The following is a 55,372-nucleotide window of genomic DNA, read 5'->3' on the forward strand; positions in this document are numbered from 1 at the left end:
GCGCTCTGAAGATGAGCGGACGTTTCATCTGCAGGCGCTTTCGGCCATTGCACAAATTCTGCAGCGTGAAGATTTTGAGCAGGCATGGCTGGCAGCTGCAGGACCGGAGGCGTTGCGTCGGTTGCTGCTTGAGAGCGAGCGGCGTCGGCTACCGCTTCCGGCAGGCTCGGAGCCGGGTGAAGCGCTGCCAGAAGCCTGAATCTGAAATCCAATCCCTTGCAAACCAAGACCAGGAAACATGCGGCATCGTAGTTCCAGCATCACCGATCGCCTGATTCGGCCGTTTCAGGAATTTTTTCACACAGAAGCGGCCAGTGGCATGTTGTTGCTGCTGTGCGCTGTTGTGGCGCTGGCCTGGGCCAACTCTCCCTGGGGCGCGACCTACCAGGCGCTCTGGGAGACCAAGCTGACGATTGGTCCAGAAGGGGCGGCGCTCTCCAAATCCCTGTTGCACTGGATTAATGATGGCCTGATGGTGCTGTTTTTCCTGCTGGTGGGGTTGGAGATCAAGCGGGAGCTGCTGGTCGGGGAGTTGTCGTCGCCCCGAAAGGCCGGGCTGGCCATTGCCGGAGCAATTGGAGGGATGGTGGTGCCGGCTCTGCTATACCTGACGCTGAACGCAGGCGGTGTAGGGGAGCGGGGATGGGGGATTCCCATGGCAACCGACATTGCCTTTGCGCTGGGCGTGCTGGCGCTTCTGGGCCGGGGGTTGCCGGTAGGATTGCGGGTGTTTCTGGCAGCGCTCGCCATCGTGGATGATCTGGGGGCCGTGCTGGTCATTGCTGTGTTTTATACGGCGGAGCTATCCATGGGAGCACTGCTGGCTGCCGCCGTTGTCTGGGGATTGCTCTGGGCGTGCAACCTGCTGGGCGTGCGGCAGCTCTGGATCTATGGCGTGCTGGGCGTTGTGCTCTGGCTGGCGGTGCTCAAGTCGGGCGTGCATGCTACGGTGGCTGGCGTGCTGCTGGCGCTGACGATTCCCGCGCGCCGCAAGATTGATGGCGAAGCTTTTCTGACCCAGGCGCAGACGCTACTGGAGGTGTTCCGAAAAAGTCCAGGCACCGGGCGCCTGCTCAGCGAAGATCAGCGGGATGCGGTTTACTCGTTGCAGCAGGCCTGTGAGCACGTCGAAGCCCCCCTGACCCGCATGGAGCATGGATTGCATGGGCTGGTGGCGTATTTCGTTATGCCGGTATTTGCGCTGGCCAATGCAGGCGTGGCGCTGGGCGGCGACAGTGGGCTCAGCCTGACGCACTCTGTTACGCTGGGCGTTGTACTGGGCCTGTTGGTGGGCAAGCCCATCGGCGTGCTGCTGACTGCCTGGCTGGCGGTGCGGTTACGGCTGGCTGAGCTGCCGGCAGGAGTTACCTGGGGGCAGTTGCTGGGTGTGGGATGCCTGTGTGGGATTGGGTTTACCATGGCCCTGTTTATTGCCGGGTTGGCTTTCCCCGATCCCTTGTTGCTGGATCAAGCCAAGGTAGGCATCCTGAGCGCCTCGTTGTTGGCCGGGCTATTAGGCTGGGTCTTTCTGGCGCGGGCACGAAAAATTCATCAGGCAAAAGCTCTTTCCGCATGAAACATGAGCAAGGCGCCCCCCGTTGGCCGGCCGGCTTTTTTTGCAGACCAGCCGGAGCCGTGCCATGCTGGACGTGCTGCTGACCAACCTGCTTTCGCCTATTGTACTGGCGTTTGTGCTGGGCATTGTAGCGCAGCTCATTCGCAGCGATCTTTCGTTTCCCGAACCCCTGTACCAGGCGCTGTCGATTTATCTGCTGCTGGCCATTGGGCTCAAAGGAGGGGCCGAGCTGAGCCATACGCCGTGGTCAGCCGTAGTAGGGCCGGCGCTGGTAACGTTGCTGCTGGGCGTTGTGACGCCGATCACCTCGTATGTGGTGCTGCGCAAGCTGGGGCGTATGGACCGCGTCAACGCGGCGGCTATTGCAGCCCACTACGGCTCGGTGTCGGCAGTAACGTTTATTGCGGCGCAGGCGTTTGGACAGGTGCAGGGGCATTCAATTGAAGGATTTATGCCGGCGCTGGTAGCCATGCTTGAGGTGCCGGCTATTGTGGTTGCGCTTATGATCGCCTTCATGCGCAGCAACCATCACGGATCCTGGCGTGAAGGACTGCACGAAGTGCTGGCCGGGCGCAGCATCGTGCTACTGGTAGGGGGCTTGATCATCGGGTATCTTTCAGGCATGGAAGGGCTCCAGCAGGTGGCACCGTTCTTTGTGAGTGGCTTCAAAGGAGCGCTCACGCTCTTTCTGCTTGAAATGGGACTGGTGGCTGCGCGACGGCTGCGCGATCTCAAGAAGGCGGGAGCGTTTCTGGTCGGGTTTGGCATTGTGATGCCGCTGCTGCACGGCTCGCTGGCGGTTGTGCTGGGATCCTGGGCTGGGCTGTCGGTAGGCGGCCGCGCTGTACTGGGGGCGATGGTAGCCAGTGCGTCCTACATTGCAGCGCCGGCAGCCGTGCGCATCTCCCTGCCCGAAGCCAACCCATCGTATTACCTGACGGCCTCGCTGGGCATTACCTTCCCGTTTAACCTGACGCTGGGAATTCCACTGTATTTTGCCTTAGCCCAATGGATAGAAGGATAGTTCCATGCCAACCGTAACGCTCAAGCTCGTGACGATAGTAGCCGAGCGCGTGCTGCAGGAACGGCTGCTGCGCACGTTGAAAGAGCTGGGGGCTCGGGGCTATACGCTGACCGATGTGTCAGGTGAGGGCTCACGCGGCGTGCGGGCCAGCGAATGGGAAGGACACAACGTAAAGATTGAAACCATTGTCAGTCCGGAGGTAGCGGAGCGAATTATTGAGCATGTGGCCGAACATTATTTTCAACATTATGCCGTGATTGTTTACGCGCAGCCCGTCGAGGTGGTGCGGGGCGACAAATACGTCTGAGTGCATGCTGCTGGCCGGGATTGGATTGCCTTTTCTGGGAGAGCTGGTGGCGCTCGTGGTGACGAGCGTCCTTATCGCTTACCTGTGCTATCAGATCCGGTTGGTTCCGATTGTGGGGTTTCTCCTGGCCGGTGTGCTGATTGGTCCGGGGGTGCTTGGACTGGTGCGTAACGAAACGCTCATTCAGAGCACGGCTGAAATCGGAGTCATTCTGCTGCTCTTCACAATTGGCATTGAGTTCAGGCTGGATCAGCTTCGGCGCATCTGGCGCGAATTGTTGCTGGGAGGCGGGTTGCAGGTAGGGCTCACGACGCTTATTGTGCTGGGCCTGGCTCTGGCGGTGGGGGTTGAGGTGCGGCTGGCCCTCTTTACAGGCTTTCTGGTGGCGCTCAGCAGCACGGCTATTGTGCTGAGCGTGCTCAGCGACCGGCAGGAGACGGATACGGTGGTAGGACGGTTAGCGGTGGCGATGCTCATCTTTCAGGATCTGGCGATTGTGGCCATGGTGTTGCTGGTGCCCGTGCTGGGAGGGGAATATGGCTCTGCGTCTGGTACGCTGCGTGCGCTGGGGGAGGCGTTGCTGGTGGTAGGCGGCGTGCTGGTGCTGGCGCGTCGGATTGTTCCCGGGCTGCTGGAACGCATTGCCCGCACGCGACGCCACGAGCTGTTCTTACTGACCGTCGTCGCTATTTGCTTTGGCACGGCCTGGGTAACCAGCCTGTTCGGGGTCAGCCTGGCGCTGGGGGCTTTTCTGGCCGGGTTGGTGGTCAGCGAAAGTGCGTACAGCGAGTATGCCTTGAGTGAAATTCTGCCGCTGAAGGCGCTGTTTAATGCGGTGTTCTTTGTGTCGGTGGGGTTGCTGCTGGACGTGTCGTTTGTGCTGGCGCAGCCCGGGCTGGTAGCCGGCATTGTGCTCGGTGTCCTGCTGATTAAGGTAGCCGCCACTGCCGCTGCCGCCCGGTTGCTGGGGTATCCGATCCGTGTAGCCCTGGCGCTTGGACTGATGCTGGCGCAGATTGGAGAGTTTTCGTTCGTGCTGGCGCAGGCCGGACGCGACGTAGGCCTGACGCCGGCCGGCATGGGCGAAGCAGGCACGCAGGGGTTGCTGGCCGCAACCGTACTGCTTATGGCTATCACCCCGTTGCTGATAGCGCTTGGACGGCACCTGAACGCGCGTCTGCTTCAGCGAGATGCGGCAGCGCCTGCAGCCTCGCATGCAACGACGGCGCTGGAAGACCATGTCGTTGTGGTAGGGTACGGACCAGCCGGGCAGCGCCTGGTACGGGTGCTTCGCGAGACAGGCATTCCATTTATTGTGATTGAGTTGAATCCCCACACGGTCCGAACAGCCCGCCAGGAAGGTCTTCCTATCCTGTACGGAGATGCCAGTCGCCGGCATATTCTGGAGCATGCCGCTATTGAGCAGGCCAAGGTGTGCGTCGTAGCGATCAACGATGAGGCCGCCACGCGGCGCATCGTGGAACTTGCACGGTTTCTGAATCCAACGCTGCAGATCATTGTGCGCACGCGCTTTTTGCGGGATGTAGAAGCGTTGCAACAGGCAGGCGCTGACATCGTGGTGCCTGAGGAGCTGGAGACATCGGTGCGCATTTTTACGCAGGTATTGCAGGCTTACTTTGTCCCGGAAGATGAGATTGAACGGCAGGTCGCCGCCATTCGCTCGGGAGACTATCGGATCTTTCGGGGCAGTATTCAAGAAGCCCATTTAATGGTGCTGCAAGGGCTTGACGAAGAAGGATTGCATACGCGCGCTGTGGTGGTGCGTGAAGGAGCGCCAGTGGCGGGCAAAACGTTGGCCGAGTTAAATCTGCGCCAGCGCTACGGACTGACCGTGCTGGCAGTGCGGCGGGGCAGCCGCACCATCGGCAGTCCGGCCGGCGACTTCCGCATTGAACCCGGTGATCGGCTTGTGCTGATCGGTCTGGCCGATCAGTTTGCTCGCTGTGCCGAGCTGTTTCGTCCGCCCCGTCCGGCGCCTGAGACGGCCTGAGCGGACCGCTCGGTGGCGCCGCGTTCGGGTTTGTCAGGCCGGTGGTTTTGCAGAGGGCGCCGGCGATCGTGCCGGTACGTGGGCTATTCCCCGAAGAATACGGCGTTTGCAAACAGTACCTGGCCAGCATGCCAGAATCCCCGGAAGAGCGGGTCGTCCACGAAAAAGACGAGCGTGCCGCGGCCCAGGCGCTGCGTTCCTACAACCAGCGTTTCTCGGAGGCGGTCAAAGGTTCGGTAGCCCGCAAACCCGCTGCGCGGCCGGCCCTCGTCGAGCCAGGCAACGTTCCACCCGTCTTTCAATAGCTCGTAGGCTCGCGTGCTGCGTTTCAGCGTAAAGTAGCGCGGTAGGCCAAAGGCCAGGGGATGCGTGGGGTCAAGCTGCACGCGATAGATGGCTCCTGGTACGCGGTCGCTGATCGCTTCCCGTTCGCGGTCTCCGTAGCGGCGCGGTCCGGTACGCTCCTGCTGATCCCCTTTGGCCTGTCGTTGTTTGAGATGTACTCCTTGCTGGCCAGTTAGCAGGTTAAGCGCTCCTTCCAGGGCAATCAGCCGGGCACCGCGCCGCACGCCTTCCAGAAGGGCTTCGATAGGCCATTCGCTGCTGCGGTAAACGCCGTGCGGTAGAATCAGCACATCGCCAGCTTCAAGCAGCAGTTCATTCAGTTCATCGCGCTCGATCAGCGTAACCGGATAGTGCAGCACCTGATCGAAAAAGTGCCAGATGGCTCCGGTGGCATAGGCAGAGGTAGGTGGCCCGGCCAGCAGATAAACATGGGGTTTGCGAAGAAACCGCACGCGGGATGAACCCAGATCAGGGCCTTCCTCAACGAAACCAGTGGAGGTGGAGTAGAGTGGTTGGTGCCACCGGCGTGCTGCTCGGCGTACAATCGGATCGAAGCGTGCGCCCAGGTGCTCGTTGTCGGCACGGGTAAGGATCAACGTGCCGGCTTCAAAGCGCTGGCCATTCAGGCGCAGTGGTTCTTCGGCCATTCGGACGCGGACGCCTCGTTGAAGCACCTCTGCCAGGAAGCGAGCCGCATCAAGCCCTCCCCAGCGTACCAGGTAAGCGTAGGGGCGGGAGGAGGGTGGCGAGAGAGCCGGTCGTTGCCATCCTTCCTGGTCCGGTTCCAGGCGTTCGGTCAGGGCATAGGCTTCCAGTCCGAACGCGTAAGGAAGTGCCCAGCTTGTAATATCATAGGTGAGCGAATCAGGGAGCACCGGAGTGGGGTCGAACAGCACCTGCGCCAGTACGCCGGCTGGCTGATAGGCGCTCACCACCAGGTCGCCAGGGCGCGCTTCGATGCGTCGGCGGGTGCCGGTTGAATAGTCGATGCCTTCGACCGTGCGCGCGCGCGTGAGCGTGCCGTAGCGGATGCCCTGTTGCTCGAGCAGGGCAGTCAGGGCAGCCAGGCGATCAGGATACGTGCTGTTTCGAATGAGGAAGGCCTGGTAGCGTCCGGCGGGTTGCGTTTGCGCGCGGGCAAAGTAGCGTGCAAACTGGGTCAGCAACGTGCGGCGGTGTCGGACGGCTGCTTCGATGGTTGAAAGGCCTGTAGTGTAATGATTTCGGATGCGCTGGGCTAGGGTGAGCGTATCGCCTTCGCCAGTCTGGATGGCCAGACCGGCGCGGCCTCCTCCCCCTTGCTCGTAGGTCATGCCAATGGCACCGTTGAAGGTGGGCCAGGTATCGCCGTATCCGGGATAGAACAGGTCAAACACCTCGCGTGTGAAGTACAGTCGGCCATCGGCGTCGAAATAGCGAGCATGGTTGCGGCCGATAGAGTCCTGAAGCGCGCGTTGCCAGTCGGTGATCAGGGGATGAATGGGGCGGGCAGCGGGGGCAAAGTAGTAAGGTTCATCCACGCTTTGCTCGTGGAAGTCCACATGAATCTGCGGCATCCACTGCTGGTAGATGGCCAGGCGGGCTCGGGTTTCCTGCTGCGTGCCCCAGGCCCAGTCGCGGTTCAGGTCGAAGTAGTAGTGGTTGGTGCGGCCGCCGGGCCAGGGTTCGTGGTGTTCTCGGGCCAGCGGATCGGGGTTAGGCCGTGCTCCGAGCATGCGATGGTACCACTGCACGTAGCGTTCGCGTCCGTCGGGATTCAGGCAGGGATCGAGGAGCACGACCGCTTGCTCGAGCCAGGCGCCGGTGCGCTGACTATCGGGGTGGGCCAGCGTGTAAAGAGTCAACAAGGCAGCTTCGGTGCTGACGGCCTCGTTGCCATGCACATTGTAGCTGAGCCATACGAACACCGGTCCGTCGGGGGAGGGCGTGCCGGGCAGACGACCCGCTCGGCGAAGATTGTCGGTGCGAAGCGCTTCGATACGCGCCAGGTTTTCGGGCGACGAGATAATGGCAAGGAGCAACGGCCGGCCTTCGTACGTTTCGCCATACTGAACCAGTTGCACGCGGGGAGAGGTGCGCGCTACGTATTCAAAATAGGCGACTACGCGGTGATGCGGCGTAAAACGCGTGCCCAGCGGATAGCCCAGGAAGGCCTCAGGCGACAGCAACGGCTGCGCAGTCAGGGGAGCGGCCAGTAGCAGGCCGGTCCAGCAAGCAAGACGAAACCTGCCCATATTTTTTCAGACGACTGTTGGGTTGCCACGCGGCAAGGTAAAAAAACGGCATCTTTGTGTGCAACGTCGTTGTGCAACAGCCGTGAACAGGGTAACCGCCTTGTTCTTGCCAAATTTCCCGGATTCTTTGAGATCAATCCAGTAGTTTTGACCGTTGCACGGCTACATGCGTTGCAGAAAGCATTATCTTTGCAGGGTGTCTATAGTCGGTTACTTCCCGCTTTCAGGAAGCGCACAACAGGCAAACGAAACGAGCATTCGGCATGGAAATCAAAACGGATCAGGCGGTCGGCCGGGTGGTTCAGATCATCGGCCCGGTGGTAGATGTTGAGTTTCCCGAAGGGCAGCTTCCGGAAATTTATGACGCGCTGATTATTGAGCGCGAGGACGGCAGTGAGCTGGTGCTGGAAGTGGAGCAGCACCTGGGAGAAAACCGGGTGCGAGCTATTGCCATGGACTCGACCGACGGGTTGACGCGGGGCACACCGGTGCGCAACCTGGACCGTCCGATTTCGGTGCCTATTGGTCCGGAAATTCGCGGGCGGCTCTTCAACGTGGTGGGCCAGGCCATCGATGGTTTGCCCCAGCCTAAGGCCGAAGGGTATCGGCCCATTCATGCGCCTGCGCCGCCCTTTGAGGAACTGGCCACCCGGATTGAGATGCTGGAGACGGGCATCAAGGTGATCGACCTGATCCAACCGGTCATGCGCGGAGGGAAGGTTGGGCTCTTCGGTGGCGCCGGCGTGGGCAAGACGGTGCTCATCATGGAGCTGATCAACAACATTGCCAAGGCGCACGAGGGGCTTTCGGTCTTTGCCGGTGTAGGGGAGCGTACGCGTGAAGGGAACGACCTGCTCCGCGAGATGCTCGAAAGCAAAGTCATCCGCTACGGCGAAGAGTTCCTCAAGTCCATGGAGGAGGGCGGCTGGGATCTGTCGAAAGTGGATTTTGAGGAACTGAAGAACAGTCAGGCCACGCTGGTCTTCGGGCAGATGAACGAGCCGCCGGGCGCCCGCGCGCGCGTGGCGCTGACCGGCCTGGCCATTGCCGAATACTTCCGGGATCTGGGAGGACGTGACGTGCTGCTCTTCATTGACAATATTTTCCGTTTCACGCAGGCAGGCTCGGAGGTATCGGCGCTGCTGGGGCGGATGCCTTCGGCCGTAGGATACCAGCCCACGCTGGCTACGGAAATGGGTGAGTTGCAGGAACGCATCACCTCCACCAAGCACGGCGCGATCACTTCCTTCCAGGCGATCTATGTGCCGGCCGACGACCTGACCGACCCGGCACCGGCCACTACCTTTGCCCACCTGGATGCGACGACGGTGCTCAGCCGCCAACTGGCGGCCCAGGGGATCTACCCGGCCGTCGATCCGCTGGAGTCTACCAGCCGCATCCTGGATCCAAACATCGTGGGCGAAGAACACTACCGGGTGGCCCAGGAAGTCAAGCAAATCCTGCAGCGCTACAAGGAACTGCAAGACATCATTGCCATCCTGGGGATGGATGAGCTCTCCGAAGAGGATAAACTCGTGGTGCACCGGGCCCGGCGCGTGCAGCGCTTCCTGAGTCAGCCCTTCTTCGTGGCCGAACAGTTTACGGGCATTCCGGGCAAGTATGTCAAGATTGAGGACACCGTCCGGGGCTTCCGTATGATTCTGGACGGTGAGCTGGACCATCTGCCTGAGCGTGCCTTCCTGCTGCGTGGCACGATCGAAGAGGTGATCGAAGCGGGCGAACAGATGCTCAAAGAAGCCGAGGCCTGATTATGGCACGGACGCTCTTTGTAGAAATTGTGGCGCCCGACCGGCGCGTCTTTCGCGGTGAGGCGCTCAGCGTGCGCGCGCCCGGCGTGGAGGGGTCATTTGAGGTGCGTTACAATCACGCACCGATGGTGGCTGCCATTACGGTGGGCCCCCTTTTTGTGACAACGCCGGCAGGTGAGCGGATCACATTCGCAACAAGCGGCGGCTTTGTGGAAGTGCTGGGCAACACAGTAACGATCCTGGCCGAGACCGCTGAACCTGCTTCTGAAATTGACGTAGAGCGGGCGCGGGCAGCGGAGCAACGAGCGCTGGAGCGCCTCCAGAAGGCCCAGACCCCGGAAGAACGCGCCGAGGCGGAAGCGGCGCTGGAGCGGGCCCGCAACCGACTGCGCGTGGCGATGGGGCAGGTGGGCCAGCGCATTCGCCCCTGAATCTGGCTGACGCGTCTGAAGTGGGTTGAAAAGGGTGGCAGCTCAGGCGTAGGGTTGTGCCTGTCGGTGGATTGCTGCTATCTTGTCGACAGAAAGCCCCTGGTGGCGGCACCTGTTTGGATCTGTCAGCACTCCCCGAAAAGCCGCAGCCAAAGCATGGGAAGCCGTTTTTTAGAACAATTACCTACGCCGGCTGCCCTGATCGACCGGACGCGTCTGCTAAAGAACCTGCGCGCCATGCAACAGCGGGCTGCGCAGGAAGGGGTGGCGCTGCGCCCCCATGTTAAAACGCACAAATCGCCAGATCTGGCGCGTCTGCAGCAGGAAGTAGGGGCGGTCGGCATCACCGTGGCCACCGTTGATGAAGCGGAGGCTTTTGTGGCGGCCGGTTTTACGGAGGTGCGGCTGGCCTATCCCACCGTTGGCGCCGATCGCTACGAGCGCCTGCTCCCGCTAATGGAGCGCGCCCGTCTTTCTTTCTGTCTCGACACGCCGGAAGCGATCCGAGAAGCTTCGGCTTTTTTTGCGGAACGTGGCCGCCAGGCCAGGGTGTTGCTGGAAGTGGATACCGGTTTTGGACGCACAGGGGTGCGCTGGGATGACGCTCGGCATCTGGTAGCGTGCGCTCGGCTGATTCAGGAAAGTCCAGGGCTGCGGCTGATCGGCCTGCTCACCCATGCGGGCCAGGCGTATCATGGGCCTCAATCTGGAGAGTCTCCGATAGACGCATTGCGCCGGGTGGCTGCTGAAGAGCGCGACCGGCTTCTGGCCGCAGCGGTCGTGCTGCATCAGGCCGGTCTGGCTACGCCTGGTCAGCTTGAACTCAGCGTGGGATCTACGCCCACCGCTCACTACTTTACGAATCGGACGGAGCAGGGATTTCGGATTACCGAAATGCGGCCCGGCAACTACGTTTTTCACGATGCCATGCAGGTGGCGCTGGGCAGTTGCACGCTGGACGACTGCGCGCTGACCGTGCTGGCCCGGGTCGTCAGTCGCAAACCAGACGGTCGCGGAGGCTGGTGGGTCTTTCTGGATGCCGGTAAGAAGGCCCTTTCCACCGATCAGGGATACGGCACGCAGGGCTACGGGCTACCGCTTTACCGTCCGGCCAGCCGGACGCCGCTGCCGCACGCGCGCATAGCGCGTCTTTCGGAGGAGCATGGCTGGATGCACGTGCGGGGCGGCACCACGTTGCAAATTGGAGATCGCGTCCAGATCGTGCCCAATCATGCCTGTCTGGTAGCGCCGCTCTTGCGTCGATTTTATGTGGTGGAGGGCGACGAAGTGGTCGCCGAGTGGGCGGTGGCGGAAGCGTCTTCGGTGGCTCGGAGCGTTGCAAGCACCTGCTGAAAACTTTCGGGCACAGGCGCCACGATTTCCAGTTCCTGTCCAGCCGGATGGCGAAAGCGGAGGCTGAGCGCGTGCAGCATGAGGCGGGGGTAGTGTTGCTGCATCGACCGGTCGCCATAGCGAAGATCTCCGACGATAGGATGGCCGATGTGGTAGAGATGCACCCGGATCTGATGCCGGCGGCCTGTCAGCGGTAGGGCTTCGAGCAGCGTATAGGCATCTCCCAGGTGTTCCAGCACTCGATAGCGCGTCTCGCTGGGTTTGCCGCGCTCCGGATCGACCCCCATGCGGCCCGAGCCGTACAGTCGGATTGGCGCCTGAATCTGTCCCTGCGCCGGCGAGACCTGTCCATGCACCAGTGCCCGGTACCGCTTGGTCACCTGTCGGCGCTCAAAAAGCGTGTTCAAGTAGCGATGGGCTTCGGCGTTACGGGCGAACAGCAACACGCCCGAGGCCTCTTTGTCCAGTCGATGGACCACCCAGAGGCGTTCGCCGCGCGCTTCTTCGAGCAGCCGCCGCGCCGAAGGGCGAGACGGATCGCGTTCGGGAATAGCAGCCAGCCCTTCGGGTTTGTGGATGGCGAGCAGGTCCGTGTCTTCGTAGAGAATGGGTAATTCCATTGGTCAGACGGTTGCGTTCAGGTCTAGATCCGCCAGGAGCGGTTGGGCTACCGGCTCGTCGCGTTCAATTCGGCCATCGCGCAAATGGATGATGCGGCGGGCGTGGTGGGCAATGTCATGTTCATGCGTGACCACCAGCAGCGTGTGGCCCTGGCGGTAGAGCAGCTCGAAGAGCCGCATGATTTCCTCACCGGTTTTTGTGTCCAGATTGCCGGTGGGTTCGTCGGCCAGAATTATGGAAGGATTATTGACCAGCGCCCGAGCGATAGCCACGCGTTGGCGTTGGCCGCCAGAGAGCTCGTTGGGTTTGTGATGCATGCGGTCGCCCAGCCCGACGCTTCGCAACGCGGCCTCGGCCAGGGCGCGCCGCTGGCTTTTGCGCACGCCGGCGTAAATAAGCGGTAGCTCGACGTTCTGCAGGCAATTGACGCGGGGAAGCAGGTTGAACGTTTGAAAGACGAAGCCCACTTCTTTGTTGCGAATGCGGGCCAGCTCGTCGTCCGAAAGCCGGCTCACATCGCGGCCGTTCAGGTAGTAGGTGCCGCTGGTGGGCGTATCGAGACAGCCGATGATGTTCATCAGCGTGGATTTTCCGGAGCCGGAAGGTCCCATGATGGCCACGTACTCGTTCGGGTACACGTCCAGCGACACGCCGTCAAGCGCCCGCACCTGCTGGGTGCCCATTTGATAGATCTTGGTCACGTCGCGCAGTTGAATGAGCGGGCGCCGGTTATCGGTTATTGCCGCCATGGTTCACCGTTCGGGTTGGCTTATTGTACTGTTGCCATGATGCGCCGGCCGAGTCGGGGCTGCTGGATGCGCACCGGCATGCCAGGCCGCAGGGTCTGGCTGACGGCCCGATAAGGACCGATGATTACCGTTTCGCCGCCCTGCAGGCCTGAGACGATTTCAATATGCGTATCATCGGAGATGCCCGTCTGCACTTCGACCATGCGGGCTTTACCGTCTTCCACAATAAAGACAACCTTGCGCAGGTCTTCCTGGAGGGCCAGCGGATTGCTGGCCGTATCGGCGGGGGCTGTTTCGCCCTCGGGACGCACGCGATTGAAATCGCGTACCGTAACGGCCTGAATGGGGACGGCAACGGCATTGAAAACGGTTTTTGTGTAGATGTCTACAGTACCGCTCATGCCGGGACGCAGCGGCGGGAGCAGCTCGGCAGGGGCTGGCACTTCTTCAGCCCGCGCAACGACCGAGGGACCTGCCTCGGGCAGGGCAACCGTACCCAGAATGCGGACTTTCACCGGGAAGTTGGTGACCTGCTCCTGCGTGCCCATGTTGGCTATGCGGGCCGAATTGGCAATTTCGGTGACCACGCCGCGGAAGGTGCGCTCCGGATAGGCATCGATATGGATGGTAGCCGTGTCGCCGACCGAAACGTTCACCACATCGTTTTCATTCACCTCCACCTCCAGCTCCATCTGGTCCAGCCGCGCAATACGCATCATTTCGGTGCCGGCCATCTGGCTGGTGCCGACTACGCGTTCGCCCAGCTCTACGTCCAGCTTACTGACGATGCCGCTCATGGGCGCGTAGATCATGGTTTTGGCCAGTTGTTCGCGAGCTTCCCGGAGCCGGGCTTCTGCGCTTTCCACAGCGTAGCGGGCTGCTTCCAGGGCTGCCTTGGCCACCTCATACTGCGTGCGGGCTGCTTCGAAGTCGCTGGCGGAAATGGCCTGTTTTTCATAAAGGGCCTGCTGTCGCTTAAACTCAGCTTCGGCGCGGATCAGATCGGCCTCGCGCTGCTTGAGCGTAGCACGCGCCTGCGCTACGCCAGCTTCGGCTTGCTGCACCTGCGCTTCGTAGAAGTCGGGTCGAATTCGAGCCAGCAGTTGGCCGCGCTCTACCCGGTCTCCTTCGCGCACCAGCAATTCAACAATCTCGCCTGAAACATCGGGACTGATGGTTACCTCCACTTCAGGCTGCACGCGTCCGGAGGCCGTAACGACCTGCGTAATGGTACGACGCGTGGCTTTTGCCACTTCGACTTCGATACCAGTTTCCTGTTTAAACAGTCCCAGGGCACGTCCTCCCACGCCGATTACTACCAGGAGGCCGAGCATAACGGCCAGCATAATCAACAATCGGCGGGTTGCTTTTGAGAGCGCCATCGGTTTCAACTTTCAGTTTTGCCTTATCGCAACGCGTCCAGTTCAGGCACCAGCGTGCCCACGTAGTAGTCGATGAGTTTCTGCCGGAACACCAGGGTATAGCGGGCGCGCACCAGGTCCGATTCGGCCTGCACATAGGTAGCCCGGGCCTGGGTCAGTTCGACCAGGGTAGCCGAGCCCACGTTGTAACGCTCCTGCGCTGCTTCCAGCGCCTGACGCGCCGCCTGGAGTTGCACCTGGGCTGTTTTGTATTGCTGGCGCGCCGTTTCATAGTCCAGGTACGCCTGGCGCACTTGCGTGGCGATCTCTTGCCGGAGCTGCTGGAGCCGCAACCGGGTATTTTCCAGCTCAATCCGTGCCCGCTGGACGTTGTGGCGTGTTGTGAACCGGTCAAAGATGGGGAAAGATAAGCTCAGGCCAATTGAGCCGCGCCGGTTCCGATCAAAGAACTGGTCGCGGAAGGCTACAGGAGCCAGATCGGTGTAGCTGGAACCATAACTGGCCCGGAGTGAAATCGTGGGCCAGTAGGTAGCCCGGGCAATACGCACGCCGTACGCTGCCGCCTGAATCTGCTCCTCAAGTGCCTGCAGGTCGGACCGGCGCTCCAGGGCTGCCTGCAACAGCACCTGCACGTCATATTCCCGAAGCCCCAACGCCTGCGTATCAACTTCCGGGATCACAAACTCATAGGCGCCGAACGGATCGAGCTGCAATAGCTGAATCAGATTCGCTTCCTGAAGCTGCTGGTTGCGTCGGGCGTTGATCAAGTTCAGCTCGGCGGCTGCTACCTGTGCCTGCTGCTGGTACAGATCGGCAACAGGTCGGCTGCCTACCTGCACGAAGGCTTCAATCTGCTCCAGCAGGGCGCGCTGGGCAGCCAGGTTCTCTTCCTGAATGCGCACCTGTTCCTGCGCCTCGATCAACGCCAGGAAGGTCGAAATCACATTGAACAGCACGGTTTCGCGCTGCCGGACAAAGTTCAACTCACTGGCAGCTACCTGGTAGCGCGCCTGGGCGACGGCGTTCAGATCCCGGAATCCGTTGAAGAGATTCAGGTTGGCTGCAATGCTGGAGCTAAAGTAGTGGGTAATTTGATTGACCAGCCGGCCTTCTTCCAGCACAAAGTTTCGTCCGTAGTCCCGACTGGCACCAATCGAAAGGCTCAGGTCTGGCAAAAAGTTGCTGCGGGCACTGGCCAGGCCGATCTCGCTACGTTTGCGTTCGTTGGCGGCTTGTTGAATCGCCGGGTTGCGTTGCAGGGCCAGTCGAAGCGCTTCTTCAAAAGTAATTCGCTGGACCTGCTGGGCGAGGGTGGGGGTGACCAACATTACCCAGAGCGCGCCCAGAGCGCAGATGCGTGTAAGCATACCTGATCGCATGGCTATCCGTCGTTAATTGCGCCGGATGACTCTGTAGACGAATTCGAGGGCTGTTTGTTACACTTTGCTAAAGATCTGTTCTGGATGCTGTTTTCCGGAGAAAACAAAGAGCCGTTCAGGGGGAAGGCGCGGCGCAGAACGCTTACTGCGCCGGCGTACTACCTTGACGCCATAGAGCCGGGAACCCCAAAAAAGCGAATTTCCGTGGATGTATTTAACAAATTCGCGGTAGCTGTTCGCCGCTAAACAGGTCGAGTACGCGTGTGGTACCCAGGGAAGTGCGGAGCGTAACGAACCCGACCGGACCGTTCTGGATTACGCGGCCGACCAGACAGGCGCCTGCGCTGACTGGCTCTGTCTGTAACACGGCCAGGGCACGTGCTGCCTCTGCCTCGGGCACGATGGCTACAAAGCGTCCTTCGTTCGCCACATAAAGCGGATCGAGCCCCAGCAGCTCGCAGGCGCTCTGCACCTCCGGTCGGATCGGGATGGCGGTCTCATCAAGCTCGATGGTAAGGCCGCTTGCCTGGGCAATTTCAATCAGCGCTGCCGCCAGGCCGCCGCGCGTCAGATCTCGCAGGCAGTGCAGCTCGACGCCAGCCTTGAGCAGCTTCAGTACCGGTGTAGTTAGCGGGGCACAGTCGCTTTCAATTGTAGTCTCAAAGGACAGGCCTTCGCGCACGGCCATAATTGCAATGCCGTGCCGGCCGATGTCGCCGCTAAGCAACACCACATCGCCCGGACGCACCGCCTCCGGACCAATCGGCTGGCTGTGCTCAATAAGCCCCAGGCCCGCCATACTGATAAAGATTCCGTCCCCCTTGCCCCGGTCAACCACCTTGGTGTCGCCAGTAACGATCTGAACGCTGGCCTCTCGGGCCGTTGCCTGCAGCGACTGGACCACGCGGCCAAGCGTTTCCATGGGCAATCCTTCTTCTAAAATGAAGCTGACGCTCAGATAGAGCGGGCGGGCCCCGCACATGGCCAGATCGTTTACCGTACCGCAGACAGCTAACCTGCCAATATCTCCGCCGGGAAAGAAGAGCGGCTGCACCACAAAGGCATCGGTGGTGAATGCCAGCCGCTCGCGGCCTATGCGCAGGGTAGCTCCGTCGTGCCGGCGATTCAGCTCCGCACTGGCAAAGGTAGCGGCAAAGGCATCAATGAGCTGGTGCATCAGGCGACCGCCGCCTCCGTGTGCCAGTAGCACCTGTGGGTATTGCTGAAGGGGCAGCGGACACGTGGGCATAAAGTCGGTTTCCCCGCTCATGGTGTTTCGGCATGTTTTTGCGTGAACCGACGATATCGATAATAGGCGGCGCAGGCTCCCTCGGAGGATACCATCGGGGCGCCCAGCGGCTGCTCAGGCGTGCAGCGCGTGCCAAAGGCCGGGCAGTCGGTCGGCTTTCGGGCGCCCTGCAGCACTTCGCCGGCAATGCATTCTGAATGCACTTCGACCGTCCGGGCAACGACGCCAAACTTGCGCATTGCATCATAGGCCTGGTAGGGAGCGCGAAGGCCCAGGCCACTCCGGGGCAGTTCGCCAATTCCTCGCCATTTGCGCGGCACAACCTCAAACACCTCCTGAATGTGCTGCTGGGCTGCTCTGTTGCCCTGACGGCGTACAGAACGAGTGTACTGGTTTTCGACTTCGCAGCGTCCTTCTTCAAGCTGGCGAATGCACATGTAGAGTCCCTGCAACAGATCCAGCGGCTCAAAACCGGTTACCACAATGGGTACCCGGTACTTCCGGGCGATGGGTTCGTATTCCTGGTAGCCCATAACCGTGCAGACATGACCGGCTGCCAGAAAACCCTGCACGCGGTTGCCAGGCGATTGCAGGATGGCTTCCATCGCAGGGGGGACCAGCACATGGGCTACCAGGATCGAAAAATTCTTCAGGCCCATTTGGTGGGCTTGTAGCACGGCCAGTGCATTGGCCGGTGCCGTGGTTTCGAACCCAACTGCAAAAAAGACAACCTCGCGGTCTGGATGCTGCGCGGCCAGGCGGACGGCGTCGAGCGGCGAGTAGACGATGCGGACGTCGCCGCCGCGGGCTTTGACCGAAAACAGGTCGCCCTGCGTTCCTGGCACGCGCAGCATGTCGCCAAATGAACAGAAGATCACGCCTGGCATCGATGCGATGGCAATGGCCTGATCGATGAGTTCTACGGGCGTCACGCAGACCGGGCAGCCGGGACCGTGGACCAGCGTTATGTCGGGTGGGAGCAGCTCATCAATCCCGAAACGCACAATGGCGTGCGTCTGCCCGCCACAGACTTCCATGATGGTCCAGGGACGGGTGGTGATCTTTGCAATCTGGCGAGCGTAGCGCAGGGCTGCCTCGCGGTCCCGGTATTCGTCAATAAATTTCATGAGGCGTCGGGCGAATTCAGTTCATCCAGCTCGTCAATTTGCCGCAGATACTCGAAGACGCGGTGCGCCTCGGCTTCGTCTACCACACTGATGGCGATGCCCACATGTACCATGACATAGTCGCCCTCGCGCGCTTCCGGCACGAACGTCAGGTTGATCTCTTTCTGAATGCCACCAAAGTCCACTTTGCCGCGCCGGGTAAGCGGTTCGTTGTCAAGGATGGCGACAATCTTACCGGGTACGGCCAGACACATGGCTTCTGGATGCGTTGGCGGGGGTGGCCGGCAGGGTGAGTCCCCAGCGCAGGGCAGCTACCTGGCCCAGGGCCAGGCCTCCATCCCCGGGGGGTACCTCTTGGTGAATATACGGGCAGAAGCCGGCTGCGCGGAGTAGCCGGAGCGTTGTTTCCGTAAGCAGGCGATTCTGGAAGCATCCTCCGCTGAGCACCACGGTCGCGCAGCCCACGCGCCGGGCTACGGCCACGATGGTTGCGGCCAGGCCTTCATGAAAGCGCCGGGCAATGGTCTCAGGGGGTAAGCCGCGCGCGCAGTCGGTCTGCAATGCTTCAAGCAGGGGAGCCCAGTCGAGCACGATCCGGCCCTGCTGCTCGCGTAATGCCAGGGGATAGGGTGAGCCGAAGTGCCGGGCTTGCTCTGCCGCAAACTCCAGGAGCATGGCTGCTTCGCCTTCAAAACGGTTGCGCAGGCGCAGGCCAAGCAGAGCAGCGATGGCGTCAAAAAGGCGGCCTATGCTGGTGGTCCAGGGCGCATGAAGCCCTCGCTCAAGCAGTTGGAGCAGCAGACGCTGTTCGGTGGGCGTAAACGCCTCAGGGGGGAGAAGGGACCGGAAGGAAGCGTCCGGCCCCTGCCAGGCATACAGCAGGCCCAGCGCAGCGCGGCGAGGCTCGCGGATAGCTGCCTTGCCGCCCGGAAGCTGAAACGGTCGTAGATGGGCTACTCGTTCGACGCGCTGGGCCGTGATCAGCAGACTTTCGCCTCCCCAGACCAGGCCGTCCGGACCGTAACCGGTGCCGTCCCAGGCAAAGCCCAACACGGGCGGCCGAAGACCATGCTCAGCCATACAGGCCCATACGTGCGCCAGATGATGCTGGACGGGTACAACCGGCCGGCTCAGGCGACAGGCATAGTGCGTGGAGGCATAGTCCGGATGGGCATCGCAGACCACCACGTCGGGCACGCGCCGGTAAAGATGCTGGAAGTCCTTCACCACCTGCATGAAGGCTGCTCGCGCCTCGGCCGTTTCCAGGTCGCCGATGTGCTGGCTGAGCCATACTGTGCGTCTGGCTGCCAGCGCCACGGTGTTTTTCAAATGGCCTCCGACAGCCAGGATCTGCGCAGGGTGCTCCGGCCAGTCGTCAGGCAGCACCACAGGCAGAGGCGCATAACCGCGGGCGCGGCGCAGCAGTACAGGGCGGCCGTCCATGAAGCGCACCACAGAGTCGTCGCAGTAGCGAGCAATAGGCCGGTTGTGCACCAGGAACAGATCGGCCAGGCCGTGGAGCCGCACCAGTGCTTCGCTTTCGTCGGTGCAGATGGGCTCCTCCGAACGATTGCCGCTGGTAGCTACGACCGGAAAGCCCAGCTCCGCCAGTAGCAGGTGGTGCAGCGGCGTGTAGGGGAGCATGATACCCAGGTAGGGGTTGCCAGGGGCTACCGAGGGCGCCAGTGCCTCGTAGCTTGCTTCGGTTCGGGGGAGCAGGACGATAGGGGCGGCTGGCGAGGTCAGCGTAGCGGCTTCCGCTGTTGAAACTTGGGCGTGCGCTCGGACGGCCTCCAGCGACGGATACATCAACGCAAACGGTTTGGCTTCGCGTCCTTTGCGGTGCCGCAGCGCCCGGACGGCCCCTTCGTTGCGGGCATCGACCATCAGGTGAAAGCCGCCCAGACCCTTGACCGCCACAATGTGGCCTGCCCGAATGGCCTCGGCTGCTTGCCGGAGCGCTTCGTCCTGCTCGGCCAGCACGCGGCCGGTCCGATCCCAGAGTGCCAGATGGGGACCGCAGTCAGGGCAGGCGTTGGGCTGAGCATGGAAACGCCGGTCGTGTGGGTTGTCGTACTCTGCCTGGCAACGGATGCACATGCGGAAGCGTCGCATGGTGGTATGGGGGCGGTCGTAGGGCAGGCGTTCGATGATCGTGAAGCGGGGGCCGCAGTGGGTGCAGTTAATGAACGGGTAGCGATAGCGGCGGTTGGTCGGATCGAACAGCTCGCGCAGGCAGTCAGAGCAGGTAGCCAGATCCGGCAGCAGAAATACCTGGCGTTCGCCTTCGGAATGGCTTGCTGCGATGATGAACGTGGCATCACCCCGCGGCGGCTGCGCTGTACAGGTGATGCGCCGGATGCGTGCTGCCGGAGGGGGCATCAGTTCCAGGCGTTCCCGGAAGCGCGTCAGCCGCTCCGCCGGGCCTTCGACTTCAATGGTAACGCCCCGGGGATCATTGCGCACCCAGCCGGTCAGGCCCAGCTCGTGGGCCAGCCGATACACGAACGGCCGAAAGCCTACTCCCTGCACCGCGCCTTCAACGTGAAGGCGCCAGCGCATCAGTCGGTTGGTTGCGGTGCGCATTCGATTTCCAGGCTTTCGAGATAGACCTCATCCCCTGCTTCCTTCAGGGCCCCGATGCGTCCGCAGGTCGGGCAGCACCAGTCGGTTTCGGTGGGTTCGTAATCCCGCTGACAAGGCAGACAATGAAGACGCATCGGACGCCGCTCGAATTCGAGCACGAGGTCGGCGGCCGGACCAGCAGGATCAACCAGATGCGCCACATAGAACCGAAGCGTCTCGGGCGACAGGTGGGAGCGGGCGCCCAGCACTACGCGGGCGGTGCGCACGCGCCGGGCTCCGGCGCGGCGAGCTTCGGTTTCGATGAGTTGTACCAGCGCGCGGGCTACGCTTAGCTCATGCATGGCCAAGTTCTTTCAGGATAGCTTCGGCAGCCTGGGGCAACGCAGCGGCTACGGCCGGAGAAAGTGGCGCGCCCATGTCGAAGTGCTGGCCTTCAATGCCATAGATGATCAGGCGTTGGGGCAATCGGCCCAGTTGCCGGGCCAGCTCGATCACTTCGGCCAGGCCTATGCTATGCGACGACACGCTGGCCCGCATTGAAGCGGGGAGGGGACTGCTGTGCGCCTCAAACCGGTGCAGCGTGCCTGGAGGCGCTCCGGAGCAGATGGCATCGCATACGATGGCCAGATGAGCTCCTTCCCAGCAGTCGGGCAGGTGCAGTGGGTCGGACAGCACGCACAGCCGCACGTTTCGGGGCAGTCGGGAGCGGACTTGGGCGACAGCCTCTAAGCCGGCTGCATCATCGCCCCGCAGCGGATGGCCGATGCCGATCACCACGTTCATGTTCGTTCCACATGCAGTTTCAGAAAATGGGTGGCGCAGGAAATGCAGGGGTCGTAGTTGCGGATGGCCTGCTCGCAGCGCCATTGCAGTTCCTCATCGGAAAGCGCTAGCGAACGAGTGGCAACGTGCCGCAGGTCCTCTTCAATGCGTCGCTGATTCTGCGCAGTCGGTGGGACAATCTGGGCTTCCAGAATGGTGCCCTCTGCGTCGATGGTGTACCGATGGTAGAGGATTCCCCGGGGAGCTTCGGTGCAGCCATGGCCGGTGGCAGCACGAGGAGCTACTTCGAGAGAGGGCGTCGATGGCGGCTCATAGACCTTGATCAGACGCAGTGCTTCATCACAGGCGTGCAGCATTTCGAGAGCGCGGGCGATAATGCTCTGGAATGGATTGCGGCATTCGGGCAGGAAACCCACTTCGCGGGCGGCTTCCCGAGCCGCCGGAGCGAGCTGGTCGAAATTCAGATTGAAACGTGCCAGGGGGCCGACCAGGTAGGCGCCGCGCTCCCGGATGCGGGCGTGCAGTGCGTTGGAGTGCGGCACGTGTTCTTCTTCGATGTAATCGTTGAAAGCGGCGATGGGAATGTCCAGGCCTCGGTTCGATACCAGACGGCCATCCAGGATGGCATATTCGTCCGTGCGATGCAAGGCCACAAATTCGTAGTCCTGTTCAAAATTCGGGAACGTGAACCCTGATACCCAGCGCACCGTGTTGTAGGCTGCCTCCCGGGCCCACTGCAGGGGCTCCACCAGTTCACGCAGTTCTTCCGGCCGGGGGACCCGGTAGAAGCCGCCCACGCGCACGTTGATGGGATGGATTTCGCGGCCGCCGATCACACGCATGAGCGCATTGCCGACTTTTTTGAGCTGCAAGCCCATCTGCACCTGTTCTGGATAATCGCGGGCCATGTCGAGAGCGCTTTCGTAGCCCAGAAAGTCCGGTGCGTGCAGCATGAACACATGGAGCGCATGGCTTTCGATCCACTCGCCGCAGTAGAGAAGCTGACGCAGCAGCCGAAGGGATCCGGTTACTGCCACCCCGCAGGCATCCTCCATGGCCGCGCAGGCGCTCATCTGGTAGGCGACCGGACAGATCCCACAGATGCGGGCGGTGATGTCCGGTGCTTCCTGAAAAGAGCGTCCGCGCAGGAAGGCTTCAAAGAAACGGGGCGGTTCGTAAATGTGCAGCCGAACATCGGTTACCCGGTTGTTGTGGATGCGAAGGTACAGGGCCCCTTCGCCCTCCACGCGGGCCAGGGCGTTGACGCGAATCGTACGGGTCTGACGCGAGGAAGACATCGCCGCCGATCAAGGTCTGGGTTAGGGCAGGGTAGCCTTACGAAAATCCGGAGCATATGCGTTGAACGTGCGTAGCGCTCGAGCGGCATCCCGCGTTGACACCTGGAGTTTGGCCTGCCACCAGTGCATGAGCGAAGATGGATTGGGCGTTTCCTTGGGCCCGAAACAGGCATAGCAGCCTCGGTCATAGCGAGGACACAGGGCACCGCAGCCGGCCTGCGTCAGGGGTCCCAGGCAGGGGGTACCCCGGGCTACCATGACGCAAACCGTCCCCTGACGCTTGCACTCGACGCAGACGCTGTAGGTGGGGATGTTGGGACGGCGCCCCTGCAGGAAGGCCGTGATGACTTCCAGAAGCTGGTGCTTGCTGATCGGGCAGCCGCGCAGTTCAAAATCGACGGGTACGTGCTCGGCAATCGGCGTCGAAGTGGCCAGCGTCTCAATGTATTCCGGGTGGGCATAGACGATGCGCGTGAATTCGGCCACGTCCTGAAAGTTGCGCAGTGCCTGAATGCCACCGGCGGTGGCGCACGCGCCAATGGTTACCAGAAAGCGCGACTGTTTTCGGATCTGGCGGATACGCTCGGCGTCGTGCGGCGTCGTGATGGAGCCTTCCACAAGGGATACGTCGTAAGGACCGCGCACAGTTGCACGTGACGCTTCCAGAAAATAGGCGATTTCAACCGCGTCGGCTATGGCCAGCAGTTCATCTTCACAGTCAAGCAGAGTGAGCTGGCAACCGTCGCAGGAGGCAAATTTCCAGACCGCCAGTTTGGGTTTGCGTCGGGTCATGGTTTCAGAGCTCACGAATGGTCAGCCATCGGGCGATCCGGGCAAAGTTGAACACCGGCCCTTCCTTGCAGAGGAAGGTGGGGCCAAACTGGCAGTGGCCGCACAGTCCGATAGCGCACTGCATGTTGCGCTCCATGGAGAGGTAGATGCGGGTGGCCGCTACACCGCGCTCCTGGAGTGCTTTAGCGGCAAAACGCATCATGATTTCCGGGCCGCACACCAGCGCGACAGTTTCTTCGGGGTCAAAATGAGCGCGGGGCAGCAGGGTGGTGACCACACCTACGTGCCCGAACCAGCCGGTGCCCGCATGGTCGACCGTAACTTCGACCTGCATGTCGAACCGTCCTCGCCAGCGTTCCAGCTCGCGCAGGTACAGCAGATCCCGGGGCGTGCGGGCGCCGTAGAGCAGAACCAGGTGCCCGTACCGGCCGCGGTGTTGCAGCAGGTAATAGATAGCCGGACGCAGGGGAGCCAGGCCAATGCCGCCTGCCAAGATCACCACGTCCTGCCCCTCGGCCGCCTCGACCGGCCAGGCACTCCCAAATGGTCCGCGCACGCCCAGCACATCTCCCTTTTGCAGGCGGCACAGGACCGCGCTGACAGCTCCTACAGCTCGAATTGTGTGCACCAGCCGCTCCGGATGGGCGGGGTCGCCACTGATTGATACAGGGATTTCGCCAACTCCGAACACATAGAGCATGTTGAACTGACCCGGACGGAACACCAGGCCGTTCGTTTCAAGCGGAGTCAGTTCCAGCGTGCAGGTGTCGTGCGTTTCGCGCCGTCGGCGCACCACCTGCCAGCGGACAGGGGTCATGGGTGCATGGGTCCGGACGGCATGCGGGCAGGTCAGGAGCGTTTCGGCCGGCATAGAAGGTCAGGAGTACAGCGGTTGACGTCGGGAGGGCGTCCCGTACATGTCGAGCAATTGCAGGCGCGTAGCCTGCAGGCGTTCCACGATGATTCGTACAAAACGGCTGAAGATTTCGTAGCCCAGGCGCGGATCTTCGGTGCATTTCTGGCGGATGCAGGCGCCGTCGAAGGCCAGGGCTCGCACGAGCGTCAGGGCCCGCGCGTCAAACTGGTTGCGATGCGGGGGCACCAGCCAGGACCAGCCCAGCACGTCGCCTTCGCTCAGGGTCTGGATGGTTACTGCACCCCGTTCGGGCAGGTGCACTTCGAGGGCCACGCGGCCGTAGCGGATCAGGTAAAAGGTGGTGGCCGGTTCGCCTTCTCGAAAGATGTACGTTCCGGCGTTGAAGCGCACGTTGCGGGCGCATCCGGCAATCAGCTCCAGGTACGGGGCGTCAAGCCCCTGAAAGAACGGATGCTCGGCCAGGAGTTCTTTAAGCGGTCGTTTTGCGGTCATCGGGATGGATGGGTTGGTAGGTGGAACGGAGCGCGGCTACTTCTTCGGTCAGGTCGATCCCGACCGGGCACCAGGTGATGCAGCGGCCACATCCCACGCAGCCTGTTACACCAAACTGATCGATCCAGGTAGCCAGCTTGTGCGTGAGCCACTGGCGATAGCGGGCGCGTGTGCTCTGGCGGACGCTACCGCCGTGCAGGTAGGAGAAAGCTACCGAGAAGCAAGAGTCCCACTGTCGAATGCGTTCGGCGGTCTGCCCCGTCAGGTCGGTTACGTCTTCGACTGTGTGGCAGAAGCAGGTGGGGCAGACCATCGTGCAGTTGGCGCAGCTCAGGCAGCGCCGGGCTACCTCGTCCCAGCGTGGATGTTCGTAGCAGTCGTAGAGGAGGTCTTTAAGCCCATTGCAGTCCAGGTGGCGCTTCATCTGCGTTGCGGCCGCCTGAAGCCGGGCATTGGCGGCGGCTACCTCATCCGGCCGGGCTTCGCGATGGGGCACGTCGGCCAGCACAGCGCGACCGGTTTCGCTCCCTGCGGTCACGATAAAGTAGTGTTGGTCTGCTTCCAGCACCTCGGTCAGGGCCAGGTCGAAACCCGAGGTGACACAAGGACCTGTCTGCATGGAAGCGCAGAAGCAGGTACCACCGGGCTGTGTGCAGTTGACAGCCAGTAGAAATAACCGCTCGCGCAGCGCCCGATAGTAGGGATCGACGTAAGGGCCTTCCAGAAAGACCCGGTCCTGCACGGCGAGGGCTGCCAGTTCGCAGGCACGCACGCCGATGAACGCATAGGCGGTGTCGGGCAGGGGCGGTGTTTCTACGGTGAAGTCGCCCGCTTCTGTTCGGACGGCCCGCCACAGGCGCAGCGTGGGCGGAAAGAGCCATTGCTTCCAGCTCTGCGGACCAACGGCATAGCCAAACAGCGCCGGGTCATCTCGGCGGTGCAGGCGATAGGTCCCACCCTCCTGCTTGTCGGTCCAGCCAACGGGCAGATCGGTGCTGCTTTGAATCCGGTCGTAGACGATAGCGCCGTCGCGTACGCGGGGACCGATCAACGTGTAGCCGCGCGCAGTTAGCGCTTCCAGTAGCGCATCAAAGTCCTGGCGTTCCAGAAGCCAGATGGTTGTTGCGTTCATGCTGCCCTGGCTGTCGTACGGATCCTCTTCGACAGGCCCCGCCAGGTCCGTTCTCTTCCGCAGAAAAGCCCTCCCGGACGCTTCCGAGCTCCACGCTTCAAAGAGCATTTGCCAACCACAGCGTGCAAGGGATCAATTGTGACGTTCTGGTTACGGAGCGCTCACACTTCCAGCAGTCGCCCCTCGCATTTGCGCAACAGACGGTCCCAGGCGCGGTTAACCTGTTCCTGCAGCATGTCAAGCAGGTGGCGATTTTCCGGGCGGAGCAGGTGGCGGAACCGGTTCTGCGTTTTGATCCACTCGGCAATGGGGCGTGGTTTCGAGGGGCGGGCGTTCAGCCAGTATTCGCCGTCAATGACTTCGTAAAGGGGCCAGAAACACGTTTCGACGGCCAGGCGGGCGATCTCGACCGTCTGGGCGGGATCGTAGCCCCAGCCGCGCTGGCAGGGCGCCAGTACGTTGAGGAAACTCGGGCCGTCTGCCTGCACAGCCATCTGAATCTTGCGCACCAGATCCTGCCAGTGCGAGATTGACGCCTGGGCCACATAGGGCACGTGGTGGGCGACAGCGATTTCCGTCAGGTCTTTGCGCTGTTGCAGTTTGCCCAGACTCTGCGTGCCCACGGGCGTCGTGGTGGTGTAGGCCAGTGGAGGGGTAGCGCCGCTGCGCTGGTTGCCGGTGTTCATGTAGGCTTCGTTGTCATAGCAGATGTAGGTGAAGCGGTGTCCGCGTTCCAGGGCCCCCGAAAGCGCCTGCAGTCCGATGTCGTAGGTGCCGCCGTCGCCGCCGAAGACGATAATGCGCACGTCTTCCGGGAGCTCGAAGGGAGCGGGATGACCACGCTGACGCTTGCGCTGGAGCACCCGGAAGGCAGTTTCTACCCCGCTTGCTGCGGCTGCCGCATTTTCAAAGGCCACGTGCAGCCAGGGGATGTTCCAGGCTGTTGCGGGATAGCGGGTGGTTGCCACCTCCAGGCACCCTGTAGCATTGACAACGATCACGGGTGTGTCGATGGTGTTCAGCACCATGCGCACCACCAGGGGTACGCCGCAGCCTGCGCAGAGCGAGTGCCCCCCCTGAAAGCGCAGCATGCGCTCTTCGCGTTCGGCCAGTTCTTTGAGCGTCTTCGGGCGCAGGCCTTTGCCATTGGGTTGAAGGCGTGGGGTTGCCATGGCTGCTTCGCTCGGGTTAGGCGCGCACGCCCAGGTAGTGCATCACCGGGGGCGTGTGCGGATCCTGGATGCGGGTCAGGGCTTCGGCAATCTGGTCGGGCGTGACGTCGCGTCCGCCCAGTCCGTACGTGAAGTTGTACAGGCGGGGCCGTGCGGCTTCGGGCAGGGCATAGAGGGCGGCTGTGAGCTCCGCATACAGCGGGCCCCAGCTACCGAACGATAGCGCCCGGTCCATTACGGCTACCGCCTGTTTGTTGCGCAGCGCTTCGGCTACCGCGGCATGCGGGAAGGGGCGGAAGAGCCACAGCTTGAGCAGGCCCACGGGTTGGCCTTCGTTCCGCAGCCTGTCGACCACCACTTTTGCGGTGCCGGCTGTCGAGCCCAGCACGACCACGGCAAACGCAGCGTCATCGAGCCGGTAAGCTTCGTAATAGCCCCGATAATTTCGTCCGGTGGCTTCGGCGTAAGCCTGCTGCACTTCGGGGAAGACCTCCAGCACCCGCCGCATGGCCTCGTCCTGCTGCCGCTTGTGCTCGTAGTAAAAGTCGGGCATGTCGAACGGCCCCTGCGTGGTTGGACGCGTGGTATCCAGCAGCGGATAGCGTGGCCGGTAGCGTCCCACGAACGCGCGGGCCACTTCGTCGGGGAGCAGTTCGACCGCCTCGGCCGAGTGCGTGAGCGTAAAGCCGTCCAAGTTGACCAGGACGGGCAGGAGTACCCGTTCGTCTTCGGCCAGGCGCACCGCCATCAGCGTATAGTCGTAGGCTTCCTGGGCATTTTCGGTGAAGATCTGGACGGCGCCGGCATCGCGCGCCAGCATGGCATCGGAGTGGTCGCAGTGGATGTTGATGGGGCCGCTCAGCGCCCGGTTGCCCAGCGGCATTACGATGGGACAGCGCATAGAGGCAGCTATGTAAAGCACCTCGATCATGAGCGCCAGGCCCTGCGAGGCGGTGGCCGTCATGACGCGGGCTCCGGCTACCGAAGCGCCGACGGCGGCACTCATGGCCGAGTGCTCCGACTCCACGTTGATGATCTCGCTGTCGCAGCGGCCGTCGGCCACCATCTGCGCAAACTCCTCAATGATCGGCGTCTGGGGCGTGATCGGATAGACCGGCACGACGTCCGGCTCAATCTGGCGCATGGCATGCGCCACGGCCTGCGCACCTGTCAGCAACTGAGCGGTTTCGAGTCGGGGAAGGACCACCAGCGTCATGGCTTTATTTCGGGTTGGGCGAGACCGACGCAGCGACCGGTTCGGTGGCGCCTTCGGGAACCATGGTCAGGGCGCCTGTGGGACACATCGCCACGCAGATCCCGCAGCCTTTGCAGTAGTCGTATTGAAAGCCCTCCATGCGGCGGTTGCGCACTACAATGGCTGGCTCCGGGCAGTGCGCCCAGCACAGCAGGCAGTTCACGCAGAGCGTTTCGTTGAAAACCGGCCGCTCGTTACGCCAGCCGCCGGTTTTCGGAAACTGGCGAATGTCCGGGGTGATAACGCCGCCGATAGGCAGCGCATAGTAGGGAGGTAGGGCGCGGCTGCTCTCCGGACGGGACCGTGGCGGCAGCGTGTCGGGCGGAACCGCTTCGAGCCTGACTGTTTCGTGGTAGCCTCGTTGTAGGGCTTCCACGTTAGCCGTAACGATTTCAGGCCGACGCTTACTCAGAAACGCCCGCAGCGCGTCTTCCAGCACGGGCAGCTCCAGAAAGTCCAGTGTGCGAGCCAGGGCGCCGAGCAGGGGGACGTTGGCGAAGCGGGAGCCTGTTTCTTCCGCGATCCGGGTGGCCTCGACGCACACGATGCGTCCCGGATACCCGGTCTGAGTCCGGATCGCCTCCGGTGAGCGTGCGGTGTTGATCACCAGGGCGCCGTCCGGATCCAGTCCTTCGCACACGTCTTCGGCATCCAGCAGGGTTTCATCCAGCACAGCCACCCGGTGGGGCGTGTACACCCCGGAATGCAGCAGGATCGGGCGTTCGTCCAGTCGATTGTAGGCGCGTACCGGGGCCCCACTGCGCTCTGGGCCGTACTCCGGAAACGCCTGCGCATAGGTCCCGCTGCGCAGGGCAGCCAGCGCCAGCACTTTCGACACGGTGATGGCGCCCTGGCCTCCGCGTCCGTGCCAGCGGATTTCCAGCATACGCATCAGGCGTCCTCCTTCCCGTCGGTTGCCGGCGACGGTTTGGTGCGACGCCGGGGAGTAATCAGGCGGTCGATGGCGCGGGCTGCCAGCTTTCCATGCTGCACAGCCTCGACGACCGTGCCGCCCCCGTTGACGCAATCGCCGCCCGCAAACACCCGGGGATGGGTTGTGCGAAAGTTTTCATCCACCCATACCCGACCATGCTCCAGCCGGATCGAGGGCAGGCTGGTGAGCAGATCGGTACGGGGTTGCTGTCCGATAGCGAAAATGACCGCGTCGGCCGGTACCACGAAAGCAGTGCCTTCGACCACCTGCGGTCGCGGCCGACCGCCCGAGGGATCAGGCACCAGGCGCGTGCGCATGCATTCGACCCCCTGCACGCGCACCTCTCCCAGCAGACGCACCGGCAACGTTAGCCACTCGAACTGAACCCCTTCCTCACGGGCGGCCTCCACTTCGTGCCGGAAGGCGGGCATTTCCGCTTCAGTGCGTCGGTAGAGCACCGTTACGTGCCGGGCGCCCAGTCGGACGGCCTCGCGTGCCACGTCGATGGCCGTATTACCACCCCCGATAACCACTACCTGATCGCCAAGAGGAGGGGGATGCAGGGCCTTGATTCGTTCAATGAAGCGAAGCGAGGGCCACACGCCTTCCAGGTCCGCCCCTTCCATTTCCAGGGGAACGTCACCGTCCATGCCCACTCCCAGAAACAGCGCATCGTGCTGCGCTTCCAGGGTCGCCAGCGATACGTCCTGGCCAATGCGGGTGTTAAATCGGAAGGTGACGCCCAGCGCACGGATTGCTTCCACCTCCTGTGGAAGGGGGGCCACCATCTGCTTGTAGGGCGCAATCGCTGACACCACCAGACCGCCGGGTTCTGGGCGCGCCTCGTACACCGTGACCTGATGTCCCAGCCGGGCCAGTTCGGCCGCGCAGGCCAGTCCGGCGGGTCCGGCCCCCACGACACCAACGCGGAGTGGTTGCTGCGTTTGCCGGGGACGGGGATGAATGGCCGCCCCTGCTTCGAGTGCCGCGTCGGTGGCGTAGCGTTGCAGGCGGCCGATAGCCACGGGCCGCCGCTTTTCATGCGTCAGCACGCAGGCACCTTCGCAGAGCGCTTCCACCGGACAGACGCGCGCGCAGGTGCCGCCCAGCACATTGGCCGCAAAGATGAGACGGGCCGACGTCAGCGGATCTCCTTCCCGGATGGCCCGGATGAATCCCGGAATGTCGATCTGAGTGGGACAGGCTTCAATGCAGGGGGCTGGACGGCCATCCCGTCCGCATTCCAGACAGCGCGTAGCTTCCAGAAGAGCCTGTTCGTCCGTCAGGCGGGGGCGCTCCTCTTCGTAAACCGAACGCATATCTACGGAGATATCCATGGTGCGGCCCCCGGTTGGTGGCACGTCGTAGGATAGCAGCGCGAGATTACCTGTAGTACTGACTATAAGATCGCCCTGTTGTTGCGTTTGGCGGGTGGAATAAGGCAAAATAGATGTGAATAGAATGGCAAAAAGTTATGGACGATTTATGTATTACAATACATTGGTTAACCAGGTAATCCAGGGGGTCAGCCCTTCGCCTGTTCGGCAGGAGAGCTCGAAGACGGGGGCCTGCGTGAGAGCGCGGAGATGCCGGTAGAATGAGCTGCGGTCGAAGTCGCACAGCGGGGCCAGGTCGATTTTGTTGAGTATTACCGCGTCGCTGCGGGCAAAGATGGCAGGATACTTGAGTGGCTTGTCGTGTCCTTCGGCGGCGCTGACCAGGCAGATGGTGTGATGGGCGCCCAGGTCCCAGTGGGTTGGGCAGATCAGGTTGCCAACGTTTTCGATAAAGAGCAAATCGAGCGCTTTCAGGTTGAGTTGTTGAAGGGCGTCGGCGATCATGCGGGCTTCGAGGTGGCAGGTACCGCCCGTGTTGATCTGGACCGCATCGCAGGCGCCTGCGGCGAGCACCTGGCGGGTGTCGATGCTGCCGGCAATGTCGCCTTCGAGCACGCCGATGCGGTAGCGGTCGCGCAGGTGTTCGATGGTGCGGCAGATCAGGCTGGTTTTGCCAGCGCCCGGGGCGGCGATCAAGTTGACGACGTGCACGCCAGCTGTATTGAAACGCTGACGTAGCTGACGGGCCAGCGCGTCGTTGTCGGCCTGCACGCGGCGGGCTACCTGGATGATTTTCAGGTTTGGATCCATCGCTTAAAACAGCAGGGCTGCCATCGACACAATCGATACCAGGCCGGCATATCGAAAGGCAGCGGTTGCCTGTCGTTGCTGGAGCCAGCGGCCGGTGGCGTAGCCCGTGGCAGTCAGCAGCGCCGTGCTGGCCATCAGGCCGGTTACGTACGGCAGGTTTGCCCCGGGCGACAGTTCGGTGCCGTGGACGTGCCCGTGCACCAGTCCAAGCAGGACGACCAGCAGCAGGCTGAAGGCGGCTGGTGGACGCAGCGTCAGCATCAGGGCGATGCCCAGCAGCAGCACGGAAGCCAGGGTACCTGCAGGGGCAACAGGCGTGGGCCAGGCAAAGCCCAGTGGCAGGCCTACCAGCAGGGCGCTCAGGAAGATCCAGGGCAGGTGGCGTCTGGCCGCAGGGTGCTGGAGCGTGGCCCAGAGTCCTACGCCCAGCGCGGCCAGCAGGTGGTCCAGTCCGGTCAGCGGATGCAGCAATCCTTGGGCGAAGCCGGTAGGGGGCACGACACCCGTGTGCGCCTGTGCGGAGAGGGGCATCAGGGTCAGAAATGCGGGCAGCCAGCGTCGAAGCGTCATCGGACGTTCAGGACGAGCCCGTTTCATGATTGCCAGGAGGTTTCGTGGAGGGTGGAGGGCAGCCTTCATAAAATGAAATGAATTGCCGTTGGGTAATCAGGCAAGCATTCCTGCCACAATCCGCCAAAAAATCACAGGAAAAGGATGTTGTTGGGCAACCTTGATTTGGTGAAGAATACTATGGGACAGGGATATAGTGGATTTGTCATCTATATATCAAGTTGATTTATTATACCTAATAACTAAATAGTAACGTTGTATTCTACTTTGTTGATATCGATCAGATGTATACAGAACCGTCCAAAAAGTAATCTACCGTAACGAGAACAAAAAACTTCGGTATAGATTTAGATTTCAGTTACTTTTTGATATAAACAGGGAAGCATATTTCTTCGAAGTCTAAATTTTGTTCCATGGTTATGACCTGTACGAGCATCAAAATCTATAAACACAAATCCTTCTTCTAAACCCTTTAACAAGCCATCCAAGCTAAAAGATTCTAAAATATAAATCTTAGAATAACGAAACCAGAGTTGCCCCTTTTCATCTCTGCGACATTCTGCTAAAACAAGAAAACAGTTCAATAATTTTGTGCCGGCCTTATGCTTTAAATCATTGAATCCCCAGTAAGGTTGGGGATCTAATTCCCCTAATCCTGCTCGTTGCTTTACACTTTGAAGCCACTGCTTATGCCGTGGATCTACAGCAGAAGCATCAAATGAAATTAATACTTTCTTGGCATTTCTGTCCACCACTACTTTAAAACCTCTATCACTCCTACGATCTCCACTTATAGTTTGCCGAAACGACATTTCCCCTATAGGATATTTACGTCCAGCTTCTTTATGTCTCCATCCATATTTTGGAAGTAAAATATTAGAGACAATTCGTAGGGCTCGCGGCGAAGGTTCCAAATGAAAGAGAGTGACCAAAGAAGTAGTGTTAAGCCGTTGAGTTTTCAGCTCCCACTCTGCTGCGTTAGGAATAGGTAAATTGTTTTCTTTAATCCCTAACAAATCTTCAAGGGTGTTGCCTATACCTCCATCATTACCAGGTCTGGTATTAAGTATCCATCCTTTTTGTCTGATTTCTTGAAGCTTTTCTATCAAAGATTTTTTTGTATAAATCTGCATGGTGAATTCTGTTGCTTTAGTTTGAAGTCTTCCAAAAATCTAGCAAATATTCAAAAGTTGTTCCCATAGTAATATAATTTGAAGGCCATCCAAAGATACCAACTCGGTTTACAATATTTGTTCGATCCCAAATGATAATATTTCTGAGCTCATAGCCTCGCTTTCGTAATTCTTCTACAACAGCTATATGGATTGTAATTCTTTTGTTTTCCCACCACATATCTGACACATTAATCACACAATGACCTTTAGGTTTTAGGAGAGGTAGCAACTTCTCAAATATTTCTCCTATAGCTTTAGTATATTGATCAATTGGCATAGTACCTAAATCTCTTGGATCTTGTGAATACTGTTCGATCTTTTCATACTGCTCATTTTTTCGTTCATCACCTCTTCTTGATTTATTCTTTCGTTTTCGATTTAATAAATTAGCATAAGGTGGAGATGTTAAAATTAAGCTTATGCTTTCGGGATAGAAATATTCAGGAATATAGAATGCATCATCCTGAATGGCTACTTGTTGAGATCTATTAAATAGATTGTCTTTTTGTAGCCTTCTTGCACATAAGTCTATATATTTCTCCTGTAAATCAAAGCCTACTGCATTACGATTTAAGTCTTGAGCAGCCACTAATGTGGTTCCACTTCCCACAAACGGATCTATTACAAGTTCTCCTTCATGGGTAAATAGGCTAATGACTCTTTTGGCTAAAGCAATGGGAAAAGTGGCTGGATGTAAATTTTTATCTCTAATGTCACGCTTTTCGTAAGAAAAGCGCCAAACTCCTAGTTGACTTTTAATCCATTCCTTTGGAGTTAAGCAATTAATATGATTTGAATTGCATGTACAAGTTCTAGTATATCCAATAGATAAACGTTTCCTAAAAAAGGGAGAACCGGGCTTTATTATTAAAGGTACTTGTGAAGCTTTCTGAACTTGTGTTTCCATTGCATTTTCTGTGCAGCCTATATTCCCCTAGAACTGAAAGAGAGCACAAGCTCAAATTAGACAAAGACCAACAACCCATTCTTAAGTAAAAGAATATAAGAACTAGATAGAAGATTTTCAACTTATCAAAGATATTTCAAGATTGAAAATATCTTGAAATATCTTTGATAATTATAGTACAAGAAGTTCTGTTTCATAAAAGTCAAAACTTCGATCCTTTCAGACAGGTTCAAAGGTCAGAGCCACTTAAGAAAAGAAAGTGGCTGTAAAAGGACCAAAATGTTAAAGCGCGCTAAACAATGGGTGAGAATTTGGATATAATTTTCACTCTGATGAATACTTCTCTTCTCCAAGTTACATTCTGCTCCTCGGGCAGGGCTCGAACCTGCAACCCCCTGGTTAACAGCCAGGTGCTCTACCAATTGAGCTACCGAGGAGTGAAGCGGCCCATAAATTACAACGGTCCCGCAACCATCGTCAAGCACAGCGCCCTGGCTTGACGGCCTTTTCAAACGCGCAAAACGATCGCAGGTTCACCTGAAACTGCTGGGGATAAAAAGGCTGCGGCCTCGCTTTTCTGGCGAATCTCGGCCGGCAGAGCGGCGACGCGACGCATTTCGTGCCGCTCTTGAAATTTGCCCTGGAGTGCGGTCGCGTTGCGGCGTCAGGAAGCGTCTAATTCGTCAAGGGGCGGGTGTATATGCTTGCCCGGGGAACGGGCAAGGCCCGATCTGATGCCCTGAAATCCTCCGCCCGGGGCGCCCACGCCGTCGTGTCGAAAAGCCCGTGAAGGTGCAGGGCGGGAACTTGCGGAGCGATGCGAGATTTGTTATCATCGCAATCCACAGACCCGATGCCCGGGTGGCGGAACTGGTAGACGCGCATGATTCAGGGTCATGTGGGGGCAACCCCGTGGGGGTTCGAATCCCTCCCCGGGCACCACAAAAAGCCATCTGAGTCCCTGTGGCTCGGATGGCTTTTTCTCATAAGGAGATACTCCACACAGATCGCTTCGTCGCTGGTGCGTTTACGCAGGGGGCACTCCTTGCTGATGGCAGCAAGCGCTCTGGACTTCAGAGAAGACGCCCAGGCCAGACCCGCCCCTTCCTCAGCTATGGCTACCCGCAATAGCCGTTGAGGCGGCCGATGGCAGGTTGGTTTCCCTGAAAGGAGGCGCGTTGACCTGATCTGAACCCCTTCAGGAAACGCATAGCCAACAGAACGGCTCCTTGACCTATCGGCAAAAGACCGGGCAGAAAGCCGAACTGTAGGCGGCGGCTTCTCGGGAGGCTGTTGGTCTGGAGGCCGTCTAACCGTACCTTAATCTGTAGCGGCAGGGTTGCCTTTGCATTTGTCTGGAAAGGGCATGGCAGGAGCATTGTCTGTGACAGTCGGTCCGGTCTTACCGGCAGACGAGGAGCGCGTAAAGCAACTGCTCCAGCAGTGTGGGCTGCAGGATACGGGCGTTCTGGAGCCGAACGGACAGGTGGTTGTGGCCCGAGTGGCCGGAAAGATTGTCGGGATGGCCCGCCTGGAGGTTTATCGCGAAGGCGGATGGCTGCGCTCAGTGGCGGTCGATCCCGCCTGGCAACGCCAGGGGATTGGTCGGCAGCTGGTTGGTGCGATCCTGGCCTGGGCCCGCCGGAACGGTCTGCGGCAGATCTTTCTGCTTACTGAGACGGCCACTGGCTTTTTTGAGCGACTGGGATTCGTGCCAGTTACGCGCGCAGAGGTTCCACCTGCTGTCCGGGCAGCCCCGCAGTTTGCGTGGCCAGCCTGCGCATCCTGCCAGGTGATGCGGTGGACCAATCCAGCGGCATCAGCTCCGGCGCGAAGTCAGCCCACCTGAAAGCTTTTTCAGGATGCTGTAAGGTTTTGGCGTACAAACGCACTCCGGCAATCCTTACACCGAAAGTGTAAGGTTCACGGGCAGCGTCGCCTGTCCTGCTGATCCTATCCTGTCAATACCTGTTCGGTCTAAACAGACAGGAAGGATCATGGGTGACAGGCACCACGAAGTCGTCATTGTCGGAGGCGGAACCGCCGGAATCACCGTGGCCGCGCAGTTGCGCCGGACCAAAAATCCACCGGAGATCGTCATCATTGAACCGTCCGACCGCCACTTCTATCAACCGCTCTGGACGCTGGTGGGCGCCGGCGTCTTTCCGCCAGAGGCCTCCGTGCGGAACGAGGCCGACTACATTCCACCGGGCGCGACCTGGATGCAGGATCGCGTGGTTGCGCTCGACCCCGACCACAACCAGCTCCAGACAGCCGGCGGTCAAACGATCCGCTACGACTACCTGGTGCTGGCACCGGGTATTCAACTGAACTGGGGGCAAATCCCGGGCCTGAAGGAATCCCTGGGGCAATACGGCGTCACCAGCAACTATGCCTACGAACTGGCGCCCTACACCTGGCAGGTGATGCAACAACTCAAGCCCGGGGATCGGGCGCTTTTTACGCAGCCTTCGACTCCGGTCAAGTGTGGCGGAGCCCCCCAGAAGATCATGTATCTGACGGCCGACCACCTGCGCCGACGGGGTATCCCGGACCAGGTGGAAGTTCACTTCTTCACGCCAGGCGTGGTGATTTTTGGCATTCCGGCCTTTGCTCGGACCCTGGAGCAAGTTATCGAGCGCTATGGCATCCAGGTGCATTTCCGGCATGAGCTGGCCGAAGTGCGAGGGCCAGCCCAGCAAGCGGTCTTTCACCTGAAGGATGAGCAGGGGCGCGTGCTGGAAGAGCGGGTTTTTCCCTTCAACATGCTACATGTAGTGCCGCCGCAAAGCGCGCCAGACTTCATCCGGAACAGCAAGGTAGCCAACGCCGATGGATGGGTGGACGTAGATCCCTATACGCTCCAGCACGTGCGCTACCCGAACATCTTCGCGCTGGGCGATGCGGCTGGCCTGCCCACCGCAAAAACCGGAGCCGCCGTGCGCAAGCAGGCACCCGTGGTCGTGCATAATCTGCTTCAACTTCGGGAGCACGGTGCGCTGGTGGCGCCCCGGAAGTATGACGGTTACGCCTCCTGTCCGCTGGTAACGGGCTATGGCCGACTGGTGCTGGCCGAGTTTGTCTATGGCAACCGGCCGGTCTCTTCGTTTCCTCTGGATACGACGAAAGAGCGGCGCTCCATGTACCTCCTGAAGAAATACGTGCTGCCCTGGTTGTACTGGAACCTGATGCTGCGGGGGAAGGCTTAGCGACCGTTTTCGGTACGAAGCGCCTGCCACTCCGCAAAGACCCGGGCAAAGCCATCCGCCAGTTCAGGGCTCGGTCCTTCCAGCTGGATCACGGGCCGACCGGCCGGTGGCAGGCCCTCCGGAAAACGAATCGTGATGCGGCTGTAACGTCCATTGCCGTGCCCGATATAACACTCCGGCGCCGGCAGATGAGGCCCTTCGTAGCGCGCCAGGCCCAGACGGTCCAGCACGGCGTCGGCGGCGGTCAGCCCCTGGGCCGTGGCCACCCCGGCGGTGCGGGGAAGGAGCGTGCGGGTGGCGTCGCCCACGACAAACAGGCCCGGGACGGTCGTCTCTCCCTGCTCGTTTACGGAAACCAGCACCCCGTTGTCCCCCAGAGAATCAAGCAGCGGGGCACGGGTGTGCGGGGGCACAATCAACGCCAGGTCGTAGGACAGGCGGGAGCCGTCCGTAAAAACCAGCGTATCTTCCGTGCTGGCCGACCAATCAGGAGTTCGCCGGACCTGCACGGCAACGCCTGCGGCAGCGCAGGCTTGTAGCAAAAAGTCGGTAACCTCAGGACCCAGTCCGGTCAGAGGCGCTTCTTCAGGGGTGGTCAGCGTAAGCTGCACGTCGCGCTGTCGGCTTCGGTAAAAGGCGGCCAGTTGAAGGGCCAGGCTGTACGGAGCCGGTGGGCAACGGTAGGGCAGGCCAGAGATAACCACGACCAGATGACCGGCTTCAAGCCGGGCAATGGCCTGGCGGGCGGCCTCGGCTGTGCTCGGACTCCAGAAGACGAACCGTCGGGGATGGGGCGGGACGGCCTGAAGGTCCAGGTGCAGGCCGGGCGCTGCAATAACTGCATCCGCTTCCAGCGTGCGTCCATCGGTCAGCACCACACCTTCGCCGCTGGCCTGCTGCACGTCGGCCGCCAGCACCTGAACGCCGCGCAGCCGTACCGGTCGGCGCCAGTGCGCGGCCGGCGCTTCGCCCAGGACGGTAGCTATGGTGCCCGGAAGAAATTCCGAAACTCCTTCTCGGGTGATCAGCAGGAGCTCCAGCCGGCTATCGGCGCGATCGCGCAGGCGCCGAACCGCTGCGATGCCGCCCGGACCGGCCCCGACTATCAGGATACGTTTGCGCATGACCCCTCAATTTTTTGAGATGGGGTATTGATAATACATGATATTACAAATTATCTTTACATGAAAGGGCTGTGAATTAACAAGAGATGCCCGCAAAATGTCTCCGGTGCTATGAACTATGGCTTTCTGATTCGGAATGACCGGTGCATTGGCTGCCATGCCTGTTCGACGGCCTGCAAGAGCGAGAACAATGTGCCGCTGGGCGTCTATCGCACCTGGGTAAAAAGCGTGGAGGTCGGCGTCTATCCCAACGTACGTCGGCACTTCCAGGTAACGCGCTGTAATCATTGTGCCAATCCGCCGTGCGTGCGCATCTGTCCGGTTACGGCTATGTACCAGCGGGACGATGGCATTGTGGAGTTTGATCCGGACGTGTGCATTGGCTGCAAGGCCTGCCTGCAGGCGTGTCCCTACGATGCCATTTACGTGGATCCGGAGACCGGCACGGCGGCCAAGTGTCATTTCTGCGCGCACCGCATTGAGCTGGGGCTGGAGCCGGCCTGCGTGGTCGTGTGTCCGGAGCATGCGATTATTGCCGGGGATCTGGACGACCCCAACTCCGAGATTAGCCGCATGCTGGCTGAGCTGGAGGTAACGGTTCGTAAGCCCGAGCAGGGAACGGCGCCCAAGCTGTTCTATGTGGAGGGCAACGACGCCAATTTGACGCCGACGGCTGTCGAGGCGGCGCCTCCAACGTTCGCCTGGGCCGACGCGTGGTCGGACCGAGCCTGGGAGGTTGGGGGAGATGGCGCGCCCGAGCGGGCAAGGGCTGACCGAACGGCCGATTCTGGGACGCCTATTCGGACGCCTGGCGCGCAGGGCATCCCGGAACCCGGACCCATCTTTATCGGGGAAGGCCGCATGGCTGGCCAGATGACCCAGGTGGCCTACAACGTGCAGCACCGGATTCCCTGGCACTGGCCAGTGCCGGCCTATCTGGTCACCAAAGGGATCAGTGCCGGGCTGTTTTTGCTGATGGCGCTGGGCGTGCTGCTGGGAGGCGTGCCGCCGGTGGCGCCTACGTTGCTGTGGGCCGGGCTGGGCACGCTTCTATTTCTTGGCATAACGACGGGCTTGCTGGTATACGACCTGGAGCGTCCCGAGCGCTTTCTGCGCATTGTGTTTCGGCCGCAGTGGAAGAGCTGGCTGGCCCGGGGCGCCTTTCTGCTGATCGGGTTTGGCGCTGTGGCCGGTCTATGGTGGGTGCTGGAAGGGGGTGCCTGGCTGGGATGGTGGGCCGAGCCAGCAGCAATGCGGCCTTTCCTGCTCGGTGTGGGAGTGCCGTTGGCGCTGGGAGCGGCTGTTTACACGGCTTTTCTGTTTGCCCAGGCAGAAGGACGCGATCTCTGGCAGAGTCCGCTATTGCCGGTGCATCTGCTGGTGCAGGCAGCACTGGCCGGTAGCGCCCTGATATTGCTGACGGCGCCCTGGTTGCCCTGGGAAGCGCGTTTGCTGGAGCTGGCGCGCTGGACGCTGGGGCTAAGCCTGGGGCTGGATTTGCTGGTAACCCTGCTGGGCGAGTTTGGGATGCCCCATGCTTCGGAGGTGGCGGCTCGGGCTGCGCATCGGATCACGCATGGTCCTTACCGGCACCATTTCTGGACCGGCAGCCTGTTGCTGGGGCATCTGGTGCCACTGGCGCTGCTGGCCTTCGGTGGACTCTGGGGGGAGGCTGCCGCCGGCCTGCTGGCCCTCGTGGGGCTCTACCTTTATGAGTACGCTTTTGTAATGGCTCCCCAGGAAATTCCCAATAGCTGAAGCGATGGCTACGACAACCCTGACTCAGCCCAGGTCGCTGCTGGAGCGTCTGCTGCTTCGATTGCAGCAAGCCACAGGCGCTGCAACCGAAACATCGGTTGCCTCCGAGAGGGCGTCGCAAACGTCTACCGAGGCAACGTCCTGGGGACCGCCTCGTTTTGCCGAAACCGACCGGACGCCCGAACCGGTGCAACTGCAAACGGTCGTGCATCCAGACGGCCGCATCAGTCAGTATCCGCCGCCTGACAAATGGGAAGACTGGGTCGAATGGGATGGACAGGCCTGGCCGCGGCGGGTGGCGCGTCGCTACACGCTGGTGCCGACCGTCTGCTTCAACTGCGAGAGCGCCTGTGGACTGCTGGCTTACGTGGATCGGGAGACGCTGGAAATCCGCAAGTTCGAGGGTAACCCGGTGCACCCCGGCAGTCGGGGACGAAACTGTGCCAAAGGGCCGGCCACCATCAACCAGATTTACGACCCGGAGCGCATTCTCTATCCGCTCAAGCGCGTGGGCAAGCGCGGCGAAGGCAAATGGAAACGAATTTCCTGGGAAGAAGCGCTCAATGAGATCGCCGAGAAGATGCGGGAGAGCCGGCTGCGGCGGCGGGATGGGATCATGTACCACGTCGGTCGGCCCGGCGAAGATGGCTATACGAACCGGGTCATTCAGGCCTGGGGCGTGGACGGCCACAACAGCCACACCAACATCTGCTCCTCCAGCGCGCGGCTTGGCTATACGCTCTGGAGCGGTATCGACCGGCCCAGCCCAGACCATGCGCACGCGCGGGTCATCCTGCTGCTGTCCAGCCATCTGGAGACCGGCCACTACTTCAATCCTCATGCCCAGCGGATCATTGAGGGCAAGGAGCGAGGGGCGAAGCTGATTGTGCTAGACCCGCGGCTCTCCAACACGGCTTCTAAGGCCGACATCTGGCTGCCGACCTGGCCGGGCAGTGAGGCCTACGTGCTGCTGGCCTGGGCAAACTATCTGATTCAACAGGATCGCTATGCGAAGGACTTCGTGCGGCGGTGGGTCAACTGGGAAGATACGCTCCAGGCGGTGGCCGAGGGCCAGTTGCCCATTGAGGATGCCGGGCTGCGGGAAGCTATTCGGCAGGCAGCGCCCCGCTTTTCGTTCGAACTCTTTGATCGGCTCCTGAAGCACCTGTACGCTCCCTTCACCCTGGAGCGGGCTGCTCGCGAGGCTCAGGTGCCGGTTGAGCGGCTTCGTGAAGCGGCCGAATACATTGCAGACTGCCAGGGGCGGCTGGCTACCCATAACTGGCGCAGCGCCTCGATAGGCAACCTGGGGGGCTGGCAGATCACGCGCGCGCTGTTCTTCCTGAATGTGCTAACCGGCTCGGTGGGCACAAAAGGTGGAACTGGCCTGAACGCCTGGCACAAGTTTGTCCCGCGTCCCTTTGACGTACCGCCTCCGGGAAATACCTGGAACGACCTGTTGCTGCCGCAGGAATGGCCGCTTGCCTTCTTTGAGATGAGTTTTCTGCTGCCCCACATGCTGCTGGAAGGGCGCGGCACCATCGACGTGTACTTTACGCGCGTGTACAATCCCCTCTGGATCAACCCGGACGGCTTCGTCTGGCTGCAGGCGCTGCTGGACGAGGAAAAAATCCGTTGCCATGTCGCCCTGACACCTACCTGGAATGAGACCGCCTGGTTTGCCGACTACGTGCTGCCCATGGGGCATGCGGGCGAGCGGCACGACCTGATGAGCCAGGAAACCCATGCCGGGCAATGGATTGCCTTCCGCCAGCCTGTTCGGCGCGTGGCAATGGAACGGCTGGGGCATTCGGTGCGCTACACCTACGAAGCCAACCCCGGCGAGGTGTGGGAAGAAAACGAATTCTGGATCGAACTTTCGGCGCGCATGGATCCAGACGGCAGTCTGGGCATCCGGAAGCACTTCGAGAGTCCCTATCGCCCGGGCGAAATTATTACGGTAGAGGAATACTATCGCTGGATCTTTGAAAACCAGGTGCCCGGTCTGCCCGAAGCAGCGGCGAAAGAAGGACTGACGCCGCTGGAATACATGCGCAAGTATGGCTGCTTTGAAGTAAAGCGGGACGTGTACCAGCCCTATGAGCGCGAGGTAGGACCTGAAGACCCCGGCGTCGAGGTTGATGGCGTGCGACGCGCTGGCTTCCCGACTCCCAGCCGTAAGCTGGAGTTCTTCAGCCGCACGCTCTATGAGTGGGGCTGGAAAGAACCGCGCTTTACAATCCCCTGGCCGCTGAAGAGCCACGTCCATCCTGACCAGATCGACCGCTCCCGTGGCGAGATGCTGCTGCTGCCTAACTGGCGGCTGCCTACGCTGATTCATACCCGCAGCGCCAACGCAAAATGGCTGTATGAGCTGAGCCACAAGAATCCCATCTGGATGCATCCTGAAGATGCGGCTCGCATTGGCGTGCGCACGGGCGACCTGGTACGGGTGGAGACGGAAATTGGCTACTTTGTGAACACGGTCTGGGTGACAGAGGGCATCAAGCCCGGCGTCATTGCCATGAGCCACCACCTGGGGCGGTGGCGGTTGAAGCCTGATCTGGGCGTCAATCGCCAGGCGTCTGCCTGGGTAGCACTGGAGGAGACCGGTCCCGGCCAGTACCGGCTGCGCCGGAAAGCCGGAGCGACGCCCTTTGAAAGCTGGGATCCCGACACGCGTCGCATCTGGTGGCAGGAAGTGGGCGTGCATCAGAACCTGACCCATGCGGTGCATCCCGATCCTGTCAGCGGCGCGCACTGCTGGCTTCAGAAAGCCGTGCGCGTAACGCGGGCGCAACCGGGCGATCAGCAGGGAGATGTCTGGGTAGACACCCGACGCTCCATGGAGCTGTACCGCCGCTGGGTAGCGCTCACGCGGCCGGCTGCGCGTTACAGCCCGGACGGCACGCGGCGTCCTTACTGGCTGAAGCGCCCGCTTAAACCCACCCGCGAAGCTTATCGGCTGCCAGATGCGGTCTTTACGCCGGCGGAACCCTATCCATCGCTCGAAGAGGCAGCGTCCCTCATTTCTGAGGATTTCCTGATAGGGCCCCGGCCGACCGATCCCGGGCGGCTCAACGCGGAAACCGACTCATGACCACCTTCGACCCGCAGTTGCTGGCCCAGCTCTATCACCGGCTGGGCCAGCTCCTTCTGGATGGACGGGCGTCCACGATCCGGCAGCTAACGGGCCAGTTGCCGGAGCTGGTCGAGGGCCTTTCAGAAACCGATCCGGAAGCGCTGGCGGCGGCCCACTATCACGTCCTGGGGCGCGAAGTGCCGCCCTACGCCAGCCTGTTCTGCGAGGTGGATCGACGCATCGGCGGGCAGACAACCGAACACTACCAGCGCCTGTATCGGGCGGCCGGATTTACGCTGGATCCTCGCCAGGAACCAGCCGACCATCTTGGACAGATCCTGCATTTCCTGGGCTTCTGTCTGGAGCAGGAACGCCCGGAACGTCAGGAAGCAGCCCGCCAGCTTCTGCACGGCGAAGGACTGGCATGGCTACCGGTTTTTGCATTTGCGGTGGCGCGTCAGCAGATTCCTTTTATGGATCGGGTAGTGGGGTTGGTTACCGAACTGATCCAGGCCCATCAGACCCTCCTATCTCCCCCTGCGCGAAGAGCGTCGTTGCCATGGCCTGATCCGGCTGTGCCCGGGCCTGAAGCAGGTCTGGCTCAGTTGGCTGCGTATCTGACCACGCCGGTTCGGTGTGGGTGCTATCTGAGTTTGGCCGATCTGCAACAGATAGGACGCCAGGTAGGCCTTCCGGTGGGCGTTGGCCCGCGCGTGCAGGTGCTGGAAACGTTGCTCCATACGGCTGCTCTGCATGGCCGGGCTCGTGCGTTGCTGGAAGCCCTGCTAGCCCTGGTCGAAGCGTGGCGGCAATACCTGGCAACCTGTGCGGACAAAGTAGGTGTCTGGCGTGAACGCCTGGAAGCTACCCGAAGACTTTTGCAGGCTGCCTGGGAGACGCTGGACTGAACGGGCTTTGGTTGCGTGAAGAACCTGGCAGTTAACTGCAAAGCGTACTACCTGGCCTTCCCCGTTGAATATAAAGGGCCCCGGCTTGAATTCTGGTTGCAGGTGTCCGACAGGACGTGTCTGCCTGGAGACCGGAGATAACGTTGCCCTCTAGCAAAGCGGACCGGCACATACCGTCCAGAGGGCGGTGGCCGTGGGAGTAGAGGCTGGAAAGGCAGTGCTGATTGACGCAGGTTTTCGGATCGGTGTTGCAGGGACGTCTGGCAGATAGATGGGATAACGTTGTGCTTTCGGGCCGTTTTGATGGCATGCGCCTGCCTGTTTCCTCCTGGCGAGAGCGGATGATCGGCGTGCTGACGCTCTTTACGTCGGGCGGTACGCTGATCTGCTGCGCGTTGCCGGCTGCGCTGGCGGCGCTGGCCGGTGGAGCCGCCGTGGCCTCGCTGGTATCGGCGTTTCCCTGGCTGATTCCTCTTTCGCAGCAAAAAGACTGGATCTTTCTGGGAGCCGGCGGACTGCTGCTGCTCAACGGGCTGCTGGTGTTTCGTCCGCAGAGCCGGCTGGCCTGTCGGATAGCCGGCGGCACCGGGTGCCAGGTGGCCGGACGCTTTACCCGCCTGACGTTCTGGGTAGCGCTGGGGATGTACAGCATCGGGGCCTTCTTTGCCTATGCGTTGACCCCCCTACTGCGCTGGCTGGAAAGCTGACGGTGACCAGGATGAAGCGCCTTCTGCCACAGATCATGGGTGGTCTGCTGGGATGGATGCTGGCCGGGTTCGGTCTGGACGGTCTGGCGCAGCCGCTTCCTCCTTTTCGCCATGAGCCTATTTTCGGACTGGGACCCCGAACGATCTGGCAGGGCGGCTGGGGGATTGAAGTCGGGGTGGACCGAAATCGGACGGTGCGGGCCGACCAGTGGCGGCTGGAATATGAAGTGCTCTACGGGCTGACCGTCAACTGGGCGACCACGCTTGTTCTGGAACAACCTGTTGATGGAGCGCCCGTGGATGTCTCGGTGCGCACCAAGTATCGGTTCTTCCGTCGGGATGTGCGCGGCGGGGTCTACCATGCCGCAGTACTGGGTGGGTTGGTGCTGGCAGAAGGTGCAGGCGCGCCAGAGGCTGTCCTGCTGGGACTTTCGGCCGCCTATGAAGGGCGGCGCTGGCTGCTATTCCTGACCGGACGGCAGCGGTTGGGCCAGCGGCCCGTGACGCGCTACGACGTGGCGCTGGGCGTGCGCCCCGTCCGAACCGGTTACTACCAACCCGACCTGGTGGTGATGGCCGAGGTGAACGGCCAGCTCTTTCGAGATCCCGTAGACCATCGCATGCTGGCCGCCGTCGGTCTGTGGCTGACCTACCGGAACTGGGCCTTTAAACCGGGAATCCAGTGGCCGCTATATCGCAGCCGAGGCGTAGAACCGCTCCGGTCCCGATGGGTCGGATCCATCGAAGTTCATTTTTAGCCCGATAACCAGATCGGAAAGAACGATGCGACTGCGTTTCCGCGTTGCTTCTGGCCTGTTAGTGCTATGGATGGGCGTAGGATTCTTACCAGCGCAGGGGCAGACCCGGGTGCCGGTGCCGGACGCCATCCTGTACGTCAAAGGCCTGGCCTGTCCGTACTGCGCCTATGGGCTGGAAAAGAAGCTGAAGCAACTTTCTATGGTTCGAGAAATTGAGGTGCAGATGGACGAAGGCCGGGTGCTGGTGGCCTTTCGGAAAGGACAGCGTCCCGACCCTGCTGCGTTTGAGGCCCTGGTTGCCCGCGTAGTGAAAGAAGCCGGATTCACCTTGGAGAAGGTGGAATATCCAGCCCGGCAGAACCTTTCTCGAAGGAAAGGCGGATCATGAAGCAGAGGCAAGCGTAAGGCAGGGAAAATCGCTTTTCTTCATCACCCATTCACGGAGGAGCCATGATGGTACGAATGCTTTCGCTTGCGGCCTTGCTGATGTGGCTGGGCGGGGTTGCCTATGCCCAGGAGAAGGAGACTGCTGCGCCGGACACCCTGAAGGCCGATGCAGTGATCTACATGAAAGGATTGACCTGTGAGATGTGCGCCCGCAGCGTATCGGTGGCGCTGCAGCGGGTCGAGGGAGTGGCCGACGTGCAGGTTTTTCTGGAGAAGCCGCAGCGGGCCTTGCTTACGCTGAAGGAAGACGCGCAGGTGAGCGAAAAGGCGCTGCGCACGGCCGTTGAAAAAGCCGGGTTTGAAGTCGAAGGAGTGCGCCTTCGCGGAAAGAAAAAGAAAGGCTCGTCTTAAGCATGCCGCGGGGGCTGACCCGGGGCGAGCTGGCCCGACGGGCGGGCGTTCGTCCCTCCACAATCCGCTACTACGAGGCCCAGGGATTGTTGCCCGCGCCGGCCCGGACATCGCGCGGCTACCGCATCTATACGGAGGAATATGTCGCGCGCCTGCGGTTTATTCGGCGGGCCCAGGCCCTGGGTTTTTCGCTGCGTACCATTCGGGAGCTCCTTGAGGTGGCGGCTGCAGGGAAAGAAACGGCAGCGATTGTCCGCCAGCAAGCCCTGCGGCACTTGCAAGAGGTGCGTCAGCGCCTTCAGGACTTGCAGCGGCTTGAGCAGGTATTGTCGCAACTGGTGGCCGCCTGCTTGGCGCGCCAGGAGGAAGGGTGTCCGATTTTGGAGGCCTTGCGAGCTGACGCTCCGCTCCCTTATGCGTCGGACCTCTCCGAAGCGGAGGCCTCGGCGCCTGGTACTTCTTTAAGGTAGGTGTCGGCCTGGCCCCATTGCCGCAGGATATGCAGGACTGCCCGGTGCGGGCTGAGGAAGAAGTGGTCTGCTCCCAGTTGGTCCACCAGGTGGCTCCGGCGCATGGTTTCCAGGACGGGTTCCTTAACGCCGGCAAAGTAGAGGGTCACTCCCTGTTCCTGAAGGATGCGGGCCGTTTCTTTGAGGGTGGCTGCGGCTGTGGTGTCTAGGTCGTTAATCGAAGAAGCATCCAGAATGACGGCTCGGATGGAGGGATCGTCGCGCGTGCGGGAAAGCAGCAGATCCTGCAAAAAGTCGGCATTGGCAAACGAAAACGACGCATCGATGCGCAGCAGGAGCAGTCCGGGAATGGGACGCGCTTCGGGATGATGGCGCATATCCCGAAATGACCGCGTGCCGGGCAGGTGGCCCAGTTCAGCTACGTTAGGACGGCTGATGCGATACATGATGGCTATGACCGAGGCCGCGATGCCGCTGAGCACGCCCTCCTGCACGCCCAGCAGCAAGGTGATGGCAAAGGTGAGCAGGGCGATGGCTCCGTCGGTGCGTTTGATGCGCCAGAGCGCGTGCAACCCGCGCAAATCCAGCAGGCCTACCGCGGCCACGATGATAATCGCCGCCAGGGCAGGTACGGGGAGGTAATAAAACCAGGGCGTGAAGAAAAGCAGCGTCAGGGCAACCACGCTGGCTGCAATGACATTGCTCAGCGGCGTGCGCGCTCCGGCCTGGGCATTCACGGCCGTTCGGGAGAAGCTACCAGAGACGGGCAGGCTCTGAAAAAAGCTGCCGGCCAGATTGGCGGCGCCCAGCGCGAAGAGTTCCCGGTTGGGACGAATGCTGTAGCGGTAGCGGGCAGCAAACGCTTTGCCCAGCGTGATGACGCTCATGAACTGCACCAGGGCCAGCGTCAGTGCCGTGGGAAAAAGCGATCCGAGCGCGGAAAAGTTGATTTCGGGCAGTGACCAGGTGGGCAGACCCCGGGGAATTTCACCAACGATGGCGACGCCTGTCTGCTCCAGCCGAAACAGCCACACCAGCAGCGTGGTCAGCAGCACCACAACCAGGGCGGCCGGCACGCGGGGCGCGTAGCGTTGCAGTCCAATCAACACCAGAATAGCGCCCAGGCCCAGCAGCAGGGTTGGCCAGTGGATGGCAGACAGATGGGTCAGCGCCTCCCAGAGTAGCCGATGTGGAGGAGCGCCGCGGGACAGAGACAGGCCCAGCAAGCTACCGAGCTGGCTGAAGGCAATGATGAGTGCAGCCGCCGACATGAAACCCGTCAGCACGGGACGGGAAAGCAGGTTGACCAGAAAGCCCAGGCGTGCCATGCCCATGATGAGCTGTAAGGCACCCACCAGGGCCGTCAGCAGAAGTACCAGCGCAAGATAGCGGGGCGATCCCGGCGAGGCCAGCGGAGTCAGACCGGCTGCCACAATAAGCATATCAATGGCAATAATGCCAGCGGCCAGATGGCGCGAAGTGCCCAGCAGGGCATACACCACCAGCGGGACCAGCGAAGCATACAGTCCATAGACAGGCGGAACCCCGGCCAGCAGCGCGTAGGCCATGCTCTGCGGAATGAGCATAATGCCGACGGTCAGACCGGCTGTCAGATCACCGCGAAAATAGGCTGCCTGGTAGTTGCGCAGCCAGGTTGCCGCCGGAACGAGCCGTTGCAGCCACGAACTATAAGCAACCGAGCGAAGCGAACGCGGCATCATCCTGTCTCATGGAAGTCCGGCCGGGCCTTACTGCCCGTTAAGGTAACAAAGATAATAACATGTGATAACAATTGCACGACAAAAACATTTCTGGCGTTTGAACCTGCGCGTCACGGTTCCGTTGCACAGTGATGAGGAAAAATGGCGACGGCTACTCGGGGCGGAGCCATGTTGGTGCTTTTTCGACGCGCGCAGGATCCGATAGCAGACGACATTGAGGAGCAACTGCGGGAGCTGGTGCTGGCGCATCGCGTGGTTCGGGTAGACAAGGCCGGGCGCCTGCCAGATGGGACCCTGCCAACGGCCTGGCCAGTGCTGGTCGAAGGTCGTAGCGCGCGTTATGAGGGGGCGAAAGCTATTCGGGCCTTTCTGGAGGAGCTGGCGCATGAGGTGCGGCTTAACCGGCAGTTTCAGGCGGACGCCTGCTATCTGGATCCTGACGACCCCTCCTGCTGTCTTTAATCCATGCGCTGCTGCCAGACCAGGCGTACCGTAGCGGCTGGACCCTGGTGGCCGGGGCCTTCGTGCAGCACTGGCGTTGCGTTTTCCAGCAGATGGAAGCCTTCGGGCGCGAAGTGCTGGCGGAGCTCGTCGGCGGTTACCATCCAGGTCGGGTCGGGCGGGCCACCACTGGGGTAGCCTTCGATGCGCTGCTCGGGCCGGAACCACTCAGCGATCAGGTACCCTTTGGGGCGCAGTATGCGGTGGACCAGAGCGTAGAGGATCGGGCGCGCCTCAGGCGGTAGATGCAGAAAGGTGATTACCACAGCATCCCAGGTGCGGTCAGGCTGCCAGCGAGTAACGTCGGCCTGGACCGTATCGACCGTTACACCCGCCTGCGTTGCCAGCTGGCGGGTTTTTTCCAGCCCGATCTCGGCGTAGTCGAGTGCTGTTACGCAAAAGCCCTGTCGGGCCAGCCAGACGGCATTCCGTCCCTCACCGGCGCCCAGCTCGATCACTTCGGCGCCGGGGCGGAGGTAGCGGGGGATGGTTTCCGCTATAAAAGCGTTGGGCGCGGTGCCATAGAAGAAGTCGGGGCTGGCAAATCGCTGGTTCCAGCGTTCAGGGTGCATCGTCGCACAGCGTGTTGAGGGGAATGCGGGACCACAGTACCCGGCCGGTCTGGAGCGCCGTCTGGGCCAGAGGTTGGCCGTTCCGAATTTCGTCGAGGGTGTAGGGAAAAAGGTCTAGGTCTACCGGAAACGTGGCAGGCAGATATGCGTCGATCCGCTTCAGGAAGGGTTGTTCGCTGGCGCGCAGCACAACGAGTAGATCCACGTCGCTGCCTATGCCGGCTTCGCCGCGTGCCCATGAACCAAAACAGACAACGGCCAGCACCTCTTCCCGTTGTCGGAGGGTTTCGGCCAGCGTCTGCAGGGCTGCTTCAACCTGAGGTCGGTCCAGTGAGAAGACCGTGACTGAACCGTAGGATCGCTTCTGCACAGCGGATGGCATGTTCGGCTTCCGGGCGGGTGAAAAATTCCGTGGGAGCCCCTTCGGCCAGTCCGTTGGGATGCCGGGTGGGAATGTAGAGCTTGTCCAGCGTTTTGGCGGCATTCAGGAGGGCTTCTTCGATAGAGAGCCCCTGGTCCTCGAGGGCCTGCAGCATGCGGGTTACGGAATGCCCCCAGGCTTGCTGTCCGCGTTGCTCAAAGACCGCCTTGAGGGCTTTTTCTGCCGCCTGCTGGGCGGCGAAGCAGGCCCATTCAAAATCTTCATCTGCAAGGGCATGGCGAGCGTGGCGCAGGTCGGCCTCGGCCTGTACCCACCAGTCACGGGCGCGTTGCATAAGACGGCGACATTTGCGGGCAACAGCTGATTTGGACCAGCCGTTGCCCGCAAACGTTCCGCCTCTATTCGACAGCGGCGCCGGCGCGGGCCAGGTCGTTGAAGCCGCCGATGTTGTAAAGCTTCCGGAAGCCCATGTCCCGGAGGATTTCGGCGGCGCGTTGACTCCGGCGGCCCGAGCGGCAGTAAAGATACACGGGCGCGTTGGGATCCAGGTTCAGCGCCTGGATGCGCTCCCGGAAGTCGGCAGCCAGTACGTTAACGTTCCGCGCGCCTTTCAGGTGACCTTGTGCGAATTCTTCGGGCGTGCGCACGTCGAGGATGACGGCCTCCGGGGTATACCGGGCCAGGAATTCCTCCGCCGATAGCCGCACAATGACGGCAGGGTTGGCCTGCTCCGTGGCCGGAGCGCTTTGCGTGGAAGCACGCTGCGGCGTGCAGGCCTGCAAGCCAGGAAGTAGCAGCAGCAACAGTAGGAGCAAACGCATAGGGCTTCTTCGGGGATTTTTAGCGTTCGATTTCGGCGCCAGCCTGAACCAGGGCTTTGAGGCTGCCGATATTGTACGCCTCAAGGCCGCGTTCGCGCAGCAACCGCGTGGCGTATTCGCTGCGGTTGCCGGAGCGGCAGTAGAGATAATAGGTACGGTCTGGGCGCAGGCGTGCAATTTTTTCCGGAAAGTCCGGGGCGCTGACGTCAAGGTTCCGCGCGCCTTTCAGGTGACCTTGTGCGAATTCTTCGGGCGTGCGCACGTCGATCACCACGTCTTCCGGGCGACGTCGGTGCAGGAAGACTTCCGGTCGCAGTTGATCCGGCCGGGTATGGCCGGGCGTTGGGCGCAGTCGTTCAAACAGTCGGGTCCACATGGTTGGTTTTCAACGGTTAGGGGTTATGGTTGGTGCGTTGCCACAGCGTGTCCGGCACAAAGACACTGTAGAGGCCCCGCAGGTCGCCGGGCTGAAAGTTGTAAGCGCGGTCATCCGGATAGCGCTGGACGATAAAGTCCGGGCGTTTTTCACGCGGGCCGTGGCAGGCCAGGCATTGCGGGCGCACGGTAATGCGGCGCAGGTAGCGCCAGCCGGGGGTGCCGTTCCAGGTGGCCCGTACCCAGAGGCTGTCGAGCGTAGGATCCGCTTCGAAGCGCGCGAAAAGCGCGGCAGCCTGGCTGTCTGGCCGGTGGGCTGGATTCCGGTATTTCACGGCCAGCTGTTGCACGACCCATCCGTGCTGCGCTGCCAGCCGGCGCGCCTGCTGCCCGACAGGCCGACAGACGCGGTTGAACGTCGCCTCGTTGATGGTTTCCTCGGCCGTGATGGTCTGGGCCAGGCTGGCCCGCAGCGCATCCAGCGCTCGAATGGCGTCTGCTACCTGCTGCCGGATCGGTTCAGGTGGCGCCTGCGGGGGCGTGCTCATGCGGCACGCGCTCAGCAGCAGGGCGGCTATCAGGACGACCGCGCGCATGATGCTATCCTCGGGTTGGATCAGGATGCAGTTGGCTCCGGTACATGCCGGTGAAGCCACTGGCGCACTGCCGGTTCTGGCAGGGCGCCGACGAACTCATCGACCACCTGGCCGTTGCGAAACAGTTTCACGGTCGGAATACCCCGCACCTGGTAATGCAGGGCCAGTTCGGGGTGCTGGTCGGTGTTGATTTTGACCAACCGCCAGGCCCCCTTGCTTTCACGAGCCAGTTTTTCTAGCACAGGCCCCAGGATGCGGCAGGGGCCGCACCAGGGCGCCCAGAAGTCAACCACTACAGGCTTTTCGTGGCTCTTTTCAATCACCTCTTTGTGAAAGAATTCCGGAAGCGTCATGGCTGTTTTTTCTGGTTGGATTAATGCATGTTAACCCGTCAGCACGCTCAGATTCTGATAGAGAATCCAGAGTCCCATCAGAATAAGAAAAATGGCAAAGCCGCGTTGCAGGCGTTGCTGGGGGATGCGCGCGCCAATCCAGTTGCCGACGAATGACCCGGCAATACCGACGGCCGCGAAGAGACCCACCAGTTTCCAGTTGACGGCCAGCCCCATTGAGGCCAGAACGTCCAGATACTTCAGGTAGCCGGCCACGCTTTTGAGCGCAATGATCACTAGGCTGGTGCCGACAGCCCGGCGCATGTCGAGCCCGCCCAGGAGCACCAGGGCCGGCACAATCAGGAAGCCGCCGCCGACCCCGACCAGGCCGGTCAGCACGCCCACACTGATGCCTTCGAGCATGATTTTCCAGGCAGCATGTGGAGGAGCCGCTACCACACTGCTGGCCGCAGGCGTCAGCGGCGAAGCACCTGGGCGGCGCCCCCGGTACATGAGGATAGCCGCCAGCAACATTACGCCTGCGAACAGGACAAGCTGCACCGGGCCAGAGACAAAGCGCGACAGCCAGGCCCCTCCGTAGGTCCCGATAATACCGGGAATGCCAAAAAACAGGACGCTTCGCCAGTCGATGGCTTGCTGGCGGGCATACGGGAGGGCACCGGCGGCTGCGATAGCCGCCACAATGCCCAGGCTTTCTGCAATGGCCACCTTGTCAGGTTCTCCCACCAGGTACACCAGCACCGGGACGGTTAGAATGCTCCCGCCGGAGCCGAGCAGGCCCAGCGACAGCCCGATAAGCACCGCTCCGCTTAGCGCAATCCACCACATAGGTCGTTTTGCTAAGGATTGATGAAGTAGCGATAGCCTATAAGCCGCGGGGCCGCTCCTTTGGAGCGGCCCCGCCAGGCATCAGGCCGTAACAGCGGCCCCTTCTTCGACGGGGCCCAGACGTCGATAGTTGGCAAAGTCGTCAATGACGTACTGAACCTCGTAGCCCTGGGCGGCCAGGAAGGAAGCCGCCGCTGCGCTCCGCGCGCCAGAGACGCAGTGCACCAGCAGGGTCCGGTCCCGTGGAATTCGGTCCAGGTATTCTGGCAGTCGGGTATACGAGGCGTTGATGGCGCCCGGAATGTGGCCGGCTTCGTATTCGGACGCGTAGCGTACGTCTATGATGGCCACGTTGGGCTGCGTGCGCATCTGCGCTACCTCCTCGAAGGAAATGATCGGAATCGAAGCCCGGGCACCGCCCTCGTTGAAGTAGCGGGTAAGCGTCTCCGGAGTTACGAACGCTTCGATGCGGTCATAGCCGATGCGGACCAGGTCCCGCACCGCCTGCTCGACATCCTCTTCGTCGATGATCAGCACCAGCGGAGTCTGATCGTCTGCGACCAGCGAGCCAACAACGGTGTTAAAGCTCTTATTAAAGGGCGCGTAGAGGGCGCCGGGCAAATGAGCCCGCATGAAGGCTTCGCGGTCCAGGCGCGTGTCAATGAAGGTCACCTCGCCGGCCTGCACCAGCCGCTCCAGTTCAGCGACCGAGAGCTGCTGGGGAGCAGGGAGACGCCCCAGCAGAGGAACGCCGTCGCGGTTGTACACTTTCATGCGGGCGTAGTAGAGCGGGGGTTCCGGCTGGCCGCTCAGGATGGATTGGACGAACGCCTCTTCGCCCTCGCGGGCCGGGGCCAGGGAAGCGTTGAATCGCTTTTCGTAACCAACGGTCGATTCCGGAACCGCCCCCAGCGCCTTGCCACAGGAGGATCCGGCTCCATGGCCGGGCCAGACCTGCAGATAGTCCGGCAACTCCAGGAAGCGCAGCGCCGATCGGTACAGCCGACGCGCGGACGGATCCTTCATGCCCGCAATTTTAGCCGCCGATTCGAGCAGGTCCGGTCGCCCCAGATCCCCTACAAACACAAAATCACCCGTGACCATACCCATGGGGTCTGTGGCGCCGCCGCCTCTGTCGGTCACCAGATAGCACATGTGCTCGGGCGTATGGCCGGGCGTGTGGACGGCCTTGAATTCAATGTTGCCGATTGTGAAGGTGTCGCCGTCGCGCAGGAAGGTGACGTCGTAGTTGCCCTGTTTGGCCCAGTTTGAGGCCCAGCCGTCCGCTTCGCCTTCGGCCGAGAGGTAGAGCTTCACGCCCAGCCGTTCGGCAAACTCCCGGGCACCCGACAGAAAATCGGCGTGGATGTGGGTTTCGGCTACTGCCACGATGCGCAACCCTTCTTCTTCGGCTAGCCGCAGGTACTGGTCGATGTCGCGTTCCGGATCGATGACAATGGCTTCTTTGGTTTGCTGACAGCCTATCAGGTAGGCGTACTGCGCCAGCTTGGGGTCGAAAATCTGTCGGAAAAGCATAGGACGTTGCAGGTTTGGTTTTACATGTTATAACAAGATGGTATACAGACTTACTGAGAATATCCAGGGTTTTCGTGGATTGAGGCAAGGCGTCAGTGTGGCAGGCGAGGGCGCAGGGCAGCGTAGGCCCAGGTGCCCAGCATGGCGCTGAGCAGTCCTACGATCATGACCGTGAGGCCGCTGCCCAGTAGGGCGAACATAGGTCCCGGGCAGGCGCCCAGCAGCGCCCATCCCAGGCCGAAGATGGTGCCACCCAGCCAGTAGCGAATGCCTTTGTGGCCCCACTCTTTGGGTTGAATCTCAATAGGCTCTCCGTGGATGGTTTTCAGGTGCAGCCGTTTGATCAGTTGCACCGACAGGCCGGCAACCAGGACGGCGGAGCCAATGATACCATACATGTGGAAGCTCTGGAAGCGAAACATCTCCTGGATGCGAAACCAGGAGGCCACTTCACTTTTGATCAGCACGATGCCAAAGAAGATGCCTACCAGCAGGTAAGCCAGCAGGCTGCCGGGGCGGTTGCCGGTTTCGAGCGCCTGTGCTTCGTAATCCGGCGCGACCTGTTCGACGTCGATGCAGGCCTCCGGCGTGCGTTCACGTATCAGTTCCGCTTCAGCCATGGCGTGTTTCGGGGTTTGGGGTTAAAGCAACAGGGGGAGGATCAGGTAGGTAGCGATCAGGCCGCCGATAAAAAAGCCGATGACGGCTACGAGGGAGGGTAGTTGCAGGTCGGCAAGCCCCATGATCGCATGTCCCGACGTGCAGCCGCCGGCGTATCGGGCGCCAAAGCCGATCAGAAAGCCACCGAGCACCACCATGACCAGCCCGGGCAGGGTGGTCAGCCCCTTCCAGCTAAAGAATTCCGTGGGCACCAGACCCCGGAAGTCTGAAATGCCGAGCGCGGCCAGGTCGGCTCGGGTGGCCTCGGAAATATGCACGTAGGGATCAGGGGAGGCCAGCAAGGTGGACGCAATCCAGCCGCCGAGCAGGATGCCCAGCGCAAAGGTCAGGTTCCACAGGCCCCGTCGTTTCCAGTCGTAGCGCAGAAACTCCAGGCGGGTTGGCAGGATGGCAGCGCACAGGTGGCGCAGGTTGGCCGATACGCCGAACGACTTACCACCGATCAACAGCAGCAGTGGAACGATCAGGCCTATCAGCGGTCCCGCCACGTACCAGGGCCATGGTTGTGAGAGCCA

The 55,372-nt window shown here is 61.1% G+C and carries 56 protein-coding genes and 2 tRNA genes (2 of these 58 cut by a window edge); 20 read left to right on the forward strand and 38 right to left on the reverse strand.

The features are described from left to right. From BUA15_RS04235 to BUA15_RS04255, 5 genes are all read left to right on the forward strand, one after another. On the forward strand, positions 1 to 199 hold the final stretch of the coding sequence (locus BUA15_RS04235) for a cation:proton antiporter domain-containing protein (RefSeq protein ID WP_072714729.1). 2,105 nt of this gene lie to the left of the window's left edge; only the last 199 of its 2,304 coding nucleotides appear in the window; its start codon lies off the left edge, out of view; its stop codon occupies positions 197 to 199. Positions 200 to 238: 39 nt separating this feature from the next. Continuing rightward, positions 239 to 1,576 carry a Na+/H+ antiporter NhaA gene (gene nhaA / locus BUA15_RS04240; protein WP_072714730.1) on the forward strand — a complete coding sequence of 446 codons (1,338 nt, stop codon included), beginning with the start codon at positions 239 to 241 and terminating at the stop codon, positions 1,574 to 1,576. 64 nt (positions 1,577 to 1,640) lie between these two features. Then, positions 1,641 to 2,600 (forward strand): sodium-dependent bicarbonate transport family permease, encoded by a 960-nt coding sequence (locus BUA15_RS04245; protein ID WP_072714905.1) that lies wholly within the window; start codon positions 1,641 to 1,643, stop codon positions 2,598 to 2,600. A 4-nt stretch (positions 2,601 to 2,604) separates the two neighbouring features. Continuing rightward, positions 2,605 to 2,907 (forward strand): P-II family nitrogen regulator, encoded by a 303-nt coding sequence (locus BUA15_RS04250; protein WP_072714731.1) that lies wholly within the window; start codon positions 2,605 to 2,607, stop codon positions 2,905 to 2,907. A gap of 4 nt (positions 2,908 to 2,911) precedes the next feature. Beyond that, positions 2,912 to 4,918 carry a monovalent cation:proton antiporter family protein gene (locus tag BUA15_RS04255; protein WP_072714732.1) on the forward strand — a complete coding sequence of 669 codons (2,007 nt, stop codon included), beginning with the start codon at positions 2,912 to 2,914 and terminating at the stop codon, positions 4,916 to 4,918. An 83-nt stretch (positions 4,919 to 5,001) separates the two neighbouring features. Here the strand turns inward: BUA15_RS04255 and BUA15_RS04260 are convergent, their stop codons facing one another. After that, positions 5,002 to 7,497, reverse strand: coding sequence for a M14 family metallopeptidase (locus BUA15_RS04260; protein WP_072714733.1), 2,496 nt, complete (start codon positions 7,495 to 7,497; stop codon positions 5,002 to 5,004). Between the two features lie 263 nt (positions 7,498 to 7,760). On the opposite strand from BUA15_RS04260, the gene atpD reads away from it, so the two are divergent. The 3 genes from atpD (at position 7,761) to BUA15_RS04275 (ending at position 11,050) form a co-directional block, all read left to right on the forward strand. Then, entirely contained in the window at positions 7,761 to 9,266 is a 1,506-nt protein-coding gene (gene atpD, locus BUA15_RS04265; protein WP_072714734.1) for a F0F1 ATP synthase subunit beta, read from the forward strand. Positions 9,267 to 9,268: 2 nt separating this feature from the next. Continuing rightward, on the forward strand, positions 9,269 to 9,697 hold the full coding sequence (locus BUA15_RS04270; RefSeq protein ID WP_072714735.1) for a F0F1 ATP synthase subunit epsilon: 429 nt from the start codon (positions 9,269 to 9,271) through the stop codon (positions 9,695 to 9,697). Positions 9,698 to 9,853: 156 nt separating this feature from the next. After that, positions 9,854 to 11,050 (forward strand): alanine racemase, encoded by a 1,197-nt coding sequence (locus tag BUA15_RS04275; protein ID WP_072714736.1) that lies wholly within the window; start codon positions 9,854 to 9,856, stop codon positions 11,048 to 11,050. Here BUA15_RS04275 and BUA15_RS04280 read toward each other — a convergent pair. The 24 genes from BUA15_RS04280 to BUA15_RS04395 form a co-directional block, all read right to left on the reverse strand. After that, positions 10,963 to 11,670, reverse strand: a complete 708-nt coding sequence (locus tag BUA15_RS04280; RefSeq protein ID WP_072714737.1) for an RluA family pseudouridine synthase — start codon at positions 11,668 to 11,670, stop codon at positions 10,963 to 10,965. The genes BUA15_RS04275 and BUA15_RS04280 overlap by 88 nt on opposite strands. Positions 11,671 to 11,673: 3 nt before the next feature. After that, entirely contained in the window at positions 11,674 to 12,420 is a 747-nt protein-coding gene (locus BUA15_RS04285; RefSeq protein ID WP_072714738.1) for an ABC transporter ATP-binding protein, read from the reverse strand. A gap of 20 nt (positions 12,421 to 12,440) precedes the next feature. Next, entirely contained in the window at positions 12,441 to 13,802 is a 1,362-nt protein-coding gene (locus BUA15_RS04290; RefSeq protein ID WP_072714739.1) for an efflux RND transporter periplasmic adaptor subunit, read from the reverse strand. Between the two features lie 23 nt (positions 13,803 to 13,825). Next, entirely contained in the window at positions 13,826 to 15,181 is a 1,356-nt protein-coding gene (locus BUA15_RS04295; protein ID WP_072714740.1) for a TolC family protein, read from the reverse strand. 214 nt (positions 15,182 to 15,395) lie between these two features. After that, the gene (gene hypE / locus BUA15_RS04300) at positions 15,396 to 16,451 is read right to left on the reverse strand and encodes a hydrogenase expression/formation protein HypE (RefSeq protein WP_072714741.1); all 1,056 of its coding nucleotides are present in this window, start codon (positions 16,449 to 16,451) and stop codon (positions 15,396 to 15,398) included. Next, positions 16,448 to 17,557 (reverse strand): hydrogenase formation protein HypD, encoded by a 1,110-nt coding sequence (gene hypD, locus BUA15_RS04305; RefSeq protein WP_072714742.1) that lies wholly within the window; start codon positions 17,555 to 17,557, stop codon positions 16,448 to 16,450. Before hypD ends, hypE begins: the two co-directional genes overlap by 4 nt. Next, a complete protein-coding gene (locus tag BUA15_RS04310; protein WP_072714743.1) occupies positions 17,554 to 17,811 on the reverse strand; it encodes a HypC/HybG/HupF family hydrogenase formation chaperone in 258 nt (85 codons plus the stop codon). The genes hypD and BUA15_RS04310 overlap by 4 nt, the downstream gene beginning before the upstream one ends. Then, positions 17,789 to 20,143, reverse strand: a complete 2,355-nt coding sequence (hypF, locus tag BUA15_RS04315) for a carbamoyltransferase HypF (RefSeq protein ID WP_072714744.1) — start codon at positions 20,141 to 20,143, stop codon at positions 17,789 to 17,791. The genes BUA15_RS04310 and hypF overlap by 23 nt, the downstream gene beginning before the upstream one ends. Further along, the gene (locus BUA15_RS04320; RefSeq protein ID WP_072714745.1) at positions 20,119 to 20,484 is read right to left on the reverse strand and encodes a hydrogenase maturation nickel metallochaperone HypA/HybF; all 366 of its coding nucleotides are present in this window, start codon (positions 20,482 to 20,484) and stop codon (positions 20,119 to 20,121) included. Before BUA15_RS04320 ends, hypF begins: the two co-directional genes overlap by 25 nt. Further along, on the reverse strand, positions 20,477 to 20,926 hold the full coding sequence (locus tag BUA15_RS04325) for a hydrogenase maturation protease (RefSeq protein WP_072714746.1): 450 nt from the start codon (positions 20,924 to 20,926) through the stop codon (positions 20,477 to 20,479). Before BUA15_RS04325 ends, BUA15_RS04320 begins: the two co-directional genes overlap by 8 nt. After that, complete coding sequence (locus tag BUA15_RS04330) at positions 20,923 to 22,224, reverse strand: Ni/Fe hydrogenase subunit alpha (protein ID WP_072714747.1); 1,302 nt, start codon at positions 22,222 to 22,224, stop codon at positions 20,923 to 20,925. The genes BUA15_RS04325 and BUA15_RS04330 overlap by 4 nt, the downstream gene beginning before the upstream one ends. Before the next feature lie 21 nt (positions 22,225 to 22,245). Next, positions 22,246 to 23,016, reverse strand: coding sequence for an NADH-quinone oxidoreductase subunit B family protein (locus BUA15_RS04335; protein ID WP_072714748.1), 771 nt, complete (start codon positions 23,014 to 23,016; stop codon positions 22,246 to 22,248). A gap of 4 nt (positions 23,017 to 23,020) precedes the next feature. Beyond that, complete coding sequence (locus tag BUA15_RS04340) at positions 23,021 to 23,887, reverse strand: FAD/NAD(P)-binding protein (protein WP_072714749.1); 867 nt, start codon at positions 23,885 to 23,887, stop codon at positions 23,021 to 23,023. A 6-nt stretch (positions 23,888 to 23,893) separates the two neighbouring features. Next, positions 23,894 to 24,385 (reverse strand): cyclic nucleotide-binding domain-containing protein, encoded by a 492-nt coding sequence (locus BUA15_RS04345; protein ID WP_072714750.1) that lies wholly within the window; start codon positions 24,383 to 24,385, stop codon positions 23,894 to 23,896. Continuing rightward, entirely contained in the window at positions 24,363 to 25,517 is a 1,155-nt protein-coding gene (locus BUA15_RS04350; RefSeq protein WP_072714906.1) for a 4Fe-4S dicluster domain-containing protein, read from the reverse strand. Before BUA15_RS04350 ends, BUA15_RS04345 begins: the two co-directional genes overlap by 23 nt. A 161-nt stretch (positions 25,518 to 25,678) precedes the next feature. Next, positions 25,679 to 26,689, reverse strand: a complete 1,011-nt coding sequence (locus BUA15_RS04355; protein WP_072714751.1) for a thiamine pyrophosphate-dependent enzyme — start codon at positions 26,687 to 26,689, stop codon at positions 25,679 to 25,681. A gap of 16 nt (positions 26,690 to 26,705) precedes the next feature. After that, positions 26,706 to 27,905 (reverse strand): pyruvate ferredoxin oxidoreductase, encoded by a 1,200-nt coding sequence (porA, locus tag BUA15_RS04360; RefSeq protein ID WP_072714752.1) that lies wholly within the window; start codon positions 27,903 to 27,905, stop codon positions 26,706 to 26,708. Between the two features lie 4 nt (positions 27,906 to 27,909). Then, positions 27,910 to 28,836, reverse strand: coding sequence for a 2-oxoacid:acceptor oxidoreductase family protein (locus tag BUA15_RS04365; RefSeq protein ID WP_245771914.1), 927 nt, complete (start codon positions 28,834 to 28,836; stop codon positions 27,910 to 27,912). Next, positions 28,836 to 30,215, reverse strand: a complete 1,380-nt coding sequence (locus tag BUA15_RS04370) for an NAD(P)-dependent oxidoreductase (protein ID WP_072714753.1) — start codon at positions 30,213 to 30,215, stop codon at positions 28,836 to 28,838. Before BUA15_RS04370 ends, BUA15_RS04365 begins: the two co-directional genes overlap by 1 nt. Before the next feature lie 153 nt (positions 30,216 to 30,368). Continuing rightward, complete coding sequence (hypB, locus tag BUA15_RS04375) at positions 30,369 to 31,025, reverse strand: hydrogenase nickel incorporation protein HypB (protein ID WP_072714754.1); 657 nt, start codon at positions 31,023 to 31,025, stop codon at positions 30,369 to 30,371. 3 nt (positions 31,026 to 31,028) lie between these two features. After that, a complete protein-coding gene (locus BUA15_RS04380) occupies positions 31,029 to 31,622 on the reverse strand; it encodes a HupE/UreJ family protein (protein ID WP_072714755.1) in 594 nt (197 codons plus the stop codon). A gap of 320 nt (positions 31,623 to 31,942) precedes the next feature. Then, positions 31,943 to 32,728: an MvaI/BcnI family restriction endonuclease gene (locus BUA15_RS04385; RefSeq protein ID WP_072714756.1), complete on the reverse strand. Its 786-nt coding sequence runs from the start codon at positions 32,726 to 32,728 to the stop codon at positions 31,943 to 31,945. 16 nt (positions 32,729 to 32,744) lie between these two features. Then, entirely contained in the window at positions 32,745 to 33,677 is a 933-nt protein-coding gene (locus BUA15_RS04390) for a DNA methyltransferase (protein WP_084660515.1), read from the reverse strand. Between the two features lie 364 nt (positions 33,678 to 34,041). Further along, positions 34,042 to 34,114 (reverse strand) — tRNA-Asn (locus tag BUA15_RS04395). 418 nt (positions 34,115 to 34,532) lie between these two features. On the opposite strand from BUA15_RS04395, the gene BUA15_RS04400 reads away from it, so the two are divergent. The 3 genes from BUA15_RS04400 (at position 34,533) to BUA15_RS04415 (ending at position 36,886) form a co-directional block, all read left to right on the forward strand. Continuing rightward, a tRNA-Leu gene (locus tag BUA15_RS04400) sits at positions 34,533 to 34,619 on the forward strand. 424 nt (positions 34,620 to 35,043) lie between these two features. Then, on the forward strand, positions 35,044 to 35,526 hold the full coding sequence (locus tag BUA15_RS04410) for a GNAT family N-acetyltransferase (protein ID WP_072714758.1): 483 nt from the start codon (positions 35,044 to 35,046) through the stop codon (positions 35,524 to 35,526). A 148-nt stretch (positions 35,527 to 35,674) separates the two neighbouring features. Next, on the forward strand, positions 35,675 to 36,886 hold the full coding sequence (locus BUA15_RS04415) for an NAD(P)/FAD-dependent oxidoreductase (protein WP_072714759.1): 1,212 nt from the start codon (positions 35,675 to 35,677) through the stop codon (positions 36,884 to 36,886). Here the strand turns inward: BUA15_RS04415 and BUA15_RS04420 are convergent. Continuing rightward, positions 36,883 to 38,010 carry an FAD-dependent oxidoreductase gene (locus tag BUA15_RS04420; RefSeq protein ID WP_072714760.1) on the reverse strand — a complete coding sequence of 376 codons (1,128 nt, stop codon included), beginning with the start codon at positions 38,008 to 38,010 and terminating at the stop codon, positions 36,883 to 36,885. The two genes, BUA15_RS04415 and BUA15_RS04420, sit on opposite strands and share 4 nt — an antisense overlap. 111 nt (positions 38,011 to 38,121) lie before the next feature. On the opposite strand from BUA15_RS04420, the gene BUA15_RS04425 reads away from it, so the two are divergent. The 8 genes from BUA15_RS04425 to BUA15_RS04460 all read left to right on the forward strand — a co-directional run bounded on the left by BUA15_RS04425 (position 38,122) and on the right by BUA15_RS04460 (position 46,491). Continuing rightward, positions 38,122 to 39,768: a 4Fe-4S dicluster domain-containing protein gene (locus BUA15_RS04425; protein ID WP_072714761.1), complete on the forward strand. Its 1,647-nt coding sequence runs from the start codon at positions 38,122 to 38,124 to the stop codon at positions 39,766 to 39,768. A gap of 4 nt (positions 39,769 to 39,772) precedes the next feature. After that, a complete protein-coding gene (locus tag BUA15_RS04430) occupies positions 39,773 to 42,868 on the forward strand; it encodes a molybdopterin-dependent oxidoreductase (protein ID WP_084660516.1) in 3,096 nt (1,031 codons plus the stop codon). After that, positions 42,865 to 43,758, forward strand: coding sequence for a TorD/DmsD family molecular chaperone (locus tag BUA15_RS04435; RefSeq protein ID WP_072714762.1), 894 nt, complete (start codon positions 42,865 to 42,867; stop codon positions 43,756 to 43,758). Before BUA15_RS04430 ends, BUA15_RS04435 begins: the two co-directional genes overlap by 4 nt. A gap of 308 nt (positions 43,759 to 44,066) precedes the next feature. Then, complete coding sequence (locus BUA15_RS04440; protein WP_072714909.1) at positions 44,067 to 44,465, forward strand: hypothetical protein; 399 nt, start codon at positions 44,067 to 44,069, stop codon at positions 44,463 to 44,465. 11 nt (positions 44,466 to 44,476) lie between these two features. Next, a complete protein-coding gene (locus tag BUA15_RS04445; RefSeq protein ID WP_072714763.1) occupies positions 44,477 to 45,223 on the forward strand; it encodes a hypothetical protein in 747 nt (248 codons plus the stop codon). 25 nt (positions 45,224 to 45,248) lie between these two features. Then, a complete protein-coding gene (locus tag BUA15_RS04450; protein ID WP_143149564.1) occupies positions 45,249 to 45,611 on the forward strand; it encodes a heavy-metal-associated domain-containing protein in 363 nt (120 codons plus the stop codon). Between the two features lie 62 nt (positions 45,612 to 45,673). Beyond that, positions 45,674 to 46,021, forward strand: a complete 348-nt coding sequence (locus BUA15_RS04455) for a heavy-metal-associated domain-containing protein (RefSeq protein ID WP_218587564.1) — start codon at positions 45,674 to 45,676, stop codon at positions 46,019 to 46,021. A 2-nt stretch (positions 46,022 to 46,023) separates the two neighbouring features. Further along, on the forward strand, positions 46,024 to 46,491 hold the full coding sequence (locus tag BUA15_RS04460; protein ID WP_072714764.1) for a heavy metal-responsive transcriptional regulator: 468 nt from the start codon (positions 46,024 to 46,026) through the stop codon (positions 46,489 to 46,491). Here the strand turns inward: BUA15_RS04460 and BUA15_RS04465 are convergent. Further along, positions 46,434 to 48,212: a SulP family inorganic anion transporter gene (locus BUA15_RS04465; protein WP_245771915.1), complete on the reverse strand. Its 1,779-nt coding sequence runs from the start codon at positions 48,210 to 48,212 to the stop codon at positions 46,434 to 46,436. The genes BUA15_RS04460 and BUA15_RS04465 overlap by 58 nt on opposite strands. A gap of 168 nt (positions 48,213 to 48,380) precedes the next feature. Between BUA15_RS04465 and BUA15_RS04470 the strand changes: the two genes are divergently transcribed. Then, positions 48,381 to 48,674: a hypothetical protein gene (locus BUA15_RS04470; protein ID WP_072714765.1), complete on the forward strand. Its 294-nt coding sequence runs from the start codon at positions 48,381 to 48,383 to the stop codon at positions 48,672 to 48,674. Here BUA15_RS04470 and BUA15_RS04475 read toward each other — a convergent pair. From BUA15_RS04475 to BUA15_RS04525, 11 genes are all read right to left on the reverse strand, one after another. Next, positions 48,671 to 49,285 (reverse strand): SAM-dependent methyltransferase, encoded by a 615-nt coding sequence (locus BUA15_RS04475; RefSeq protein ID WP_072714766.1) that lies wholly within the window; start codon positions 49,283 to 49,285, stop codon positions 48,671 to 48,673. The two genes, BUA15_RS04470 and BUA15_RS04475, sit on opposite strands and share 4 nt — an antisense overlap. Further along, positions 49,275 to 49,655: a nucleotidyltransferase domain-containing protein gene (locus BUA15_RS04480; protein ID WP_245771916.1), complete on the reverse strand. Its 381-nt coding sequence runs from the start codon at positions 49,653 to 49,655 to the stop codon at positions 49,275 to 49,277. Before BUA15_RS04480 ends, BUA15_RS04475 begins: the two co-directional genes overlap by 11 nt. Then, complete coding sequence (locus tag BUA15_RS04485) at positions 49,597 to 50,001, reverse strand: HEPN domain-containing protein (protein WP_072714768.1); 405 nt, start codon at positions 49,999 to 50,001, stop codon at positions 49,597 to 49,599. The genes BUA15_RS04480 and BUA15_RS04485 overlap by 59 nt, the downstream gene beginning before the upstream one ends. Positions 50,002 to 50,065: 64 nt before the next feature. Further along, the gene (locus tag BUA15_RS04490; RefSeq protein WP_072714769.1) at positions 50,066 to 50,488 is read right to left on the reverse strand and encodes a rhodanese-like domain-containing protein; all 423 of its coding nucleotides are present in this window, start codon (positions 50,486 to 50,488) and stop codon (positions 50,066 to 50,068) included. Positions 50,489 to 50,507: 19 nt separating this feature from the next. Further along, positions 50,508 to 50,864 carry a rhodanese-like domain-containing protein gene (locus tag BUA15_RS04495; RefSeq protein WP_072714770.1) on the reverse strand — a complete coding sequence of 119 codons (357 nt, stop codon included), beginning with the start codon at positions 50,862 to 50,864 and terminating at the stop codon, positions 50,508 to 50,510. 16 nt (positions 50,865 to 50,880) lie between these two features. Next, positions 50,881 to 51,459 (reverse strand): Tll0287-like domain-containing protein, encoded by a 579-nt coding sequence (locus BUA15_RS04500; RefSeq protein WP_072714771.1) that lies wholly within the window; start codon positions 51,457 to 51,459, stop codon positions 50,881 to 50,883. Between the two features lie 20 nt (positions 51,460 to 51,479). Beyond that, complete coding sequence (gene trxA / locus BUA15_RS04505) at positions 51,480 to 51,812, reverse strand: thioredoxin (protein ID WP_072714772.1); 333 nt, start codon at positions 51,810 to 51,812, stop codon at positions 51,480 to 51,482. A gap of 30 nt (positions 51,813 to 51,842) precedes the next feature. Then, positions 51,843 to 52,640, reverse strand: a complete 798-nt coding sequence (locus BUA15_RS04510; RefSeq protein WP_072714773.1) for a sulfite exporter TauE/SafE family protein — start codon at positions 52,638 to 52,640, stop codon at positions 51,843 to 51,845. An 81-nt stretch (positions 52,641 to 52,721) separates the two neighbouring features. Then, positions 52,722 to 54,176 carry an MBL fold metallo-hydrolase gene (locus tag BUA15_RS04515; protein ID WP_072714774.1) on the reverse strand — a complete coding sequence of 485 codons (1,455 nt, stop codon included), beginning with the start codon at positions 54,174 to 54,176 and terminating at the stop codon, positions 52,722 to 52,724. Positions 54,177 to 54,268: 92 nt separating this feature from the next. Further along, a complete protein-coding gene (locus tag BUA15_RS04520; protein ID WP_072714775.1) occupies positions 54,269 to 54,796 on the reverse strand; it encodes a YeeE/YedE family protein in 528 nt (175 codons plus the stop codon). A 21-nt stretch (positions 54,797 to 54,817) separates the two neighbouring features. After that, positions 54,818 to 55,372 carry the 3' portion of a YeeE/YedE family protein gene (locus BUA15_RS04525; protein WP_072714776.1) on the reverse strand. The gene runs 9 nt beyond the window's last position, so 555 of the gene's 564 nt are visible here — the last part of the coding sequence; its start codon lies beyond the right edge, outside the window; the stop codon is at positions 54,818 to 54,820.

It is taken from the genome of Rhodothermus profundi (assembly GCF_900142415.1).
In the GTDB taxonomy this organism is placed as follows: domain Bacteria; phylum Bacteroidota; class Rhodothermia; order Rhodothermales; family Rhodothermaceae; genus Rhodothermus; species Rhodothermus profundi.

Coding starts and splice junctions, on each gene's coding strand:
- nhaA (WP_072714730.1), top strand. CDS start 239: ATGCGGCATCGTAGTTCCAGCATCACCGATCGCCTGATTCGGCCGTTT.
- BUA15_RS04245 (WP_072714905.1), top strand. CDS start 1,641: ATGCTGGACGTGCTGCTGACCAACCTGCTTTCGCCTATTGTACTGGCG.
- BUA15_RS04250 (WP_072714731.1), top strand. CDS start 2,605: ATGCCAACCGTAACGCTCAAGCTCGTGACGATAGTAGCCGAGCGCGTG.
- BUA15_RS04255 (WP_072714732.1), top strand. CDS start 2,912: ATGCTGCTGGCCGGGATTGGATTGCCTTTTCTGGGAGAGCTGGTGGCG.
- BUA15_RS04260 (WP_072714733.1), bottom strand. CDS start 7,497: ATGGGCAGGTTTCGTCTTGCTTGCTGGACCGGCCTGCTACTGGCCGCT.
- atpD (WP_072714734.1), top strand. CDS start 7,761: ATGGAAATCAAAACGGATCAGGCGGTCGGCCGGGTGGTTCAGATCATC.
- BUA15_RS04270 (WP_072714735.1), top strand. CDS start 9,269: ATGGCACGGACGCTCTTTGTAGAAATTGTGGCGCCCGACCGGCGCGTC.
- BUA15_RS04275 (WP_072714736.1), top strand. CDS start 9,854: ATGGGAAGCCGTTTTTTAGAACAATTACCTACGCCGGCTGCCCTGATC.
- BUA15_RS04280 (WP_072714737.1), bottom strand. CDS start 11,670: ATGGAATTACCCATTCTCTACGAAGACACGGACCTGCTCGCCATCCAC.
- BUA15_RS04285 (WP_072714738.1), bottom strand. CDS start 12,420: ATGGCGGCAATAACCGATAACCGGCGCCCGCTCATTCAACTGCGCGAC.
- BUA15_RS04290 (WP_072714739.1), bottom strand. CDS start 13,802: ATGGCGCTCTCAAAAGCAACCCGCCGATTGTTGATTATGCTGGCCGTT.
- BUA15_RS04295 (WP_072714740.1), bottom strand. CDS start 15,181: ATGCGATCAGGTATGCTTACACGCATCTGCGCTCTGGGCGCGCTCTGG.
- hypE (WP_072714741.1), bottom strand. CDS start 16,451: ATGAGCGGGGAAACCGACTTTATGCCCACGTGTCCGCTGCCCCTTCAG.
- hypD (WP_072714742.1), bottom strand. CDS start 17,557: ATGAAATTTATTGACGAATACCGGGACCGCGAGGCAGCCCTGCGCTAC.
- BUA15_RS04310 (WP_072714743.1), bottom strand. CDS start 17,811: ATGTGTCTGGCCGTACCCGGTAAGATTGTCGCCATCCTTGACAACGAA.
- hypF (WP_072714744.1), bottom strand. CDS start 20,143: ATGCGCACCGCAACCAACCGACTGATGCGCTGGCGCCTTCACGTTGAA.
- BUA15_RS04320 (WP_072714745.1), bottom strand. CDS start 20,484: ATGCATGAGCTAAGCGTAGCCCGCGCGCTGGTACAACTCATCGAAACC.
- BUA15_RS04325 (WP_072714746.1), bottom strand. CDS start 20,926: ATGAACGTGGTGATCGGCATCGGCCATCCGCTGCGGGGCGATGATGCA.
- BUA15_RS04330 (WP_072714747.1), bottom strand. CDS start 22,224: ATGTCTTCCTCGCGTCAGACCCGTACGATTCGCGTCAACGCCCTGGCC.
- BUA15_RS04335 (WP_072714748.1), bottom strand. CDS start 23,016: ATGACCCGACGCAAACCCAAACTGGCGGTCTGGAAATTTGCCTCCTGC.
- BUA15_RS04340 (WP_072714749.1), bottom strand. CDS start 23,887: ATGCCGGCCGAAACGCTCCTGACCTGCCCGCATGCCGTCCGGACCCAT.
- BUA15_RS04345 (WP_072714750.1), bottom strand. CDS start 24,385: ATGACCGCAAAACGACCGCTTAAAGAACTCCTGGCCGAGCATCCGTTC.
- BUA15_RS04350 (WP_072714906.1), bottom strand. CDS start 25,517: ATGAACGCAACAACCATCTGGCTTCTGGAACGCCAGGACTTTGATGCG.
- BUA15_RS04355 (WP_072714751.1), bottom strand. CDS start 26,689: ATGGCAACCCCACGCCTTCAACCCAATGGCAAAGGCCTGCGCCCGAAG.
- porA (WP_072714752.1), bottom strand. CDS start 27,905: ATGACGCTGGTGGTCCTTCCCCGACTCGAAACCGCTCAGTTGCTGACA.
- BUA15_RS04365 (WP_245771914.1), bottom strand. CDS start 28,836: ATGCGTATGCTGGAAATCCGCTGGCACGGACGCGGAGGCCAGGGCGCC.
- BUA15_RS04370 (WP_072714753.1), bottom strand. CDS start 30,215: ATGGATATCTCCGTAGATATGCGTTCGGTTTACGAAGAGGAGCGCCCC.
- hypB (WP_072714754.1), bottom strand. CDS start 31,025: ATGGATCCAAACCTGAAAATCATCCAGGTAGCCCGCCGCGTGCAGGCC.
- BUA15_RS04380 (WP_072714755.1), bottom strand. CDS start 31,622: ATGAAACGGGCTCGTCCTGAACGTCCGATGACGCTTCGACGCTGGCTG.
- BUA15_RS04385 (WP_072714756.1), bottom strand. CDS start 32,728: ATGCAGATTTATACAAAAAAATCTTTGATAGAAAAGCTTCAAGAAATC.
- BUA15_RS04390 (WP_084660515.1), bottom strand. CDS start 33,677: ATGGAAACACAAGTTCAGAAAGCTTCACAAGTACCTTTAATAATAAAG.
- BUA15_RS04410 (WP_072714758.1), top strand. CDS start 35,044: ATGGCAGGAGCATTGTCTGTGACAGTCGGTCCGGTCTTACCGGCAGAC.
- BUA15_RS04415 (WP_072714759.1), top strand. CDS start 35,675: ATGGGTGACAGGCACCACGAAGTCGTCATTGTCGGAGGCGGAACCGCC.
- BUA15_RS04420 (WP_072714760.1), bottom strand. CDS start 38,010: ATGCGCAAACGTATCCTGATAGTCGGGGCCGGTCCGGGCGGCATCGCA.
- BUA15_RS04425 (WP_072714761.1), top strand. CDS start 38,122: ATGAACTATGGCTTTCTGATTCGGAATGACCGGTGCATTGGCTGCCAT.
- BUA15_RS04430 (WP_084660516.1), top strand. CDS start 39,773: ATGGCTACGACAACCCTGACTCAGCCCAGGTCGCTGCTGGAGCGTCTG.
- BUA15_RS04435 (WP_072714762.1), top strand. CDS start 42,865: ATGACCACCTTCGACCCGCAGTTGCTGGCCCAGCTCTATCACCGGCTG.
- BUA15_RS04440 (WP_072714909.1), top strand. CDS start 44,067: ATGCGCCTGCCTGTTTCCTCCTGGCGAGAGCGGATGATCGGCGTGCTG.
- BUA15_RS04445 (WP_072714763.1), top strand. CDS start 44,477: ATGAAGCGCCTTCTGCCACAGATCATGGGTGGTCTGCTGGGATGGATG.
- BUA15_RS04450 (WP_143149564.1), top strand. CDS start 45,249: ATGCGACTGCGTTTCCGCGTTGCTTCTGGCCTGTTAGTGCTATGGATG.
- BUA15_RS04455 (WP_218587564.1), top strand. CDS start 45,674: ATGATGGTACGAATGCTTTCGCTTGCGGCCTTGCTGATGTGGCTGGGC.
- BUA15_RS04460 (WP_072714764.1), top strand. CDS start 46,024: ATGCCGCGGGGGCTGACCCGGGGCGAGCTGGCCCGACGGGCGGGCGTT.
- BUA15_RS04465 (WP_245771915.1), bottom strand. CDS start 48,212: ATGATGCCGCGTTCGCTTCGCTCGGTTGCTTATAGTTCGTGGCTGCAA.
- BUA15_RS04470 (WP_072714765.1), top strand. CDS start 48,381: ATGTTGGTGCTTTTTCGACGCGCGCAGGATCCGATAGCAGACGACATT.
- BUA15_RS04475 (WP_072714766.1), bottom strand. CDS start 49,285: ATGCACCCTGAACGCTGGAACCAGCGATTTGCCAGCCCCGACTTCTTC.
- BUA15_RS04485 (WP_072714768.1), bottom strand. CDS start 50,001: ATGCAACGCGCCCGTGACTGGTGGGTACAGGCCGAGGCCGACCTGCGC.
- BUA15_RS04490 (WP_072714769.1), bottom strand. CDS start 50,488: ATGCGTTTGCTCCTACTGTTGCTGCTGCTACTTCCTGGCTTGCAGGCC.
- BUA15_RS04495 (WP_072714770.1), bottom strand. CDS start 50,864: ATGTGGACCCGACTGTTTGAACGACTGCGCCCAACGCCCGGCCATACC.
- BUA15_RS04500 (WP_072714771.1), bottom strand. CDS start 51,459: ATGCGCGCGGTCGTCCTGATAGCCGCCCTGCTGCTGAGCGCGTGCCGC.
- trxA (WP_072714772.1), bottom strand. CDS start 51,812: ATGACGCTTCCGGAATTCTTTCACAAAGAGGTGATTGAAAAGAGCCAC.
- BUA15_RS04510 (WP_072714773.1), bottom strand. CDS start 52,640: ATGTGGTGGATTGCGCTAAGCGGAGCGGTGCTTATCGGGCTGTCGCTG.
- BUA15_RS04515 (WP_072714774.1), bottom strand. CDS start 54,176: ATGCTTTTCCGACAGATTTTCGACCCCAAGCTGGCGCAGTACGCCTAC.
- BUA15_RS04520 (WP_072714775.1), bottom strand. CDS start 54,796: ATGGCTGAAGCGGAACTGATACGTGAACGCACGCCGGAGGCCTGCATC.